Raw genomic sequence first — 57671 nt, 5'->3', positions numbered from 1 at the left:
CTGCGCCGCGCGGCCGATCTGATCGACGCCGAGCGGCACGAGATCGCCGTGATCATGACCACGGAGATGGGCAAGACGCTGCGCTCGGCGGAGGCGGAGGCGGCGAAGTGCGCGAAGGGGATGCGCTTCTACGCCGAGCACGCCCCGGCGTTCCTCGCCGACGAGCCGCTGGCCGACCCGGGCACCGTCGGCGCGAGTCGCGCCTTCGGCCGCTACCTGCCGCTGGGAGTCGTCCTCGCGGTCATGCCGTGGAACTTCCCGCTCTGGCAGGTCGTCCGCTTCGCCGCCCCGGCGCTGATGGCGGGCAACGTCGGCCTGCTCAAGCATGCGTCGAACGTCCCGCAGTGCGCGCTGTACCTGGAGGACCTGTTCCTGCGCGCAGGGTTCCCGGCCGGGTGCTTCCAGACCCTGCTGATCGGGGCCGGCCAGGTGGAAGGGGTGCTGCGCGATCCCCGGGTGGCCGCCGCGACGGTCACCGGCAGCGAGCCCGCCGGTCAGGCGGTCGCCTCCGTCTGCGGGCAGGAGATCAAGAAGACGGTGCTGGAGCTGGGTGGCAGCGACGCCTACGTCGTCATGCCGTCGGCCGACGTGGAGCGCGCCGCCGAGGTGGCGGTCACCGCCCGCTGCCAGAACAACGGCCAGTCCTGCATCGCCGCCAAGCGGTTCATCGTCCACGACGCGGTGTACGACCGGTTCGCCGAGCTGTTCGTCGCCGGCATGGCCGCCCTGCGGGTCGGCGACCCGCTCGACCCCGGCACCGACGTCGGGCCGCTCGCCACCGAGGGCGGTCGGCAGGACATCGAGGAGCTCCTCGCCGACGCCGTGAAGCAGGGCGCCAGCGTCCTGTGCGGCGGCGCCACGCCGGACGGCCCGGGCTGGTTCTTCCCGCCCACCGTCATCGGCGACATCACCACCCAGATGCGCCTGCACACCGAGGAGGCGTTCGGACCGCTGGCCACCCTCTACCGGGTGCCGGACATCGACGCCGCGATCAGCCTCGCCAACGTCACCTCGTTCGGCCTCGGCTCCAACGCCTGGACGGCCGACCCGGCCGAGCAGGAGCGTTTCATCAACGAGCTCGAGGCCGGAGCGGTGTTCCTGAACGGGATGGTCACCTCGCACCCGGAGCTCCCGTTCGGCGGCATCCGCCGCTCCGGCTACGGGCGTGAGCTGAGCGCTGTCGGCATCCGCGAGTTCTGCAACCTCAAGACCGTCTGGGCCGGCTGAGGCCACTCCGTCCCCTCGGCGCTCCCTCGCGGCCGGTGCGCCCCGGCCCGTGGCAGGATCAGGCGGCAGGCACGATCGGACGCGGCCGGACGGCGGCGGTGACCCGGACCGGAGGCGCGGCGGTGACAGTGGCCAGTGAGCCCGACGGCAGCGAGGTGCAGGAACGCGCGGCCGGTGGCGTGGTGTGGCGTCCCGCCGGCGGCGGGGTCGAGATCGTGCTGGTCCACCGGCCGCGGCACGCCGACTGGTCCCTGCCGAAAGGCAAGCTCGACGACGGCGAGACCTGGCTGGACGCCGCCGTCCGCGAGGTGGCGGAGGAGACCGGGCTCGCCGTCGAGGTCGGCGAGCCGCTCGGCGATGTGACCTACGAGGTGGAGCGGCACGGCGTCGTACGCACCAAGGTCGTGCGCTACTGGGCCCTGCGGGCGACCGGCGGGGCGTTCGTCCCGAACGACGAGGTCGACGAGCTGCGCTGGGTGTCGCTCGATGCGGCGGCCGAGCAGGTCAGCTACGACCTGGACCGCGACGTCGTCGACCGTTTCCGCCGCCTCGGCCCCGGCCTCCTCGACGGCGTCCAGGGCAGCTGAGCCGGGGCGAATCTCCGGTGGCGCGGTGGGGCGCCTTGCCCGGCGAGAACACTCTGGGAGGGCGAGTGCGGACCGCCGCCTATTCCGATCGGTGCGGGTGAGCGGTTCCGTCCAGACGACGGCGCACCAGGTAGCCCGCGAGGATCAGCAGTGGTTCGACCACCAGGACGAATATCCACGCGGCCAGGCACCATGCCGCGTTGGTGAGCCAGATGTCCTGCTCGCGGGAGTACAGGAGAGCATTCTCGTCACTCGGGGCGGAAAAAAGGCAGAGAATACAGTACCCTATCGCCGCCGGGGGACCGAACATGCAAGCCCAGGCGGGCCAGCCCGGAGGCCGCCCCGACACGCGGCGCGCCGCGTGCGCGAGCCAGAGCGCCAGGCCGACGGCGAGAATCGGGGTTGGAGCCACGGGCTAGCCCCCGGTACTCTCGCGTGCCGCGACGGCCGATGAACCTGTCACAGGACGTTGTGGGGCCGGAACTGGACACTGAGGCGGGGGCCGACCGGGCGGGCGGTCTTCGGCACCGCATGCTCCCAGGTGCGCTGGCAGCTGCCGCCCATGACCAGCAGGTCGCCGTGACCGAGTTCGTGGCGGATCGTGACCGCGCTCCCGCTCCCGCTCTCCGCGGGCCCGCCGGCGCGAGGCCGCAGCAGCAGCGCCCGGGGAGCGCCGAGAACGACGATCGCGACCATCGTGTCGTGGGTGGAGCCACGGCCGATCCGATCTCCGTGCCAGGCGACACTGTCGCGACCGTCCCGGTACAGCGCCAGGCCGACGGTGGTGAACGGCTCGCCCAGCTCGGCGGCGTAGTGCGCGTCGAGCGCCTGCCTGGCGGCGTCGAGCGCAGGGTCGGGCAACGGCTCGCCGCGCGCGTAGAAGGACAGCAGCCGGGGCACGGTAACCGTCCGGTCGTACATCGGACGCCGTTCGGCGCGCCAGGGAACCTGCGCGCGCAGCCGTTCGAACAGCGAGTCCGCCCCGGCCACCCAGCCGCGCCGCACGTCGACCCAGGCACCGCCGGCCAGCATGCGGCGGTGCAGGCCGACGCGCAGTGGCCCGAGCTCGACGCCCGCGCGCCTGCCGGCCTGCGGTTCGGACAGCGTGTCGAGCAGCGAGGCCTGGAACGGTGCTACGCCCACCAGCCGACGATAGCAAACACATGTTCGATCGAGGCTGGCATCGCCATCGCCATCGGTGTCGGTGTCGGGCCCGGGGCCGCGGGCCTGCCGCCGCCGCCGACCATCCTCATCCGAAGCCCCGGGAGTCCTGCTTCAGCGCGGTGTCGATGGTGAGTGCCGAGGCGACGACGAGGCTGAGCATTGGCTGGGGCAGTGGCCGGTGCAGCTGAACCACGTAGTTGTCGGCGGTGGTGAACAGGGTCCGGGCGAGACCTTCCCAGGTCTTGGTCACCCGGGCGATCTCGGCGTCGGTGTGGTCGACGATCGAGAAGTTCCACGCCCGCCAGTTCTCGGCCTTGAGCATGCCGAGGCGGTTGCCGTCCGCTTCGATGCTGAAGCTGATCTTGCCGAAGACGTTCTGCTGGACGATGCGGCCGACCTCCCGACCGTCCGGCAGTGCCACGATCACCTTGGACTTGAGGAACTTCCTCGGCCTGGTCAGGAGCAGCTGCGGGACCCCGGCGGCGTCCCGCACCTCGAGCCGATGGGTGAAGAACTGGTCGAGTGACCAGAGGAACCGGGCGACCTTCTTCAGCGCGCTCTGGCCGACCTGGACGACCGAGCCGATCTGGGTGCCCTGCTGGTTGAAGACCGCGTACTCGTTCGTCAGCTCGATCAGCTTCGTCTTCTGGTTCACCACCAGAACCGGCTCGCTGAACAGCGAGCCGCCGCCCTGCGCCGGCACGTGCACGCCGGCGCGTTCCTGGACCTGGCGCTGGATCCGGTCCGGCGTGTGGCTGGTCTGGATCGGCGGGGGCTGGTAACCCTGCGGGCCGCCCCAGCCGCCCGGCGGCTGCCCGTGCTGCGGCGGGGGCGGCGGGGAGCCGGGCTGCGTGTGGTCCGTCCACTGGTTGCCGTCCCACCAGCGCGAGCCGGGTGCGCCTGATGGATCGTCGTACCAGCCTGGTGGCGTTGACATAGCACCCACTTTGCCACCTGTGCCCGATGTGGAGGACATGCGCCACTGTCCCGATTCCGACCTGCTCCGGGCTGATCCTGACTCGCCTGGGCAGCCCGGAAACTAGGCTCCCGGCCATGACTGCTTCCGTGGGCGGATCAGCGGGGACGCGCTCCCGGGGCGCGGGCGGTGTCGAGTTCGGGATCTATCTGCCGCAGGTCGCGCTGGAGTTCGAGTCCATGGTCGGCCGGGCCCTCGAATGCGAGCGCCTCGGGCTGGACTCGTTCTGGCTGTTCGATCATCTGTACACGCCCGGTGCGCCGGCGGCGCCCTCGTTCGAGGGCTGGACGCTGGCGACGGCCCTGCTCGCCCGCACATCGCGCCTGCGGCTGGGGCATCTGGTCACCTGCAACACCTTCCGCCATCCGGCGCTGCTCGCGAAGATGGCCACCACGCTGGACGTCATCTCCGGCGGGCGACTGGAGTTCGGTATCGGCAGCGGTTCCTACGAACAGGAACACCGGGAGGCCGGCCTGCCCTGGGGAACCCCGGGGGAGCGTGCCGACCGGCTCGCGGAGGCACTCGACATCATCACGCAGATGTTCGAGCAGCCGGTGACGACCTATTCCGGCCGGTACTACGACGTCCACGACCTGCCGAACGTCCCGCAGCCGGTGCAGCGGCCGCGGCCGCCGGTGCACATCGGCGGTGCCGGGCCGAAGCGGACCCTTCCGCTGGTGGCGCGTTACGCCGACGTCTGGAACGTCCCGACCTACGCCCTGGACCGCCTCGACGAGCTGAACCGGGCGATGGACGCCGAGTGCGAGCGCATCGGCCGCGATCCGGCGTCCCTGCGCCGCTCGGTGGAGGGGGTTCTCGCGATCGCCGGGGCGGGGCAGGTGGACGAGGCCGTCGCGCTGGCCCGGCGCCGGTACGGGCAGCCGGGCTACGGGCTGGACGCGGGCGGCTTCACCGGCACCCCGGCGCGGGTCACCGACCGGATCGCCGAGCTCGTGGACGCCGGCTTCACCTCGTTCGTCTTCATCACGCATGACCGGGCCAGCACCGAGACGCTGGAGCTCCTCGCCGGCGAGGTCCTCCCGTGCTTCCCCCGCCCCGCCCCGGCCGGCCGGCCGGCGACCTGACCGGCTGGCCGACCGGGGCGGCTGCCTGCCGTCAGCCGGCGGAGGCGCGCACCGGGAGCTTCGCCCAGCCGCGGACGGTGGATGTCCGGGCCTGCACGGCGTTGTCGTAGTCGATCTCCCAGTGCGGCCACCGGCGCAGCACCTCGTCGAGGGCGACCCGCGCCTCCAGGCGGGCGAGGGCGGCGCCCAGGCAGAAGTGCAGGCCACGGCCGAAGCTCAGGTGCCGGCTGAAGGACCGGTGGATGTCGAAGGTGCCGCCGTCGGGGAACTGCCGTTCGTCGCGGTTGGCGGAGCCGTTCAGCAGCACCATCACGCTGCCCGCCGGCACGGTCCGGCCGTGCACCTCGACATCGCGGGCGACGTGGCGGGCCTGGATGGGGGAGGGGGCCTCGAAGCGGAGCACCTCCTCGATGACGTCGGGGACGAGGGAGCGGTCCCGCGCGACCTGGCGCAGCTGGTCGGGATGCTCGGCGAGGACCTTGCCGGTCCACCCGATGAGCCGGGTGGTCGTCTCGTTGCCCGCGGCCGCCAGCATGTTGACGTAGACGAGAACCTCGGTGCGGGTCAGCCGCCGGGTGGTACCGGTCTCGTCGGTGAACTCGGCGGTGAGCAGCTCCGTCATCAGGTCGTCGGACGGGTTGCGGGCCCGCCAGTCGAGGTAGTCGGCGAACATCGCCTCGGTGCGCGCCAGCACGTCCTGGTCCAGCGGCTTCGGCGCGTCCTCCTCGAGAGTGAGGCCCGCGTCGATGATGTCGCGGATGCCCTCCTGGTCCTCCTCGGGGATGCCGAGCAGCATGCCGATCGTCCGCATCGGCATCTGGGCGCCCAGGTCGGCGATGAAGTCGAAGCCGCCGGAGCCGACCAGCGGGTCCAGGGAACGGGCGCAGAAGACACGGACATCAGCCTCGAGCGCCAGCATCTTCCGCGGGGTGAAGACCCGGGCCAGGATGCCGCGGTGGACGTCGTGGACGGGCGGGTCCTCGAAGAGGATGTTGCCGGGCGGGAAGGTGAATCCGGAGCGGATGAGCTCCAGGACCGACCCACGGCCGGAGCGGTAGGTGTCCCAGTCGCCGAAGGCCTTCTCGACATCGTCGAAGCGACTCACCGCGAAGAAGTCGTACCTGGCGTTGTAGTACAGCGGCGCGGTGTCCCGTAACGCCTTCCAGACGGGGTACGGGTCGGAGTCGATCTCGAAGTCGTAGGGGTCGTAGTAGACGTCACTGCTCTCCGGCGCGCTCGCTGTCATCGGTTGTGCTGCTCCCTCGGCGTCGTGGGCCCGCGGCGGCCGGTGCCAGGCGGCCAGTGGTGCCCATCACACAGAATCTTCCTCCGCCGCATTCGTCAACGGCCGTTCACCGCCGGTGGAGAACGGCGCTGCCGGTCCGGCCGGGCCGGTCGCCCCGCCGGACCGGCTGCGAGCAGCTGATCTCCCCGCCATACCGGGTGTGAAATGTGGCACGTTGCGGTGGGTGGCCTCGCTGGGGCCGCGGATCGGCGTGCGCCGGCCGGTCCTGGCGCCAGGCGCGTGGGGTGGATCACCTCAGGTGCGCGCGTGGCGGCCGGCGGGGCCACTCTCCGTGAAGGGTGCGGCGGCCCGGGCCGGATGCGGCCGCCGGCCCGTGCCGGCGCTCGGCCAGCCTCCCACCTGGGCAGATGGACGGATCTGCCGTGTGGTGAGCCAAGATCTCGCGATCATGGCCGACGGGTGCACCGCCGCTCCCGGACCCCGCGGGGCGGCGTTGCGGATGCGTCCGGTAGCTTGCCGATCGGCTTGCGTGGTGGCCCGGTTGTACGGCGTTCTCCGGCGGCCGTGCGAGCAGAACTGACCGGCCGGCCGGCCGGTCACGTTGCGTTGTCTGTTCCTTGTGTGCGGTAGCGGCTGGAGTGTGTCGACCCGCGTTCCGGCGGTCTGAATGGCGTTTGATTCTCGCGGGAAGAGTCGATAGTTTCCTCAAGCCGAGAAGATCCCTTCCGGAAACTGCAAGTGGCACTTGCGAAATGATCGAGCCGAGTTGGTGCTGATGGCACGGCTGACGTTCTCGGGCAAGGGCGCCCGAAACGCCGGCACAGCCGGCTGATCGCTGTCCCCTGCCGGCACTGACCTCCCCGGCCGGGCGCCACAACCTGCCTGTCTCCGGGCCGAGCTGTGCCGTCGGCCACCGGGGCGTGGTGGGTCGTGGCCCGTGGTGCCCGCTTGTCCGTCGCCGGCAGCCGCTCGGTTGCTCCAGCACGCCCAGCCCGACCAGACCTTCGTCCAGGCGCGCGGTGCGTCCCCGGTGGGGCCGTGCCAGGCAGCCCGGACCACGTCCTCGCGTCCCTCGTGTCCGGTGGAGGCAGGGTCGGGACAGCAACAAGGAGGAAATGCGTGAGACCGCGTAGAACTGTCGCGGCCGTCGCTGCTGTCGCAGCGGTGACCGTGTTCGCTGCTGGGTGCGGCAGGAGTGGCGGCGGCGAATTAGGAGCTGAGGACACCCCGGCGACAGCGGCGGCGGAAGCGGCGGCCGGCGACTTCGGGACCCTGCGCGACGTCTGTGGTCCCGGTGACCCGCAGGGATCGCCCGCCCAGGGCGTGACCGCGAGCGAGATCAGCGTCGGTACCTTCAGCGACGTCGGCTTCACCAAGAACTCGGAGTTCGACGACGCGGCCAAGGTCTTCACCGAGTGGTGCAACGCCGCGGGCGGCATCAACGGCCGCGAGATCAAGTACAACCTGCGGGACTCGAAGATCTTCGAGACCCGGCAGCGGATGATCGAGTCCTGCCGTGAGGACTTCGCCATCGTCGGCGGCGGCTCCGCCCTCGACGCCGCCGGCGTCGAGGAGCGGCTCAAGTGCCTGCTCCCCGACATCCCCGCGCAGACCAGCCAGGTCGAGAACCTCGGTTCGGACCTGCAGATCGACGCGATCGGCGCCGGGCACTCCTTCGCCCGCTACGCGGGCTACTACAACTGGCTGCTCAAGGAGGCCCACCCGGGCTCCGCGAGCGCGGTCGGCATCATCGCCGGTGACTCGCCGGTGACCAAGGTGATCGGCGACCAGACCGCCGAGGCGGTGCAGAAGTCCGGCGGCACGGTCGTCTACCAGGACCTCTACCCGGCCGCGGGGGTGTCCGACTGGACCCCCTACGCCCAGGCCCTCAAGAGCAAGGGCGTCAAGGGCCTGACCTTCCAGGGTGACTTCCGCAGCCTGGCGAAGCTGGAGCAGGTCCTGAAGTCGATCGACTACAAGCTCGACTGGATCGACGCGAACAGCAACGCCTACGGCACGGCGTTCGGTGAGCTGGTCGGCGACGCCGTCGACTTCCAGCCCAACTACGCCGATCTCAGTGGCGTGGCACCGCTCGAGGCCGCCGGCGACATCCCCGCGCTGGTGCAGGTCGAGGAGCTGTACGAGGAGTACGCGCCGGACGCCGAGATCACCTTCCCGGCGCTGCGGGCCTTCTCCGCCTGGCTGCTGTTCGCCACCTCGGCCTCCGAGTGCGGCGACGACCTCACCCGCAGGTGCCTGTACGAGACCGCGCGTGAGCAGACCGACTGGACTGCCGGCGGGCTGCAGGCCGAGGTCGACATCACCGAGGCCGACGCGCCGCTGAAGTGCTTCAACGTGGTGCAGGCGACGCCGGACGGCTGGGAGATCGCGGACTTCGAGCCCGACGAGGGTGCGTTCCGCTGCGACGCCCCCGAGGTCCGGTACACGGGTGACTACGGTTCCCCGCTCACCCTGGCCAGTGTCGGCAAGAGCCTGAGCGATCTCCAGTAGCCATGGAGCAGCTGTTCACCTTCGGGATCGTGGGTCTGAGCACCGCGGCCATCTACGCCATCATCGGCAGTGGCCTGGTGCTCACCTACACCACCACCGGCGTGTTCAACTTCGCGCACGGTGCGGCCGGCATGATGGCGGCGTTCGCGTACTGGCAGCTCACCGAGGGCTGGGGGCTGCCGGTACCGCTCGCGCTGGTCCTGGTCCTGGTCGTTCTCGCACCCGCGTTCGGCCTGCTGGTCGAACGCGTGGTGCTCCGGCCGATCCAGGGCCTGGGTGACGCCGAGCGCCTGGTGATGACCGTGGCGATGCTGAGCGGTCTCATCGCGGCCGCCCGGTGGATCTGGGACCCGAACGAGGCCCGGTCGCTGCCGAGGTTCTTCGAGAACACCGACGCGATCGACATCGGGCCCGCCACGATCACCTGGCACCAGGCACTGACCATGATCGTGGCGGTGGCCGTGGCGATCGGCCTGCGGATCCTGCTGTACGGGACCCGCATCGGCGCCGAGATGCGGGCCAGCGTCGACGACCGGGCCCTGGTGGGCCTCACCGGAGCCAACCCGGTGCGGTCCAACCAGGTCGCCTGGATCCTCGGCACCCAGCTGGCGGCGGTCGGCGGCATCCTCATCGCGCCGGCCGTCTCCCTGGACGCCTCCCAGCTGTCGCTGCTGATCGTGAGCGCCTACACGGCGGCGATCTTCGGGCGACTGCGCAGCCTGCCGCTGACCTTCCTCGGCGCGGTGGTCGTCGGGTGCCTGGAGAGCTACCTGACCGGGTACCTGCCGCAGAACGACTACCTGCCCGGCCTGCGGCTCGCCGCGCCGGCGCTGCTGCTGTTCCTGTCGCTGCTGGTGTTCCCGCACCGGCGGCTGCGCGGGCGGGACACGAAGGCACGTCCCGTGCCGACCCCGTCGCTGCAGGGGACACTGCTGTTCGCCGGCAGCGTGGTGCTCTTCGGGCTGGTGCTCGCCTCGCTGCTCGGCGAGGGAGATCTGATCACCTACGGGCAGATCTTCTCGTTCGGTGTGATCGCGCTGTCCTACGTCCCGCTCGCGGGCTACGCGGGGCAGATCTCCCTGTGCCAGCTGAGCATGGCCGGCATCGGTGCGGCCGTGTGGGCGCACGCGGGTGCCGACGGCCAGCTGTGGGCGCTGCCGCTCGCGGTCGCGATCGCCGGCGCGGCGGGGGCGCTGATCGCGCTGCCCGCGCTGCGGCTGTCCGGCGTGTACCTCGCGCTGGGCACCACCGCCTTCGCTGTCATCCTCGACCGGTGGATCTTCACCCTGCCCTCCTTCGAGGTGTTGGGCCTGAGGATCTCGCTGTTCGAGGGCGGCACCGTCGACGTCGCCGGGCCGTCGCTGTTCGGCTGGCGCCTCGACGATGGCTCCGAGCTGATGGTGTTCGCCGCCGTCTGGCTGGCTCTCGGCTCGCTGGCGATCGCGATGCTGCGGCGCGGCCGGTTCGGCCGTCAGCTCATCGCGCTGCGCGACAGCGAGGCGGCCTACGCGACGCTCGGCGGCAACCTGCTGCTGTCGAAGGTCGCGGTCTTCGCGCTGTCCGCGGGCATCGCGGGCCTGGGTGGGGCGCTGTACGGCATGCAGCAGCGCTCGGTCACCGCCGAGCAGTTCGGCCTCGTCGCCGGGCTGCCGCTGTTCCTGGTGGCCGTCGTCGGCGGGCTCACCGCCGTCGGCAACGGCCTGTTCACCGGTGTGGCCGTCGGCGGGTCCTTCCCGGTGATCTCCGCCGCGGGGGCGTTCGCGCAGAACATCACCTCGGTGCTGCCGGCGCTCGCCGGGCTGGGGCTGGCCAGGAACCCGGACGGCGCCGTCCCCGAGATCCGTTCCGGGTACGAGCCGCTGGGCCGGAACAAGCCCGTGCTGGGGGGCCTCGTCGTCGCCCTCGCGGGACTGTGGGTCCTGCAGTTGCAGGACGTCCTGGACGGCTGGCTGACATTCGGCCTGGCCCTGTTCCTGATCGTCGCCGCGCAGGCCGCGGCGACCGCCCTGGAGCAGGCCCGGGTGGCCAGGTCCACCGACACCGACGTCCCCGTCGAATGGTGGGGCGTGCGGCGGGAGTGGCGCCGGGAGGACGAGGAGGTGCTGGCTCGTGGCATTGCTGGAGGTTAGGGAGGTGACCGTCGCCTTCGGCGGGGTGCGCGCGCTCAGCGACGTCGCCATCTCCGCCGAGCAGGGAAGGATCACCGGCCTCATCGGACCCAACGGGGCGGGCAAGAGCACCCTGTTCGATGTCATCACGGGCCTGCGCCGGCCGTCGTCCGGGCAGGTGTTCATCGAGGGCCGGGAGGTCACCCGCCTCGGCCCGACACGGCGAAGCCGGCACGGGCTGGCCCGGACGTTCCAGCGGCTCGAGCTGTTCGGCCGGCTGACCGTCCGGGACAACCTGCTGGTCGCCGCCGAACTGGGTTCGAACCGCCGGCACGCGGCCGAGCTGGTCGAGCAGATCCTCGACCGGCTCGGCCTGACCCGGCTCGCGGACACCTCGGCCGACACCCTGTCGACCGGCGCGGCCCGGCTCGTCGAGGTGGCACGGGCACTGGCGGCGCAGCCCAAACTGCTGCTGCTGGACGAGCCGGCCGCCGGCCAGGACCCCGAGGAGACCGAGCGGTTCGCGGACCTGCTCCGCTCGCTCGCCGCCGAGGGGACCACCGTGCTCATCGTCGAGCACGACATGGATCTGGTCATGAGCGTGTGCGACGACCTGCACGTGCTCGACCTCGGCAAGGTGATCGCCTCCGGGCCGCCGGCGGAGATCCGGCGCAACGAGCAGGTCCTGGCGGCCTACCTGGGGGATGCGGCGTGACACCTCTCCTGGAGCTGCGTGACGTCCGGGCCGCCTACGGCAAGATCACCGTCCTGCACGGTGTGAGCATCAGCGTCTCCGCCGGCCAGGTGGTGGCGCTGCTCGGGCCGAACGGCGCCGGCAAGACGACGACGCTGGGCGTCGCCGCCGGCACCCACCCCGTCCAGTCCGGCCAGCTGATGCTGGGCGGGCGGGACATGACCGGGGCGAACCCCCGCGACCTGGCCCGCGCGGGGGTCTGTCTGATCCCCGAGGGCCGGGGGGTGTTCCCCAACCTGTCCGTCCGCGACAACCTGCTGATGATGACCTTCACCGGTCACAGCCGCGCCGAGATCGAGGCCGTCGCCTTCGAGCGGTTCCCGATTCTCGCGAAGCGGGCCAACCAGGCGGCCGGGAGCATGTCCGGCGGTGAGCAGCAGATGCTCGCGCTGGCCCGCGGCCTCGCGACGGATCCGGCCGTGCTGCTGCTCGACGAGCTCTCGATGGGGCTGGCCCCCCTGGTCGTCGGACGCCTCTACGAGCAGGTCGCCGAGATCGCCCGCCAGGGTGTCGGCGTCCTGGTCGTGGAACAGTTCGCGGCCGCCGTTCTCGGTATCGCCGACCACGCGGCGGTCATGGTGCGCGGTCGCGTCGAACGAGAGGGCGCCCCCGACAGCGAGCTGCGCGCCGAACTATCCGCCCTCTACCTGGGGAGTTCCACATGACGACTGACTCGCGCGCGGACCGCTTCGTCCGCGAGCTCGGGGAGTTGAAGATCCCCGATCCGGCGGCCGGCCGGCCGCGCCTGTGGGTGCGCCTCGGCGTGGTGCTGATGGCGGCGGGCGCCGCGCTCGCCATCACCGCGTACGCGACGTCGCACGGCACCCGCGACCCGCTCGTCCAGCGCGACGCGCTCGCGCTCGGCCTCGGCGGGATCACCGCCGCGGTCATCGGCGCGGCGCTGTTCCTGCGCTACTCGCTGACCGGCTTCCTGCGGTTCTGGATGGCCCGCCAGTCCTATGACCTGGCCCTGCTCGGTGACCGCTTCGCCGAGCCCGGCAGCGCCGCGACCCCGGCGGCGGGCACCGCGGTCGGGGCGGCGGCGCTGCCGGTCGAGGAGGCCGGGCCGGCGGTCGAGGAGGCCGAAGCCACCGAGGCCACCGAGGAGACTCCGGATCCGGCGGCACCCCATCCCACGGCGAAGGAAACCGTCTCGACCTGACGGCGCGCCCGGGCCCCGGACCTCCAGCGCCGATCGGCATGGCTTCGGCGCCCGGTGGCCGGGCCCTTCGGTATCCACTCCTGCTCCACAGCTCCGGGCCAGCCCACCATGGTGGGCTGGCCCGGAGCTCTTTCTGCGTCCGTATGCGGGGCCGGCAGGCCGGGGCCCGGCTGCCGGCCCCGCCGCCACGGTCGATCGTGACCGGCTACAGTGACCGCATGCACGCGTTGAGGAACTTCTGGTGGCCCGCCCCGGTGGCGGCCCACCTCCTTCGCGCGTAGCCCCATCACGCGGCCGCCCCTTCCGGCGGCCGTCCTCGTTTCCTCGGCTCGGGCGGGCCGTCCGGTCCCGGCGGCTCCCGGCCCCGAGGAAACAATCATGAATCTGCTGCCCGACCTGCTCGCGGCCCTCGCCGCGGGAACCGATCCCGGCCCGTTCGCGCTGATCCGGCGGGACGGGGCCGACCACCTCGACGTGCTCGTCGGGACGGTCGAGACCGCTGGCCGGATCGCCGACATCGACCTGCCGCCGGGGCCCGCCGGACCCCGCGTGCTGGCGCTCGTCCCCTACCGGCAGCTCGCCGAACGTGGCTTCACCTGTGTCGACGACGGCACCCCGCTGGAGTGCCTGCGCGTCGACGCCTGGGAACGGGTCGGCCTGTCCGCCGCGCTGCGGGCCCTTCCCGACCAGGACGTCGTCTGCGCGGGCGGCGCCTTCGACCCGGGTGACGAGCAGTACGCGCGCACGGTGGAGGCGGTGCTGCGCGACGAGATCGGGCGGGGTGAGGGGTCGAACTTCGTCATCCACCGCACCTACACCGCCTCGATCGCCGGCCCACCGGTCACCGCGGCCCTCGCGGTGCTGCGCCGGCTGCTCACCGGCGAGCGAGGCACCTACTGGACGTTCGTCGTCCACACGGGCACCCGGCTGCTGGTCGGGGCGACCCCCGAACGCCACGTCAGCGTCGAGGGCGGGCTGGTCATGATGAACCCGATCTCGGGCACCCACCGGCTGCCGCCCACCGGCCCGGACCGCGAGGCGCTGCTCGCCTTCCTGGCCGACCGCAAGGAGATCGACGAGCTGCACATGGTGCTCGACGAGGAGCTGAAGATGATGGCCCGGGTCGCCGACCGGGGCGGCCAGGTGCTCGGCCCGTACCTGAAGGAGATGTCGAGCCTCGTCCACACCGAGTACCTGCTGGTCGGGCGGGGCCGGCTCGACGTGCGGGACGTCCTGCGGGAGACGATGTTCGCGCCGACGGTCACGGGCAGCCCGCTGGAGAACGCGGCCAGGGTGATCGCCCGGCACGAGCGGCGCGGGCGGCGGTACTACAGCGGAGTGCTCGCCCTGTTCGGCACCGACGAGTCCGGCGGGCAGACGCTGGACGCGCCGATCCTGATCCGCACCGCGGAGATCTCCCCAGCCGGCGAGCTGCGCGTGTCGGTCGGTGCCACCCTGGTGCGCCACTCGACACCGGCGGGGGAGACGGCGGAGACACACACCAAGGCGGCCGGGATCCTCGCGGCGCTGGGCCTGCTGCCGCCGTCGGACGGTTCGGCAAGCCGTGGTTCGGGCGGCGGGGAGCTGGCAGGAGCTGTCCCGCCGGCCACGTTCGGAGACGATCCGCTGGTGGTGGCCGCGCTCGCCGCGCGCACCGGGCGGCTGGCCCGGTTCTGGCTGCTGGACAGGCAGGCCGGCGTGCCCGCGCCTGCCCCACTCGGCGGCAGATCCGCACTGGTAGTGGACGGCGAGGACGCCTTCAGCGGCATGCTCGCCCACCAGTTGCGCGGCCTCGGCCTCGCGGTGACGGTGCGGGACTGGCGGGATGCGGGAGACGCCCGGGACACCGCCGGGTTCGACCTGCTGGTCGCCGGCCCGGGCCCCGGCGACCCGACCGTGCGCGACGATCCGCGGATGACGGCCCTGCGGTCGCTCATGGCCGGGGCGCTGAGCCGGCGGCGGCCCCTGCTGGCGGTCTGTCTCGGGCACCAGCTGCTCGCCGATCTCCTCGGGCTGGGCCTGCACCGGCGCGAGGAGACCTCCCAGGGACTGGCCCGGGAGATCGACTTCTTCGGCCGCCCGCGCCGGGTCGGGTTCTACTCGACGTTCACCGCCGTCTCCGCACAGCGCGAGCTCAGCACGCCGTTCGGCACCGTCGAGGTCTGCCTGGACGTCGCCGACGATCCGGCGCCGCAGCCGGGCGGTCCCAGGGTCCGCGCGGTGCACGCGCTGCGCGGGCCGACCTTCGCCGGTCTCCAGTTCCACCCCGAGTCGGTGCTCAGCGAGAACGGCTTCGAGCTGCTCCGCGAGGTGCTGTCGGCGTTGGTGCCGGTTACGGCGCCGCGGCCGGTTCAGCCGCGTGCGGAGTCGTGCCAGGAACCGACGACCAGCCGTGCGGCGAGACCGAACAGCCAGAAGACCACCAGCCCGAACAGAGCCGAGGAGATGATGGCGGCGAACAGCGGCGCGGACGACAGGTCGCGGGTGTAGTTGTCGATGAGGGCGCCGATGCCCACATCCCCACGGCGGAAGAAGAAGTCGCCGACGATCGCGCCGATGACCGCGAGCCCGGCCGAGATGCGCAGGCCGGCGAAGACCGCGGGCAGGGCGCTGGGCAGCTCCAGGTGCACCAGCCGGCGCCATCGGCCGACCCGGCGCAGCGTGAACAGGTCGTGGTGGCCGGCGTCCACGGACTGGATGCCGAACAGGGTGTTCGTGATCATGGGAAACATCGAGATCACGACACAGACCACGGTGCGGGACCAGAAGCCGTAGCCAAGCCAGAAACCGATGAGCGGGACGATCGCCAGCACCGGGATGGTCTGCAGGAGGATGGCCCACGGGTAGAAGGAGTTCTCGATCCAGCGTGCCTGCGCCATCAGGATCGCCGCGGCGATGCCGATGGCCGCGGCGATCGCGAGCCCGACCAGGGCGACCTTGGCCGTCCCCGCCAGCGCCGTGAGGATCTCGTCGGCGGTGCGGCTGTCCAGGAAGCCCTCGGCCACGATCTCGTGCGGTGGTGGGAGCAGGAACCGGCGCCGGGGGGCGAGGAACCAGTAGCTGACCGCGTACCAGACGCCGGTCACCACCGCGAACACGCCCAGGGGTGGCAGCACCGCCCGCCCGGCCCGGATTCCGAGCGCCCGGATTCCGAGCGCCCGACGGGCGGTGCGCGCCCCACCTGCGCCAGGTGGGCCCCAGCGCTCGCTGATGCGGACAGCGGGAGGTGCTCCCGGCGTGGCTGGATCGGGGGCTTCGCCGTCGGGCACGCCGGAACCCTATCCGCACCCGCCTGCGGTGAAGGTACCTGGTTGCGGGTGAATTCCGCGGGCGTGGGAGGCTGGCGCCCGATTTGGCAGGTGACAGAAAAAGGGGGGGCCTGTCACTGTGGCGACCCACCGCCCCGGGGCTCGCGCCCGGCTGTTCCTGCCTGTCGTTCCTGTCCTTCCCTGTGCCGAGGAGAGCAGAGCACGTGACGAGACTTCGTTCGGTGGCGGCCTGGGCCTGCGCCGCGGGCCTGGCCCTCGGCCTGACCGGGTGCGGTGACTCCGAGTCAGATACGGAACCGGCCGCCACCGCCGCCGGAGCCGCTGCCGGGGCGAACTACACCACCCCGCTGGAAGGGGTGTGCCCGGACACCGTCGTCGTCCAGACCAGCTGGTGGCCGGAGGTCGACTACGGCTCGACCTACCAGCTGCTCGGGCCCGACCCGAAGATCGACGCAGGTGCGTTCACGGTGTCCGGGCCGCTCGGCGCCACCGGCGTCAACCTGGAGATCCGGTCCGGGGGGCCGGCCGTCGGTTTCGACCCGGTCACCGCGCTGTTCGAGAAGGACGACGACATCCTGCTCGGCTACCTCGACCTGGACGAGGTGATCCGCAACTCCGCCGAGCACCCGTCGGTCGGCGTGCTCGCCCCCTATGCGAAGTCGCCGCTGATGTTCTTCTGGGGTGACCCGGCCCTGGACTTCACCACCCTCGCCGACATCGGCCGGTCCGGGAAGACGGTGCTGGTCGGGGACGAGTCCTACCTGAACGCCCTGGTCGGCGAGGGCCTGTTCCAGCGGTCCCAGATCGACAACTCCTACACCGGGGACATCAGCCGGTTCGTCGCCGAGGACGGCGGGATCGTGCAGGCCGGCTTCGTCACCGACGAGCCGTACCGGCTCGAGCACGACGTCCGGGAGTGGGCCAAGCCGGTGAAGTACGTGCTGGTCGGGGACGAGTACCCGGCCTACGCCAACGTGCTGGCCGTCCGCAAGGACAAGGTGGCGACGAACCGGGAGTGCCTGTCGAAGCTCGTCCCGCTGTTCCAGCAGGCGATGGTCGACTACCTCGCCGACCCGGAACCGGCCAACGAGCTGATGATCGAGGTGACCTCGAAGCTGGACACCGCCGGCTACGAGCTGTCCACCGGCCTGCTCGCCGACGGGAACACCAGGCAGCGCGAGCTCGGCCTGGTCGCGAACGGCAGCGACGGCACCTTCGGCAGCTTCGACAGCGAGCGGGTCGAGAGCCTGATCGGGCGGCTCACCCCGGGCCTCACCGAGGCGGGAACACCTCCGGCCCCGGGCCTGAAGCCCCAGGACATCATCACCAGCGAGTTCATCGACCGCTCCATCTCGCTGAGCTGACCGGCCCGCCGGCGCGGTGCCCGGGCGCGGAGCCCGGGCACCGCGCCGGCGGCCGCCCCGCTCTGCGATCTCTGGCGATTCGGCCTCGAAGGGGAGCCCAGACAACCGTGACCGACAACCAGCCGTACCCACCCCCGACCTTCGACACCACTCGGCCGCACTCGGCCCGGGTCTGGAACTACTACCTGGGCGGCAAGGACAACTTTCCGGTCGACCGCGCGCACGGCGACCGGACCATCGCGCTCTTCCCGCAGATGGTGGACGTCGCCCGGTCGTCGCGGGCGTTTCTCGCGCGGGCCATCACCTACCTGGTGGCCGAGGAGGGCGTGCGCCAGTTCCTGGACGTCGGCACCGGCCTGCCGGTCGAGAACAACACCCACCAGGTCGCCCAGCGGATAGCGCCGGAGTCGCGGGTTGTCTACGTCGACAACGACCCCATGGTGCTCATCCATGCCAGGGCGCTGCTGGCCGGCACCCCCGAGGGCGTCACCACCTATCTCGAGGCCGACGCCCGCGACCCGGATCGCATCCTGGAGTTCGCCGCCGAGACGCTGGACTTCACCCGGCCGATCGGCCTGATGCTGATGTCGATCATGGGTCTCATCGCCGATCTCGACGAGGCCTACTCCATCGCGCGGCGGCTCGTGGCCGCACTGCCCGCCGGCAGTTTCCTGGTCCTCGAGGACGGGTCGGACGACCGGACGTCCGACCCGTCGCCGGGCCCCGCGGCGAGCAAGGACCAGGATCTCGGTGTCGACGACCTCAACGTGGTCACCACGGACGGAAATGGATACCACTATCGTACCGTCGACCAGATCAGGGTTTTCTTTGACGGCCTCGAGCTTGTCGAGCCCGGAATCGTCTCGCCGCCGTACTGGCGCAACAACCCGGAGCCGGACGGTCCGTTCGCGCCACTGGAATCCTGCGGCGTCGGTCGCAAGCGGTAATTGGTGCGCGCCGGCTCCGTACCGGGGCCGGCGCCCTCCGCGAGCGCTTGACCGGCATGTCGGCATGATGCTTGTATCCGGCGCATGCCGGTAGCGACCACGTCGAGTAAGAAGCAGATCCTCCTGGCTGCCGAGCGCCTGTTCGCGGTACACGGTATCGAGGGGATCTCGCTGCGGCAGATAGGTGCCGCCGCCGGCAACGGGAACAACTCGGCGGTGCAGTATCACTTCGGCTCCAAGGACCGGCTGATCCAGGCGATCTTCGAATATCGGCTGCCGTGGCTCCATCGGCGCCGGCTGGACCTGATGGCTGAACGCGGCACGAGCGATCTGCGCGTCCTGGTCGAATGCCAGGTGCGCCCCCTGATGGAGCACAGTGAGGTAGCGGACAGTTACTACCTGACTTTCGTGGCCATGCTGAAGCAGTACGGTCGTCGCGACATCTTCGCGTGCATGCCGGAGCCGATGCGCACCTCGTCGCGAGAATTCCAGGAACAGCTCGCGACGTACCTCTCCCATATCGCCGAGCCGCTGCGCACGAACCGGATCGCGCAGGCGATGTCCCTCGTCGTGGAGGCGACCGCCGAACGCCAGCGCGCACATGCGGCCGACCAGCCGGTGCTGCCCTTCGAGGTGCACCTGATGGACCTTCTCGACGCCATCACCGGATTCATGACGGCCGCGGTGTCCACGCAGACCCTCGACGCGCTCGCCCACACCGCACCGGCCCCGCTCTCCTGGGCGAGATTCATCTAGGAAGTGAGGCCGAGGCATCCTCCGGGACCTTCGGTGACCAGCTCCGGGCGGGTGGACCGGGGCCGGTCTCGGTCAGCGTTTCCCTGGATTCCGTGGCCGAAGGATGCCGGAATGGTCTGCATTGCGCGACCACACGTCGTTCCCTGCTCCTCGGGGGCGGGCCGGTGCGGCAGTAGGCTCGGGCGGACGAAGCTCGGGCGGGCACCGGGTCACCAGGACCGGCACGGAACGGGAGATGGTCTTGGTGGATCAGGGCGGCGGCGAAGCAGGGTCTCCAGGGTCTCCGGCGTCGGCCGACCGGGGCCGAGCGGCGGCCGCGGAACCGGGCGAAGGCCAGCGCCCGGCCGGCGACGAGTCGACGCTGTACCTCCCACGCGCAGCCGTGCCCCAGCCTGAAACACAGCCCCAGCCTGAAACACAGCCCCAGCCGGAGACGGGCCATCAGCAGGTCCCCGGCTTCGCGGGACCGCCGCCCGCCGCCGGCCCGGGGGAGACCTACCGTTCGGAGTGGGCCCGCCCGGTCGCGGGGGACGTCCCCGGTGCCCGGCCGTGGGCCGAAGTGCCGCCGACCCGCAGAGCAGACGGCTACGACGACGGGCCGCCCGGAGACGGGCCGCACGGGGACGGCGGCGCACCCTGGTCGGCTGCGGGCAGTCAGTGGGGGCCACCGCCCGGGGACCCGCGGTGGGCGCCGCCGGGAGTGGTCCCGGCGGCGGGCGCGGGCGTCGCCCCGGACGGCGGCCCGGGTGGCCCGGGTGGTTTCGGTGGTCCGGGTGCTCCCGGCGCCGCGGGTGCGCCTCCCGCCGGCCGGCGGCGGCGCAGGCGGTGGATCGCCGCCCTGGTCGCGCTGGTAGTTCTGCTGGTGCTGCTCGTCGTCGGCGACCGGCTCGCCGTCGCCGAGGCCGAGGACCAGATGGCCAGGCAGGTCCGCACGAGTGTCCTGGAAGCGCTGGAATGCGGCGCGCCCGCGCCGACGGTGCGTGACGTCAGCATCGGGGGCTTCCCGTTCCTCACCCAGATCCTGCTCGGCAAGCTGGACGACATCAGCCTCACCATCGAGGGGATCGCCACCCCGGGGCCGCAGATCTCCGAGGTGCAGGCCAGGCTCACCGGCATCCACGTGCCGTTCGGCGACATGATCTCCGGGAGCATCGGCGCGGTGCCGGTCGACGACATCCGGGCGAGGGTGCGCGTCGACTATGCGGACCTGAACGCCTACCTGGCCACGCTGCCCGGCGAGATCCAGGTCAACCCGGTCGAGGGCGGGCGGCGGATCGAGATCTCCGGGCGGATCGACATCCCGCTGCTCGGCGCGCAGGAGGTCGGTGGCGTGACCACCTTCGAGGTCCGCAACAACCTGCTCACGATGGTGCCGAGCGAGGTCACCCTGCGCGGGGCGCTCAACTTCGCCATCCCGATTCCCGGGGGCTCGCTGTTGCCGTCCGTGCCGATCCCGGTCGGCCAGCTGCCGCTGGACCTGGTCATCGCGCAGGCGTCCAGCGGCCCCGACGGGCTGTCGCTGACCGCCACGGCCCACGACGTCGTCCTGCCGAAGGCCGCGGACGAGCCGCGCCAGTGCCCACCCGGCACCACCGGGCCGAGCTGATGTCCGGCTCCAGGCGCGAGGCTCCAGGCGCGAGAAGTCAGGCGCGAGAAGTCAGGCGGGGCGGATGAGCCCGCGGGCGAAGGCGGCCTGGCCGGCGTGCTGGAGGTCGTCGGAGACCACGCTGACGAGCCGCACCCCCAGGGTCACCGGGGGATCCCAGGCGGTGTCGACGACCCGCGCGAGGTCCCCGTCGCGCAGCCCGGTGACGTAACGGGCGGTCTGCGCGTGGACGGCGTCGTGGTAACCGAGCAGCAGCGCCGGGTCGCTGACCTGGACGGCGTCCACGTCGGCGGAGCTGTGCCCATAGCCGATCGAGCGATACCCGTCCTGTGGGCCCGTGTCGAGGGCGAGCCCGAACCGCCTCTCCCACCCGTCGGCGTGCCAGACCTGCGGGGCCGCGGCGACGCCGGCGACATGATCGTCCTGGACCCGGCTCAGATGCCAGACCAGCCAGGTGATCGAGTTGGCCCGCCCGTCGAGGCGCTGGTTGAGCTCGGCCGGATCCAACCCGTCCACCACCTCGTGGACGACGTCCCGGATGCGGCCGAACGCGTCGAGGAGCAGGGTGGCGCTGGCGGGGTTGCCGGGGAAACCGGCGCTGGAGTCGTCTGTCATGTCCACCTCCTGGCCGCGGGAACCTCTCGGGAAACCATGCCCGGCACGAGGCCCCGCCACCGCACCGACCGGTACGGCACCGCGGGGGCTGCGGCCAGGAGGTGGTGACCGCGGGCAGCGCCAGCTGACGGTGTCAGGTGGTGACGGTGTCAGCTGGCAGTGGTGTCCGCTGACGAGGTCGGCGGACGGTGCTGCCGCGGTGTCGGTCCGGGCGTCAGAAGACGCGGAGGACGTCCTGACGCACGATGGTGGCCAGGCTGTGCTCGGCGAGCGCCGCGATCGTCATGGACGGGTTGCAGGCGCCGGTCGAGCCGGGGATCCGTGAGCCGTCGAGGACGTAGAGGCCGCGGTGGTCCGCCACCCGGCCGTAGAGGTCGACGGCCGACCCCATCGGCACTCCGCCGAGCGGGTGCCAGGTGGACTGCGCCTGGGCGTTGGTGTCGATCATCATGCCGCCGCCGACCTGGGCGAGCTGCTGCATCTTGCCGGCGATCTGCTGCTGCAGGGCGGCATCGGCACCGGTCGGCCAGGTCAGGACGGCGTCGTCCTTGGCGCTGTCGTACGCCCAGGTGCCGACGGGGTTCACGATGCCGAGACCGACGACCGTCATCACCTTCTGGCCGTTGGTCGGCACCGGTGATCCCGCGTGGATGACCGTGTAGGGGATTGTGGCCTGCGGGTCCCGGCCGCCGACACAGGCCGGCCCGCCCTGCGCGGTGCCCGGGTCACCGTTCATGCCGACCCAGGCGAAGATCCGGTCGCCGTTGTTGCCCCACTGGGTGCCGATGGAGTCGGGCAGGTTCGGCACCAGCCCCTTGGCCTTCGCCTTCACCAGCAGCCGGGTGGTGCCCGCCGAGCCGGCGTTGAGGAACACCGCGTTGGCGATGATGGTCTTGCGCTCCTGGACGACGCCGCCGGTGTCGATCCGGTCCACGGAGAGCACCCAGCGCTTCAGCGGGTCCAGCGAGATGTCGCGGACGACGTGCAGCGTCGAGACCCGGACCCGCCTGGTGGCCTCGGCGGCCGCCAGGTAGGTGACGTCGATCGAGTGCTTCCCGCCGTTGTTGACACCGAAGGCGATGTCACTGGTGGTGTAGGTGGGCGTGTAACGGCCCGCCAGCTCGCCGCGGACGAAGTTCCAGTCGATCGGCAGCGGCACCGGGACGGACTGCAGCCCGGCCTGTGGGGCGACGTCCCGGAACAGCCGGGAGGACTTGTACGGGTCCGTGTTCAGGATGTCGTTGGGAATGGTGGAGATCCCGAGCATCCGGGCCACCAGTGGATAGGCCCAGAAGTTCAGCTCGTCGTAGAGGCCCGCCGCCGCCGGAATCGACTGGGCGAAATGCTGTTTGGTGGGCTGCAGGGTCATGCCGTGGTACATCAGCGAGCCGCCGCCGTACGCGGCGCCGCAGTTGATCGTCATGTTGTTGCCGGGAACACTCTCGATGACGCCGACATACGGGTCCCAGTTCTTCACGACACCACCGACGACGGCGTGGTCGGTCAGCCAGGACGAGCGGTTGTCGATGTTCGCGAACCTGGAGAAGGTGTTGGCGTTCGGGCCGGTCGGCCACCGGATGCCGCGTTCGAGGACCAGCGTGGAGACACCGGCCTGGGCCAGCCGCAGCGCGGTGACGCCGCCGCCGAAGCCGCTGCCGATGACGACTGCCCGCTCCCGCTGGGTGCTGGTCGGGACGGCTGCCGGGGCGGCGGCGCGCGCCGGCGAGGCGACCGAGCCGGCGGCGAGGCCGCCGGCGACGGCAGCGCCGAGCGCGGCCGTGCCGAATAACTTCCGTCGGGTGACGGAACCACTTCCGGTGAGCGGGCGCTCGACGGGGGTGTCGGATGGGTTCTCGGGCATGGCAGGTTTCTCCTGGGCTGTTCGCAGGGTTTCGGCACGCGCGGACACCGCACGAAAACCGTCGCAGAATCCTGTCGCCATGAATCGTGGCGCCTCGAATCCGGCTTCGCGCGGTGAGAACACAGGGGCAACGGGCCGCCCACCGGAGCGGAAATGCTGTTACTGGAACCGGTCGACGGTCAGGTGCCGACGGCACCCGGGCTTCGTCTTCGACGGAACGAGGAGGGAACGAAGTAAGTGCCCGGGACACCTCCGGTCTTTTGCCTCCGCGCGTAACCAAGCATCGTGAGGGGCCGGCTGTGTGTCAATAGATTGCCCCGCGCCCTGGGTCGTTTGTGCACCAGGTAAAGGTCGCGGGTTTACCGGTTTCCGGCCGCCTGTGGGTACGGCCGCGCAGGTCACGCCAGGTGTCGCCGGTGCCCATCCGTGTGCGGAGAAAAGAACGTCCCGCCGGTGCGTGTATGGCACCGACGGGACGTTGTGTACCGGGCTGTGAAGATGAGCGGGTGCGGAGTGAGCCTCGGAGAGCACCCGGTGTCGCGGTGCGGTGTCGCGGTGCGGCCAGGGTGGCCAGGGTGACCCGGGGGAGTCAGGCCCCGGCAACCCTGTGTAGGACGTTGCGGTCGGTGTGCGCCACCGGGTCGGCGACCCGGGCGTGTGTGATCGTCGTGGTCGAGTCGTAGGAGAGACCGCCCTCGGCGGACACGGCGACGGTCACCTCGTACAGCGTCGTGTTCGCCGCCCGGGCCAGATACGGGTTCGACAGGATCCCGTAGGTCGTCGATCCGAGCTCGGAGCGCAGCGTGAAGGTCGTCGCGTCCGGGGCGACGGCAGCTCCCGCGATGAGCACCTGGCCGCGGGGGACCATGAAGCACCGCATGACGTGGCCGAGCACCGCGTCCCACAGCCAGTAGCCGATCTCGGTGTGGAACGCCTTGTCCTCACCGTGCCGCCACGCGGCCATGTGGTAGTCCAGCCCATAGAGCTGCTGGGCGCCGTTGTCCACGGGCCCGAACGGCTTGAATGTGATCTTCTCGCGATAGGGGGTAGTGATCATCGAGCCTTCGGAGTTGCCGAAGGCGACGTCCACGCCCTGGTCCCCCTCCCACTCGCCGGCGAGAGCCGCCAACGGGCCGAACTCCGGGCCAACCTGTTCCGCCACCGCCAAGCCCTCCTCGGGACAAACCGCCCGCAACCGGTGCTGGGCGGACATATCGCCGAAGATACGTGGTGATATGGAGCTGCTGGCGCTGGTAGGCCGCAAGGAGCGCGCTCCCGCGACTTTGGTCAGGTGGCCTTGGTCATGCGGCGGCCATGCGGCGGTCACGTGGCGGCGAGGGCGACCTCTGTCGACTTGACCAGCGCGGTCACCTGCGCACCAGCCGCCAGGCCGAGGTCCTTCACCGCGTCGAGGGTGATCGCCACGGTGAGCTGCCCTCCGTTGTCGAGCTCGAGGTGCGCGACGGCCATGGCGCCGCCGGTGTCGATGGAGGTGACGGTGCCGCGGAGCTGGTTGCGGATGCTGAGGCCCGCCACGCTGCCCGTGGCCAGCGAGACCTCGGTGGACTTGATGAGCACGGCGACCTCGCCCGGTGCCGACCGGGCGACAGGGTAGGGGGTGACTGTCTGTGTACGTCGAGGTGCCCGTCGCGGTGCCCGTCGCGGTGCCCGCCGCCGGGATCGTTCCCGTGCGAGTGCGGGCGAGAAGGGCATATGCTGCATCTGAGAGTCGGCTGCTCTCGGCTGCCCGCTGATCGTCCCGGCCTGGCGAGACCGCCGGGTGGGCGATCCGAATGACGTGGAGGGTTGGAACCCGTTGCTCGTCCCTCCAGCGCCGGCGCTGTACCGGCACCACGCCGTCGTCGGTGCGCCTGGCACGCCCTCGGGTTTGCTCCGTTGTCCTTTTCCTGGGTGAAGCCGGAGACGGTTTGTGGGCCGGTCGTGATGCTAGGAGTGTTCTGATGGCTCAAGTTCCCTTTGCTCCCGAGGTGTTCACGTGGCCGGCGGAGAGTCCACAGCTCATCGGTACGCGGTGTGGGAGCTGCGCGGCGGTGACGTTCCCCGCGCAGGATGCGTGTCCGCGGTGCGGGAAGCTGGAGATGGCGCGGCATCTGCTGCCCCGGGAGGGGACGCTGTGGACGTGGACGACGCAGGAGTTCCTGCCGAAGGCGCCGTACGCGAGTGGGGAGACGCCGGAGACGTTCCGACCGTTCGCGGTCGGTCTGGTGCAGCTCGGGGACGACGTGCGCGTCGAGGGCCGGCTCACCGTGAGTGATCCGGAGCAGATCAGTTTCGGGATGGGTCTGGAGCTGGTGATCTATCCGTTCCGTACCGACGAGGACGGCACCCAGGTGATGTCCTACGCGTTCGCGCCGTCCGAGGGAGGACACTGACATGGAGGACGTCGCGATCATCGGGGTGGGTATCCATCCCTTCGGGCGTTTCGGTGACAAGTCCGCGATCCAGATGGGGGCGGAGGCGGTCCGGGCCGCTCTCGCCGACGCGGGTATCGAGTGGAAGCAGGTGCAGTTCGCGTTCGGGGGCAGCTGCGAGGTCGACAACCCCGACGCGGTCGTCAGCCTGCTCGGCCTGACCGGTATTCCGTTCATGGACGTGTACAACGGCTGTGCGACCGCGGCGACCGCGCTGGAACTGACCGCGGACGCGATCCGCTACGGGAAGTACGACATCGGTCTGGCTGTCGGGATGGACAAGCACGCGTTCGGTGCGTTCACCGCGGATCCCGTGCACTACAGTGCCCCGCCGTGGTATGGCGACATCGGTCATTTCCTGACCACGAAGTTCTTCGGTATGAAGATCAACCGTTACATGCACGACCACGGGATCTCGCACCGCACCCTGGCCCGGGTCGCCGCGAAGAACTACCGCAACGGTGTCCTGAACCCGAACGCGTTCCGCCGCAAGGCCATCACGGAGGACGAGATCCTCTCCTCGGCGATGCTGAACTACCCGCTGACGAAGTACATGTTCTGCAGCCCCGACGAGGGTGCGGCCGCGGTGATCCTGTGCCGGGCCGACATCGCGCGCCGTTTCACCTCCACGCCTCTTTACCTGCGCGCGAGCGTCCTGCGTACCCGCAGCTACGGGGCGCACGAGGTCCACAGCTCCTGGGCTGCGGTGGAACCCGCCGAGGCCCCCACGGTGTACGCCTCCCGGGCCGCGTACGAGACCGCGGGGATCGGCCCCGGCGATGTCGATGTCATCCAGGTCCAGGACACCGACTCCGGGGCCGAGATCATGCACATGGCGGAGAACGGTTTCTGCGCGGACGGCGACCAGGAGAAACTCCTCGCCGAAGGCGCGACCGAGATCGGTGGGCGGCTGCCCGTCAACACCGACGGCGGGCTCATCGCCAACGGTGAACCGGTCGGCGCCTCCGGCCTGCGCCAGATCCACGAACTCGTCCTGCAGCTGCGCGGGCAGGCCGGCGACCGGCAGGTCCCCGGCACCCCCCGCGTGGGCTACGCCCAGCTCTACGGCGCACCAGGCACCGCCGGCGTCTCCATCATCACCACCTGACCGCCGTGCGGGTGGGGCGTCCCGGTGCGCCGGCCCCACCCGCACCGCACCGCACCACACCGCCACCCTGACCGGCCTCTGCCCCGACTACGCCGCGGGCCCGGTGCCTGCTGGTCCTCCGGGTCGGCGCAGCAGCAGGGCGTTCTCGACCCGGAAGCCCACCTGCCCGTTCGGGCGGGACATCGGCGCCTCGTACATCTCCCGAAGCCCCACCGCCCAGCCGTCCACGGCCGTACCGAGCTCGGCGCGGACGTCGTCGGGGGTGGTGAGCCCGGGTGTTCCGCCGATGACGGTCTTCCGGCGTTGTGTCCCGCTTCTCTGCTGCCCGAGTTCGGTGCGGCGGTTCGCGGCCCGCCGGCGGAAAGCGATGTTTGCCACCAGGGACACCGCATCGCTCGACCGTGACCCGGAAAGCTGCTATGTGCACCCGGCGGCAACAGGTGTCTCGCTGTTTGGTAAGCGCGTTGACAGTTGTGTTGTCAGGTCCGTACAGTACAGGACGTCATGCGTCGTGAAATCGGCGAAAACATTCAGGTGGAGATGTGACGCGCATTCAGCAGCGAGGGCTGTATTTCGAGGAACTTCAGACCGGTGTGGTCTATGTCCACAGCCCGGGCCGCACGGTCGGCGAGGCGGACAACACGCTGTTCTCCACCCTCACGATGAATCCGCAGAGTCTGCACCTTGACGCCGCGGCCAGCGCGTCGACGGAGTTCGGCGAGCGGCTCGTGAACAGCCTGATGACGATGTCCATCATGGTCGGCCTGAGCGTCGCGCAGCTCACCCAGGCAACCACGGTCGCCAACCTCGGGTTCGGCGAAATCGCGTTTCCGGCGCCGGTCCTGATCGGTGACACGCTCTACGCCGAGACGGAGGTCCTGTCGAAAAGGGACTCGCGGTCGCGGCCCGACAACGGCGTGGTCGTGTTCCAGCACCGGGCACTGAACCAGAAGGGTGTTCTTGTCGCCCGGGCCGACCGCACCGCGCTGATGCTGCGCGTCCCGGCTGGTTCCGGCGATTCCGCCGCGACTGGCTGAACGGTCCGTGGTTCTGATGCGCCGGGCTGTGTCGAGCTGGGAGACAACGTGACCGAGTGGACCCTGGGATCATCCCTTCTGTTCTGCCCCGCAGACCGGCCGGAGCGATACGGGAAGGCGCTGGCGGCGGCTGACACCGTCATCATCGACCTTGAGGACGCCGTCGCCGCGGCGAACCGGCCCGAGGCCCGCAAGGCCCTCGTCGGGAACCCGGTGGATCCCGCCCGGGTGATCGTGCGGGTGAACCCGCGTACGACGGCCGACTACGACGAGGACATGCGCGCCCTGGCGCAGACCGAGTACCGGGTCATCATGCTGGCGAAGACGGAGAGCGCCCAGCAGGTCGAGGACGCCGCGCCCTACCAGGTCCTCGCGCTGTGTGAGACGGCACGCGGTGTGCTGGCGTCCGCCGAGGTGGTACGCGCGCCGAACGTCGTCGGCGTGATGTGGGGCGCCGAGGACCTGATGGCCTCCCTCGGCGGCAGCGGTAGCCGCCTGCCGGACGGTACCTACCGCGACATCGCGCGGTTCGCGAAGTCGACGGTGCTGCTCAACGCCGCCGTCGCCGGGGTGCCCGCCATCGACACGGTGTTCCTGGACGTCGGTAACGTCCCCGCCCTGACCGCCGAGGCGGACGAGGCGGTCGCCTGCGGCTTCGTCGCGAAGGCCTGCATCCATCCGTCACAGGCCGCGGTGGTGCGCCAGGCCTTCCAGCCGTCCGCCGACGAGGTCGCCTGGGCGCGGCGGGTCGTGGCCGGCAGCGCGGACAGCGCGGTGTTCCTTCTCGACGGCCAGATGATCGACGCCCCGCTGGTGGCGCAGGCCCGTCAGATCCTGCGCCGGGCGGAGAGCTGACCCCGAGCGGCGGAGTCGCCGGCAGCGCAGCTGCAGCGAAGGAGTTCAGGACGAATGAGTGATCTGGAGCCCGGGGCGGCGCCCGCGATCGACCTGCGGGAGGCCATGCGCACGGCGCGGTCGCTGCGCCGGTTCCGGCCCGACCCGGTGTCCGACGAGGTGCTGGCCCGGTGCCTGGAAGCCGCGACCTGGGCTCCGTCCGGCTCGAACGCGCAGTCGTGGAAGTTCCTGGTGCTGCGCTCCCCGGAGGTTCGCGCCGTGCTCGGCCCGGCGTTCCGCGAGGGCTGGGACTGGGTGCGCACCATCTACGGCCAGTCGGCCGAACCGCCGCCGGCCGACGACACCTCGCGGCAGGCCCGGCTCACCCGCACGATGCTGCACCTGGTGGACAACTTCGAGAACGTGCCGGTGTACGTCCTGTTCTGCTACCGGCTCACCGGGTTCGTCCCGGAGTTCATCGAGGGCGGCTCGATCTTCCCGGCGATGCAGAACTTCCTGCTCGCCGCCCGCGCCGAGGGCCTCGGCACGGTGCCCAGCACCTGGTTCACGTTCGCCGAGGACAAGCTGCGCTCGATCATCGGCATCCCGGACGACTGGCGTATCGCCGCGCTGGTGGCGGCCGGCTGGCCGGTGGGCAGGCACGGTCCGGTCCGCCGCCGCCCGCTGCACACCGTGACGGCCCTCGACACCTGGGACAACCCCTTCCTGACACCCTGATCGCGCCGTTCGGCGGCCTGGCGGATCCCGTCGAGACGTCCCCCGCTCGACCTGGCACCTCTGATGTGTCCTTGCTGACACGCACACGGCGTGGCTTGTCGTGGGCGACCAGCCACCCGGAGGATGCGAGGACCGGTGGCGTCCTCCCTCCCGACCTGGACGGACTGCCGCTGCCGGCGGTGACCACGGGGAGGGGCGTCGTTCGTGACCAGCAGCTCGGGTCTGGCACCAGGTCTGTCCGTCCCGCACGCGCGGCAGGGTCCCCGGGACGGTGGCGGAACTGCCGCCCCGGCTGGCGTGACCGACCGGCGCGAGCCGGCGGAGCTGGCCGACGTGAGCGACGGCATCGGCGGCCCACAGGCGCTCTTCCGGGTGTCGGGGTACCGGACCGGGCCGGAGGGCACCAAGCTGTCGATGGCCGTGGGCCCGTGGCTGGACGGCGTCGACGGCACACCGGCGGTCGGCGCCCTCGGCGTCCTGGCCGACGACGTGCTCGGCCGCCCCGTCTTCGTCAGCCGCCCGCCCGGCACGCATCTGGTCACCTTCGAGCTGTCGGTCGAGGTCGTCCTGCCGCCGCCGTGGACCGGGCCGAGCCTGCTCGCGACCGGGACGGTCGTCGCCGTCGACGCGGCCCGCGGCCTGTCCCGCTGCGAGATCGTCGACGGCGCGGGACGCCTGGTCGCCACCGGCCGTGCGCACCTGCGCATCGTCCCGGCCGGCTGGTCGCAGCCGGAGGGGATCCGCGCGAGCACTCTGACCACCGCCGCCGACCTCTCGGCCCGTGACACCCTCGGCCCCGCCGGCCGGAGCGGCGCCGGCAGCGGTGACCCGATCGTCGCCCCGAACCGCCCGGAGTTCGGCAACGGCAGCGGCGCCATGCACGGCGGCATCCTGTTCTGCGGCTCCGAACAGGCGGCCGCCGCGGCCGATCCGGAAGGACGTTTCGCGACGACCTCCGTCACGATCCACTACCTGCGCCGGGCCGACCTGGAGGTTCCCGTCGTCTACGAGGTGCGGCCCGAGCACCGGGGGCGTTCGGTGGCCGTGTACCGGGTGACCGCCCGCGGTCCCGGCGGCAAACCCTGCTCGATCGCCACGGTGGCCCGCGCCGCCCGCTGACCCGGCCGCCCCGCCTGCCCCCTGGTCCGGCCCGGCGAACGACGGTCGCCGGGCCGGCCGCCTGCTCCCGGCCCGGCATGCGAAAGGGGCGTCCCCCGATCGGGAGACGCCCCCTGAGCGGGAGGCCGGCCTCGGGCCTCGGCTACTTCGCGGGTGCGCTCTTCGTGGGCTCCGCGGCGGCGGTAGCGGCGGCGGCCGGCTCCGCGGCCATGGTCGCAGCCGTGGCCTCGGCCGGAACGGCCGCCGTTTCCGTTTCCGCCGTCTCCGTCGGGACGACGGCCGTCTCTCCGGGGACGAGGTCCTCGGCCGGGACGGCCTCCTCCGCCGGGGCTGCCGGCTTGGCGGGAACCTCCGCCGCGACCGGGACGACAGGCGCGGTCACCGCCTCACTCTCCGCGGCCGGTGACCCGGTGCCGGTGTCGGCCGGCTTCTCGGCCGTCGTTGCGGCAGCCTCGTCCGTCGGTCCGGACTTCTCGGCGACGGCGGCCGTCGCTGCCGCCGTGGCTGGAACGGCCTTCTCCACCGGCACGGCCTTCTCCACCGGCACGGCCTTCTCCACGGGAGCGGGCTCGTCCACAGGACTGGGCTTCTCCGCGGCCGCGGGCTTGGCCAGGGGCTCGGCACTGGTCTCGACGGCTGCCACCGGCTCGACGGCTGTCACCGGTTCGGCGGCTGTCACCGGTTCGGCGGGCACCGCGGCCGGCACGGCGGCCGCCTCGGCGGTGCCTTCAGGGGTCGCCTCCGCCGCGGGCTCCTCCGCGGCCGGTGCGAGGGTGACGGTGGCGCCGAGGCTCAGCGGGAAGTGGCAGGCCGCGTACTGGCCGGGGCGGATCTCCTGGATCTGCGGCTCCTCGGCCGCGCACCGCTCCTCCGCCCGCGGGCACCGGGTCCGGAAACGGCACCCGGTCGGCGGTGAGAGCGGGGACGGCAGGTCGCCTTCGAGCGCCGGGCCGGTGAACCCGCGCTCGGCATCCGTCAACGGGACGGAGTCGAGCAGCGCGCGGGTGTAGGGGTGGGCGGGCTGGTCGTAGACCATGTCCGCGTCGCCGAACTCGCACACCTTGCCCAGGTACATGACCAGCACGTCGTCGCTGACCGCGCGCACGACCCCGAGGTCGTGGGCGATGAAGACGACGGTCAGGTTGAACTGGGCCTTCAGTTCCTCGATGAGGTTGAGGATCTGCGCCTGAACGGAGACGTCCAGGGCGGACACCGGCTCGTCACAGATCAGTAACTGCGGGTGCAGGGCGAGCGCGCGGCCGATCGCCACCCGCTGGGCCTGCCCACCGGAGAGCTGGCGGGGCATCATGTCGGCGAAGCGCTCGCTGCCCAGGCCGACCTGCTCCAGGATGGACGACGAGGTGGACGCCCGCTCCGCGGCCGGGGCGCCGGTCACCGCCAGGCCCTCGACGACGATGTCCTTCACGCTGCGCCGCGGGTTCAGAGACGCCACCGGGTCCTGGAAGATCATCTGAATGGAGCGCCGGAGCTCGCGCATCCTTTTCCCGCTGGCTTCGTCGATGCGCTCGCCGGCGAAGTCGATCTGACCCGCGGTCAGCCGGTCCAGGCGCAGCACCGCCCGCCCGGTGGTCGACTTGCCGCAGCCGGACTCGCCGACGATCCCGAGGGTCTCGCCGGGCAGGACGTCGAAGCTGACCTTCGAGACCGCCTGGACGACTCCTCCCTTCGTCGGGTACTCGACGACGAGATCCCGCACGCTGAGCAGGGCCTCCTCGCCGCGCAGGTGCGCGGTGCCGCTACCGGCCAACGAGCTCACCTCCGGTGATCTGCTCGGTGCTGGTCTGCACCGGGCTCAGACACGCGACCTCGTGGTCGGTGCCGATGGAGACCATCTGCGGTCCGGGGTCGCTGCAGGCCGCGTCGGCGTGCGAGCACCGGGCCGCGAAGCGGCAGCCCGGCGGCGGTGCCGTCGGGTCGGGCAGGGAGCCGGTGATGAGCCGCATCGGTGCATGCCGCTCGTGGTCGATGGTGGGGGTGGCCTCCAGCAGCGCGTGGGTGTAGCGGTGCCGGGGCGCGTCGAAGACCTCACGGGTGGCGCCGCTCTCGGCGAGCTTCCCCGCGTACATGACCGCGGTCCGGTCGGTCCGGCCCGCGACGATCGCCAGGTCGTGGCTGATCAGGATCATCGACATGCCGTGGCTGCGCTGCACGCGGCGCAGCAGGTCGAGGATCTGGCGCTGCACGGTGACATCCAGCGCGGTGGTTGGTTCGTCCGCGATGAGCAGCGTCGGCCGGCAGGCCAGCGCGGTCGCGATCATGACCCGCTGGCGCATGCCGCCGGACAGCTCGTGCGGATAGTTGCGCAGCCGCTTCTCGGGGTCGGGCACCCCGACCTCCCGAAGGAGGTCGAGGGCCCGGCCGTGCGCTTCGGTGCGGCTGACCCCGAGATGCTTGCGCATCCCCTCGGTCAGCTGGCGCTCCACCCGGACGACCGGGTTGAGCGACCGGCCGGGATCCTGGAACACCATCGCGATGTGCTTGCCCCAGATCTCGGCGCGTTGCTTGCGGGGGAGGGTGAGCAGGTCCCGGCCCTCGAAGAGCACCTGACCCGAGCATCCTGACCGCCCGGGCATCAGTCCCATGATCGCCCGGGCCATCACCGACTTGCCGGACCCGGACTCCCCGACCACGCCCAGGGCGTGCCCACGGTCGAGGTCAAGGGACACGTCGTCGACGGCCCGGACGACACCGCGCGGGGTGCCGATGTAGGCGCGCAGGTTGCGTACCTGCAGGACAGGTTCAGTACTCATGGGCGTGTGGGACCTCTCGTCCATCCTCCGGTCAGCCGACTACTTCTTGATCCAGATTTCCTCGGGCAGCAGTGAACCGCTGCCGTACTGCTGGAGCCCGCCGACCGCCGGCCGCCCGATCGCGGCGAAGGTGGCCCGGGTGTAGTAGAGGACCGGGGACAGCTCGGCCAGCCGCTTCTGCACGGTGCCGTAGGCGGCCTTGCGCTCCGCGTCGGTGGTCGCGGTGCGCCCGGCGATCAGCGCGTCGGACAGCTGCTGGTCCTTGATGCCGGACAGGTTCGCCGGGGAGTCGGCGGAGAACGCCGTCACCAGCCGCGGGTCGGGGCTGCGGAAGAACGAGGAGGAGACCAGGACGTCGAAGTCGTAGGTGGCGCGCAGCGCGGGGATCTGCGCGTAGTCGACGACCTTCACCTCGACCTTGACGTTGTTGAAGGCGCTCAGCTGTGCCTGGATGTTCTCGGCCAGCGAGCGGTTCTCGGTGGACGGGAAGCTGCTGAACGTGAAGGTGACCGGCTTGCCCTCGGCGGCGAGCTCGTCGAAGAGCTGCTGCGCCTTCGCCGGGTCGGTCTTGTGCAGCGGGATGTCCTCGAAGAGCGGGGAGTCCTTGGTGAACAGCGTCTCGGGGATCTCGGCGGTGCCGTCGTAGACGGCCAGGTTCGCCGATTCCAGGTCGACCGCGGCGTTGAACGCCTGCCGGGCACGCACGTCGTCGAAGGGCGCGCGGCGGGTGTTCAGCGCCATGAAGAAGCCGCCGTTGAGGCTCTCCACGTTGACCGACAGGTCGCCGGCGTTGGCCTTGTCGATGTTCTGCGGGTTCGAGTCGATCGCGACGTCGGCGCCACCGGTGGTCACGGTGTTCAGGCGCTGGTTGGCGTCAAGCACCGCACGGACGGTGAGGCTGTCGAGGTAGGGCTTGGGCGCGTCCCAGTACTTCGGGTTCTTGACCAGCTTGAGCTCGGCCTGGCGGGTCCAGCTCTCCAGGGTGAACGGCCCGGCGCCGATCGGGTCCTCGTCGAACGCGGCCGCGCCCTTCTGTAGCGCGGCGGGGGAAGCGATCCAGTTCAGGCAGCTGTTGACCACGGCTCCGGCGAAGGACGGGATCGGGCTGACCATGGTGATCTTGAGGGTCTGGGCGTCGACGACCTCGGTGGAGGAGACGAGCGTCGCCTCGGCGAGGTGGGTCGAGCGGTTCGCCGGGTCCTTGTAGCGGTCCCAGTTGAACTTGACGGCCTCGGCGTCGAGCGGAGTGCCGTCGGAGAAGACCAGGCCGGAGCGGAGCTTCAGGGTGAAGGTGGCGCCCTCGTCGGTGGTCTCGAACGACTCGGCCATCTTGTACTGGGTCTTGCCGCTGGCGTCGTCGATCAGGAGAGTGCCGTAGAGCGCGTTGCCGATGGCGGCCGAGGTCGGCGCGGCGTTGCCGAGCACCGCGGGGTCGAGAGTGCTCGGGTCGCTGAGGGCGAGGATCCGGCCCGTGCCGCCGGCCACCGCCTCACCCGCGGCTCCTGAGGAGGACGAGGTGTCGGCCTTGTCGCTGTCGCTGCTGCTGCTTCCGCCGCCGCAGGCCCCCAGGGCAAGTGCTGCGCTACAGAGGATCGCCGTCATGGCAATCCGGGTGTTCCTTAACATTCCGTGCCTTTCGCTGTGTCGGAGCGGGGAGACGCGGGCACGGGGTCCCAGGTCCGTGCACCGGTCAGGAATGGAACTCGATCCAGCGCTCCACGGGTCGCGCTGTCGCGGCTCAGAAGCCGGTGCTCCGCGGAGTCCGGCGCGGTATGGGCGACCAGGTGGAACGCAGTCGCCGTGTCTGTGGACCGGATCAGGTCGACAGCGCCGACGGCGGCGAGGGGAGGCGACGGACCGGGCTAGTCGCGCATCGTCCGGTCGAAACGGCGGCGCAGGTGGTCGCCGGCCTGGTTCAGCGCGAACACCGTCAGGAAGATCGCGGCGGCCGGGACGAACACCATGTGCGGCGCGGTCTCGATGGCCTCCTTGCCGTCCGAGATCATCCCGCCCCAGCTGGGCTGGGGCGGTGGGATGCCGACACCCAGGAAGCTCAGGGAGCCCTCGGCGACGATCAGGGCCGCCATCACCACGGGCAGGAACGCGCCCAGCGGGGGGAGCAGGTTCGGCAGGATCTCCTTGACCAGGATCCGACTGTGGCTGGCGCCCATGTTCCGGGCCGCAGTGACGAACTCACGGGACGACCAGGCGAGCGTGTTGGCGATCGCGAGGCGGATGAACGTGGGGATGATCAGCAGCGTCAGGCCGAACAGCAGCGTCTTCACGCTGGGCGTGAGGATCGCCGAGAGGGCCAGCAGGAGGATCAGCGGCGGGAAGGCGAGCATCGCGTCGGTGACCAGGCTGATGGTCGCCTTGGTGCCGCGGCCGAGATAGCCGGCGATCATGCCCAGCAGGGTTCCGATGGCCGCGCCGATCAGCCCGGCGGCGGTGCCGATGAGCAGGGACACCCGGGCCCCGTAGACACAGCGGGAGAGGAGCGACCGGCCCTGCTGGTCGGTGCCCAGCAGCATGTCGAGGGACTCGGCGCTCGGTGGCTGGCGTGGCCGCCCGATCGGGATCGAGTAGGACGCCAGCGGCAGCACGTCCGCCAGCGCGGCCAGCAGGATCGTCGCGATCAGCCAGGCGTAGGACAGGTACACCAGGATCGAGCGGGGCTGGTGCACGCGGGGGACGTCCGGCATTGCGCCGGTGGCGACCGGGGCGGCGCCGGCGGGGCCGAGGGCCGTCGCGGCGCTTTCGGAGCCTGGGGGTAAGGGGGTGGCGCTCTCCACCACGTCGGGGCTGGTCATGCGGTGGCCGCCTTCCTGACGCGCGGGTCGAGCCAGCCGTAGCTGAGGTCCACGATCATGTTGATGACCACGTAGACCACGGCGATGAACACGACCACACCCTGGACGGTGATGATGTCACGGGCGGTGATCGAATAGATCACGAGCTGCCCGAGGCCCGGCAGGGCGAAGAACGACTCGACGATCACGGTGCCGCCGATCAGCCGGCCGAGGTTGATGCCGACGAGCGTGACGAGGGAGAACGACGAAGGGCGCAGCGCGTGCCGGGCCATCACGTAGCCCGGGCTCATGCCCTTGGCGCGGGCGGCCCCGATGAAGTCCTCGCGCAGCGTGCTGATCAGGTCGGTGCGCAGCAGACGGTGGAACGAGGCGATCTCCGTCAGCGAGATCGCGATGACGGGCAGGACCACCCCACGCAGGTTCTCGCCGAGGTCCTCGCTGATCCGGGTCCAGCCCGTGACCGGGAACCAGCCGGTCTGGAGGGCGAACAGGTAGACGAGGACGGGGCCGGCGATGAAGGCGGGGACGGAGAGGAAGACGCTGGACAGGGCCGCGATCGCCCGGTCGAGCGGGGAGCCGGGCCAGGTCGCCGACAGCACGGCCAGACCGATGGCGATGACGAGCGCCACGATCAGGCCCAGCGCGGCCAGCTCCAGGGTCACCGGCAGGCGCTCGAAGATCGCGTCGAGGACCGGTTGGTGGGTGATCGGCGACTCGCCGAGGTCACCGGTGACGGCATCGCCCAGCCAGTGCACGTACTGGGACCACAGGGGCCGGTCGAGTCCGAGCTCGGCGTTGAGTGCGTCGATCGCCTCGGGTGTCGCGTTCTCTCCCAGGATGACAGAGGCGGCAGACCCCGGAGCCAGGCTCAGCAGCACCACAGCCCCCATGGTCACCAGTAAGACCACGAGCAGGGCGCGCCCTACACGTCTCGCAGCAGTGAGCAGCATGCAGCTCGCTTCCTTGATCCTTCGAAGGTCGCACGGACAACGACCGAACCGACCTGCGTTACATCACTGACGGCGAATACGCCGATATGTCGTGGGCAAGGTTATAGCCGGAGATCGAGCGATTGCCAACATTGTGCCGTACGGAGGGACCGCTCCGGCCGCACCGGTGCTGACCTGGCCATCGCGCGGCGAGCCGGGTACCGTCTAGGGCCCGCCAGACGGCGATCATGGACTCTCTGTGTTCGGGGTGCGACATATCGGACATGGCATTCTCGGTTTGGAGATTGCCATATCACCGAAAAATAAATGCCGTTCCACAATTCTTTCGATGACGGGAAATGGCATTTTCTGAAAGGTCGGGAGGGTCTCCGCGAGTGTCCGGGCGGCTACCTCGGCGGGGTCGTGGGCGGGCGCCTGGTCCGGGTCTGGGAATGGCAGTTCGGTGTGGCCCACGCCACGGATTCGGTCCACTGCTCTGGTGTCGTCGGCCGACTGAGACCACAGGGTCCGTGTCGGAGTTCGAGTTGATCGCAGTGCAAATCCCAACCGGACCGGTGGTCCGGAAGGAACGGGATGCGGGTTGGCCCGGTTCGGGTGCCGGCGGTGCCCGTCGGCCGCCTCGCCCCGCGCATGCCCGGCGGGCCGGGCGTCCGCGGGCCCGCCCGGACCGGCAGCCGGCTGGGCCGGCGGCAGTCGCGGCGGAGGCGGGCCGGGCCATCGGAAACGTCTCGGGCTGCTGTCAGGAAGGGGGGAGGTGGCTGCGGTGCGGGCGGCTCGTATCGGCTGCCGCCGCGCCCACGGTCGCGCCCACGGTCGCGCTCGCCGGTCACCTGTGCTGCCCGCCCGGGGGGCAGGTGGCTGGCCGGACCGATCGCCCGGCGTGGTTGATTCGCTGCTTTGGGTAACTGGTGGTGTGGTTATTCGCGGGCGTTCCCGGCGGGGCCGAGAACGCCCGAGATCAGGCCACTATCAGGCTGGAATCCGCCATTGCGAGCATCGCCGGCCGGTCCTCGGAAAGGAGGAAGCCAGAGCTTACCGCTGATTCGGTTGCCTCGTTGTAACGCTTTTGGTACTCGTTCCGGGACGGATACCGTTCGGCCAGCCGGCCGGCCGGTAGTGGGCGGTTCGAACCGGCCAGTTGGCAGATTGCCGACGGGGTCGGTCCGGCCTCACCCGACAGCACGGTGACGGGTATTTCCACCGGGGGTGTGCGGACCCCGCCGACCGCGATCCGGTCGGCGTCCCGCTGGACGCTCGGCTCCCCGTCCGCGGTCACCTCGATGCGGGGCGCGGTCGCCGGCGGCGTGCCGGTCGTGGCCCAGGCGGCCAGCGCACGCAGCCCCGCCTTGGCGACGAGGTGCAGCGGGCCGCTGTTGATCGGCACGCCGCAGTCGATCCTCGCGGCGGCGGCGCCGAGGAGGCGGGTGTCGACGTGCGCGGTACCCGCCACCTCCCACAACCGCAGCCGGGCGTTGTCCGGCTGGCGGGCCCGGTGTGAGCTCAGCAGCCCCGTGAGATCACTTTCCGTCTGCACGTCGAGGACCGGCGCGTCCTGGTCGGTGCGGAACACCGTGGGGGTGCCGCCGAGCGCTTTGATCAGGTCGGCGTGTTCCTCCGGGCCCACCAGCGGAAGCCCGGACGCACCCCGGCTGTGCACGAAGAAGCCGTCGAAGGCCCGCGGGCGTGGCCCGCCCAGCCCCGTTCCGGCCCGTACCGCCCGCCCGACCTGGGTGAGGATGTCGAACGAGAAGCCGTCCCCGGGATGGCGCAGCGAGCCGTAACGGGCCGGGTCGATGGCGACGAGCCCCCGGCCGGCGAGCGACGCCCCCTCCGTCACCGGGACGAGCACCGGACCGCCCACGACGCCGATCCGCTGGGCGGACACACCGACCCAGGCATGCCCCTGGCGGAGGATCTCCTCGCGGAACGCGCCCCATTCGACGTCGGCGTCCACACCGCCGCTTACGTTGAGCCATTCAACGACCACGGTGCCGCTGAAGTCCGCGGCCTTCGCCGGGCGGCGGACGAGCACCCTGGTCCGGTAGGGCGCCGGTGAGCCCGGGTGAACTCCCAGCGGCCGTCGGCCCCGAGCGCGCCGGCGGCCTGATAGGCCGTCGCCGTTCCGGCCGCGGCGAACTCCTGTTGGACGTAGCCGGCGACCGACGAGCAGTGCCACCGCCGGCCGCCACCGTGTGAGCGGGTGCGGACGTGCCGTCGTGCCGAGCCACTCCACCGGTCGGTACCTCCGTCCGCGGCGGCGGTACGGCGCGGGTCGCACCTGCTGGCCACCACCTGGGTGAGCGTTCGGAGAACGCCCGGGATGTGATGGTGCGGCAGCATAACGCCCCCCCGCCGGCAGACGGCGGGCCCAAAAGTGCTGTCAGGACGCGGATGCGGGGCTTCGGCGGGGCTGTGGCCGGGGCGTGACGGAGCCCCCACAGGGGGGCGCTGCGGTGGCCGCGTGCCAGCTCGCGGCCGCTGCGGGCGGGGGTGACCCGGGCTACGGGCCACCCCCCGCCGTGGGCCACCCCCGCCGTGGGCCGCCTCCGGCGTGGGCCTCAGCCCTTCACACAGAGGACGGCGTGCAGCTCGGCGGCGACGTCCACCAGGTCGTCCTGGTAGGCGATGACGGCCTCGATGTCCTTGTAGGCGGCCGGGATCTCGTCGAGCACGCCGGGGTCCTTGCGGCACTCGACACCGATGGTCTGGGCGGCCAGATCGTCGGTGGTGAACTCCTTGCGGGCGCGGGTCCGGCTCATCCGCCGTCCCGCGCCGTGCGACGCGGAGTGGAACGACTCGGGGTTGCCCAGGCCGCGCACGATGTAGGAGCGGGTGCCCATCGAGCCCGGGATGATGCCGTACTCCCCGGCCCGGGCCGAGATGGCGCCCTTGCGGGTGACGAGGACGTCCGCGCCGTAGTGATGCTCCTCGGCCACGTAGTTGTGGTGGCAGTTGACAGCGGCGAACGCCGCGTCGCCCGCGTGCGGCCCGTCCACCGGCGGGGCGGGGACCCGCAGCCGGGGCAGCCGCGTGCGCAGCGCCTCGACGTACAGCCCGAGCATGGTCTCGCGGTTGTGCCGGGCGTAGGTCTGGGCCCAGTCGAGGTCACGCCGGTACGCGGCCATCTCCGGCGTGCCGGCGAGGAACACCGCCAGGTCACGGTCGGGCAGGCCGGCGTTGTGCGGCAGCTTCTTCGCCGCGGCGATGTGGGCCTCCGCCAGGGTCTTGCCCACGTTGCGCGAGCCGGAGTGCAGCATCAGCCAGACCGCGTCCGTCGTGTCCAGGCACAGCTCGACGAAGTGGTTGCCCGAGCCGAGGCTGCCCATCTGCGCCATCACCCGGTCCAGGCCGCCGCTGCGCCCGCTGACCGACGGGTGCAGGTCACCGAAGCCCGCCCACAGGTCGTCGTAGCCGCGGACCCGCCGGGAGATCTCCGCGTGCCCGCGGTACCCGACGGGGATGGCCGCCTCGACCGCGGCGCGCAGCGGACCGAGGTCGTCGGGCAGGTCGGCCGCGGTCAGGCTGGTGCGCACGGCCGCCATCCCGCAGCCGATGTCGACGCCGACCGCGGCGGGGGAGACGGCGTCGCGCAGCGCGATGACCGAGCCGACCGTCGCCCCCTTCCCGAGGTGGACGTCCGGCATGACGGCGACGTGGTGGTGGACGTAGGGCAGGTCGGCGATGGTGCGGAGCTGGTCGAGGGCGGCGCTCTCGACCTCGTGCGGACGGGTCCACATCCAGATCGGCGCGGCGGCGCCGGACAGCTCGTCCACGGGGGACACAGTGAGGTCACTCCTTGCGGTGGCGGGGTTGGATCGGGCCCGATCCGCCGGGGTCCGGCCTGATCCACGATGGCCGCATCCTTCGCTGTTGGCCAACGAATTGTTGCGCGGTGCGACGGCGCCGGTGCGACGGCGCCGGTGCGGCGGCGCCGCCGACGGCGCCTCCGACGCCGCCGACCTGGGTGTCTGTCGGCAGCGATGCACCTGTCGCCGCCGCCTGCAAGACTGCTGCCCCAGTGATCCGCCGGCGCAGCGATCCGATGCCCCGGCGATCTGCTGTCCCGGAGATCCGCTCCGACCCGGGCGGCGCCGCACGGCGCGGGCCCGGGACGTCACGCCGACAGTGGGAGGAGCCCATCATGTCCGCTGCCCAGGAACGGGTCGCGATCGTCACGGGGGCCGCGCGTGGTCTCGGTGCCGCCACCGCGCGCAGGCTCGCGGCCGACGGGCTGGCCGTCGCCGCCCTCGACCTGGAGGAGAGCGCCTCGAAGGAGACGGTCGACGCGATCGTCGCGGCCGGGGGGAAGGCGATCGCCGTCGGCGTCAACGTCAGTGACTCCGACCAGGTCGACGCCGCGGTCGCCCGGGTCGCCGCCGAGCTCGGGCCGCCCACCGTCCTGGTGAACAACGCCGGCATCACCCGCGACAACCTGCTGTTCAAGATGGCCGAGGCCGAGTGGGACCTGGTCATGGAGGTGCACCTGCGCGGCACCTTCCTGATGACCCGCGCGGTGCAGAAGTACATGGTGGACGCCGGTTTCGGCCGGGTGGTGAACCTGTCGAGCACCTCGGCGCTCGGCAACCGCGGGCAGGCCAACTACTCGGCGGCGAAGGCCGGCCTGCAGGGCTTCACCAAGACCGTGGCGATCGAGCTCGGGAAGTTCGGCGTCACCTGCAACGCGGTGGCGCCCGGTCTGATCGAGACCGAGATGACGCGGGCGACCGCCGAGCGCCTCGGCCGGCCGTGGGACGAGTACGCGGCCGCCCGCGCGACCGACATCCCGGTGGGCCGGGTGGGCGTTCCCGACGACATCGCCCACACCGTGTCGTTCCTGGTCAGCGAGGGCGCTGGCTTCGTCTCCGGCCAGGTCGTCTACGTGGCCGGCGGCCCGAAGGCCTGAGCGGCGGCGGCCGGTGGCGACCGGTGGCGACCGGTGGCGGCCCGCGCCGCCGCCGGCCGCCACCGGTCCCGGGCACCGGGTCCGCGGTCGGCTGGGTCAGGCCCTGCGCCCCAGTCCGCCGGCGACGAGGCGCTCGGTCAGCGTCATGGTCTCGGGCAGCGGCTCCTCCGGGCGCCACAGCGGGTTGTAGACCACGCCGGGCTCCTGGAGGTCGAATCCGTCGAAGAAGGCGGTGATCTCGTCCAGGGTGCGGAACCGGCCCCGCCCGAGATCGGCCAGCATGACCTTCTCCAGCTCCCTGGTCTCCTCGCCGTGGGTCACGAAGTGGCTCAGGAACAGGTAGCTGCCGGACGCCAGGCGTTCCCGGTAGGCGGCGAGGATCCCCGCCGGGTCCTCGTCGTCCTCGATGTGGTGGACGACGGCGAAGAGCAGCAGCCCGACGGGCTCGTCAAAGTTGATCAGAGCCGTCAGGTCGGGATGATCCAGCACGCTGCCGGGCTCGCGGAAGTCCGCGGTCACCACGGTCGTGTGCTCGTTCTCGGCCAGCAGCGCCCGGCCGTGGGCGAGCACGATCGGGTCGTTGTCGACGTAGACCACCCGGGCGTCGGGCGCGGCCGCCTGCGCCATCTGATGGGTGTTGCTGGCCGTCGGCAGGCCGGACCCGAGGTCGATGAACTGGCGGACACCCTGCTCCGCCATGAACCGCACCCCGCGCCCGAGCAGCGCCCGGTTGTACAGGGCTGACTGCCGGCCCCGGGGGGCGAGCTGCATCAGGTGCTCGGCGACGGCACGGTCGACCGGGAAGTTGTCCTTGCCACCGAGGATCGCGTCGTAGACGCGGGCGATGCTGGGCACGGTGATGTCGATGCCCTGCGGGTCCCAGGCGGTCGGCGGCTCCTTCACCGCGCGTGCCAGCGGATGCTCGGCCAGCTCGTCCTGGCTCATGGGACTCCCGTCGTCGGTGCTGTCATCGGGCTGTCGTCACTGTCGCCGCCGCGGCCGGCTGGGCCCCGGCCCGACGCGGATCATCCTAGAACCATTGGGTGATCGGCAGTGACACGGGCGTCCTTGGCGGGTGGCCGGCGGCGCCCGGCGGGGTGGCCGGCGGTGGTCAGGGACGCGCGGAGGCGTCGACCACGGGGTTGCGGACAGAGCCGACCCGCTCGACCCAGACCTCGACGACGTCGCCGGGGCCCAGGTAGCGCGGCGGGGTGCGGATGTACCCGACCCCGGCCGGAGTGCCGGTGATCAGGACGTCGCCCGGGTTCAGGGTGACGGTGCGGCTCACGAAGGACAGGATCCGGCCCACCGAGAAGATCATGTCGCTGGTGTCGCCGTCCTGCACGACCTCGCCGTTGACCCGGGTGACCAGCCGCAGCCCCGCGCCCGGGTCGCCGACCTGGTCGGCCGTGACCACGGAGCCCATCGGGCCGCTGCGGTCGGCGTTCTTGCCCAGCGTCCACTGCGCGGAGGCGCCCTGGGCCCGGCGTGCGCTCAGATCGTTGAACGCCGCGTAGCCGAACACGCCACGCAGCGCGGTGTCCTCGTCGACGTCGGTCAGCCTGGTGCCGACGACCGCGGCGAGCTCACCCTCCCAGTCCAGCCCGCGCTCCCCGGGCGGCACGGGGACCGGCGTCCCGTCGACGACCAGCGAGGCCGTCCAACGCCCGAAGATCGGCGGGCGCTTCGGCAGGTCGAGGCCGGTCTCCGCAGCGTGCGCATGGTAGTTCAGACCCATGCCGAGTACCCGGGCACCAGCCGGAACGGGCGGCGCGAGCGTCAGATCGTCGAGGTCATGCTCGCCGTCGGCGGCGGTGGCGACACGGGCGGCCTCCAGCCAGCAGGGGAGGTCGGCGTAGAACTCGTCCACCTCCGCGATCCGGGCCACCCGCAGGCTGCTCGGATCGCCCGCGGCCGCCGGAAGCCCGCCGCCCGCGGCCTGGTCGCCCGCGGGGTCGCGGCCCGCGGGGTCGAACACCCGGCTGACCACGACACGCCGACCGTCCCGCACGCCCACGAACCGCATCCGCCGCCCTCTCGTCCGCCCGTCGGGCCGACCGCCGCGGCCCGGTACCGGCCGCCGTGCTGCCCCGCCCGCTCCCCAGTCTGCCGCCTCCCCGCCGAGTGAGCGGTGCCGTGCGGCGCGGCGGCGCAGGCATCGAGGTTACTGGCGGGTTACCGCACGCCGGCGTTGCGCAGGAGCTCGCGGGCGATGACGATCTGCTGGATCTGGCTGGTGCCCTCGTAGATCCGGAAGAGGCGGGCGTCGCGGTAGAACCGTTCGACGGGTACGCCGTGCATGTAGCCGGCGCCGCCGTGGATCTGCACCGCCCGGTCGGCGATGCGGCCGACGGCCTCGGAGGCGAAGTACTTCGCGCAGGACGGGCCGAGTCGGGTGTCGCTGCCGTCGTCGTAGCGGGCGGCGACGTCGGTGACCAGGGCCCGTGCGGCGTACAGGTCGGTGGCGGAGTCCGCGAGCAGGCCCTGGACGAGCTGGTGCGTGCCGATCACGCCGCCGCCCTGGACCCGGCTCGCGGCGTAGGAGACGGACTCGTCGAGGAGGCGCTGGGACAGGCCGACGCAGAGTGCGGCGATGTGGACCCGGCCGTGTGCCAGGCAGCGCATCGCGGTCGCGTAGCCGCGGCCCACGCCCTCCTCGCCGCCGATCACCGTGCTGGCGGGGACCCGGACGTCGTCCAGGTGGACGTCGGCGGTCCAGGCGCCGGCCTGGCCCATCTTGTGGTCCTTCGGGCCGATGCTCAGGCCGGGGAGGCCGCGCTCGACCATGAACGCGGTGATGCCGCGGGCGCCGGCGGCGTCGGGGTCCGTCCGCGCGAACACCATGAAGACGTCGGCCAGCGGGGCGTTGGTGATGAACCGCTTCGAGCCGCTGATCACCCAGCCGTCGCCGTCACGGCGGGCGGCGGTCGTGAGACCGGACGGGTCGGAACCGGCGTTCTCCTCCGTGAGAGCGAACGAGGCGGTCCATTCGCCGGAGGCGATCGGCGGCAGGTAGGCCTTCTTCTGTTCCTCGGTCGCGCCCTCCAGCAGGACGTGGCCGGCGATGCCGTTGTTGGTGCCGAACATCGACCGGAAGGCCGGGGTGGTGTAACCCAGCTCGAAGACGAGCCGGACCTCGGCGCTCATGTCGAGGCCGAGACCCCCGTATTCCTCCGGAATGGCGAATCCGAACAGCCCCATCTCGGCGGCCTCCCGGCGCAGGTCGGCAGGAATCGCATCGGTGTCGTCGATGGTGGGTTCCGCCGGCACGACTCGTTCACGGACGAAACGCCGCGTCGCGGCGATGATCTGACGCACCTCGTCATCGAGCACGGGATCTCCCCTCGGGCCCGGGCCCGGGCGGCCCGCTGAGTATGAAGGACCAAGAGTGCCGTCGAACCGGGTACGGGTCCATCGATCGCCGGTGCCCGTCCCACTGTCGCTTTCTGATAAGCAGGGTGGCGGGCGCGTGAGGTCCGTCACCGACACGTGGACAGGACGGCCGACATGGATCTTTCAGGCATCGGGGTGTGGAGCCATCAACTGCGGTACGGCGATCCGGCCGTGGCAGCCGACGCGGCCGCGGAGCTGGAGACACTCGGCTTCCAGGCAGTGTGGATACCCGACACCGGCGGCCCGGTCCTCGACGTGGTCGGCGCGCTGCTGGCCGCCACGAGCCGGGTGACCGTCGCCACCGGCATCCTCAACCTCTGGATGCATGACCCGGCCGAGATCGCCGCACGTACCGCCGACCTGGCCGCCGCCCACCCGAACCGCTTCCTGATGGGCATCGGGGTCAGCCACGCACCCATCGTCGACGCCGCCGAGGCCGGCCGCTACCGGCGGCCGCTCGCGGCGATGACGGCCTTCCTGGACGAACTGGACAAGGCTGACCCGCCCGTCCCGGCGGAGGACAGGGTGCTGGCCGCGCTCGGCCCCAGGATGCTCGACCTGGCCGCGCACCGGTCCCGCGGCATCCACCCCTACCTGGTGACCCCGGAGCACACCCGGCAGGCCCGGGAGCGCCTCGGTGAGGGCCCGCTGATCCTGCCGGAGCAGACGGCCATCCTCACCACCGACGCCGACGAGGCACATGCGATCGGCCGGCCGTGGCTCGCCGGCTACCTGGAGCTGCCGAACTACCAGAGCAGCATGCGCCGGCTCGGCTTCACCGAGGACGACATCACCGGGGTGAGTGACCGGCTGTTCGACGCCCTGATCGTCTGGGGGGACGAGGCCGCGATCGGCCGGCGCGTCGAGGAGCACCAGGCCGCCGGCGCCGACCACGTGTGCCTGCAGGTGCTTCTCGCCGACCAGCGGGCCCTCCCACGTGATCAGTGGCGCCGCCTGGCCGCTGCGCTGCTGTAGCGCACCGCACCGCACCGCACCGCGCCACCCGCCACCCGCCACCCGCACCGCGCGGCGGGTGGCGCGCGGCGGGTGGCGGTCAGGTGAGGGCGTCGGCGGCCCAGGCCGAAAGCACGGGAGCCAGCAGCGGCCAGCGGACGAACAGGCTCGCAGCTGTCGCCATCTCCGCCTGCCGTTCCAGGTACTCGCGGTCGCCCCAGGGCGGCTCGACCAGTCGGGCGCCCGGCAGCAGCCCGGCCAGCGCCTCGGACGTCGCCCTGGGGTGGAACGGGTCACTCGCCCCGCTGCGGAACACCAGGGCCGGCACCCGGATCGACCGCGCGCCCTCGTCGGAGAGCCCGGGGACGACCTCGCCGGGCCGCGGGCTGAACGCGGCCATCCACCGCTGCACGGTGGCGAGGAACTCGTCACGGTCCTGGGCCAGCAGCCGCTGGCGGTTCTGCGGGTTGCGCTCGAGCGAGGGCGCCCATTCCGGCAGCGCCGCCACCGCCGCCATGTCGCGCGTCCAGGCGGTCGTGACGGTGGCGGAGTAGTAGGCGTTGGCCAGGATCATCAGGCCCGGGGCGCCGCCGCTGACCCACCACAGCGCCAGCCCGGCGGCGGCCTCGGGGTGGTGCGCGGCGGTGAGCAGCGAGACATGGGAACCGACGGTCCCGCCGGCGAGCACGGCCGGCCCGAGGCCGAGGGTGGTGAGCAGGCCGGCGAGAGCGTCCGCCTGCATCCTCGGCTCGCTCGGCCCGGAGAAGTACAGGTCGGACTCGCCGCTGTTCGGCCTGTCCCACAGCAGCACCTGGTTGCCGGGCCCGGCGATGGCCCGCGCCAGGTCCGCGACCCCCGCGGTGTCCCTGGTGAACCGGCCGCCGAGGGTCAGGACCCAGGTGCGTTCGCCCTCGCCGATGATGTCGTAACCGATGCGCAGCCCGTTGACGTTCGCGTATGCCACCCGACGGACAGTAGCGGCAGCACCGGGCCGGCGGCACCCCGATGCCCCGCCCGGGCAGTCGTCCGCGGCGGCGGGGAATCGCGACGGGGCCTCGGCGGCGGACGGAACGAGAGTGTCGCGTGGCGGCCCGGGACGGCCACGGAAAAGGCCTGACACCGACGTCGTCGGAGGCAGGTAGGGCGTCTCCGGGGTGACCGAAGCCCGAACCAAGGGCAGGCTTCCGGGTTTCCTCGCGCCCGTGGAAAAGGGCTCGACGGCGCCGTTCCGGCTATTCCTGCACCGTGATTTTCGCAGGTCATGCCCGTGCAGTGACCGAGCTGCATAATCCTGCTTACCGGTCGAGCAGCCGCGTCGCGGCCCGGCGGCGAGTGCCATCGCAGGCGCGCTCTCGGGCGCCCGAGGTCAAAGGAACGTGCATCGATGAGGCGTCGTCGCACCCGCGGCTTTCGTTTATCGGGTCTCCTGGTTTTACTGTGCCTGGTGGTCGCGGCCTGTTCGAGCCCCACCGGTGGGGAGAGCGGTACGAACGCACCACCCGCGGGCATGCCGAACAGGGGCAACCCCGGAGTCAGCGCCACGGAGATCCGGTTCTCGCTGCTGGCCACCAGGAGCAACAATCCCATCGGAACCTGCATCCTCGACTGCTTCGGCGACGGTGTCGAGGCCTACTTCGCCTTCCGTAACAGCGAGGGCGGGGTGCACGGCCGCAGGCTGGTGGTCGCCGAGCAGATCGACGACGAGCTCGGCAGGAACAGGGAAGGCGCCCTGCAGATCATCAGCGGGAACAACACGTTCGCGACGTTCGGTGCCGCGCAGCTCCCGCTCGGCTGGGCCGAACTGGCCAGGGCCGGCGTTCCCCAGTACGTCTGGGCCATTCAGCCCGCCGCCATGGTGAACCAGAAGTCGATCTTCGGTAACGCTGCCCCCGTCTGCCTCGACTGCACGTCGCGGACCTACCCGTACGTGGCCGGGCTGGCGAAGGCGACGAAGATCGCGGCGCTCGGCTACGGAGTCTCGGACGTCTCCAAGGAATGCACGTCGACGATCACCCGGACGATCGACCGCTATCACGGTGACACCGGGCAGGAGATCGTCTACAAGAACGACGGCCTCGGCTTCGGCCTGCCCAACGGCATCGGCCCCGAGGTCTCGGAGATGGGACGTGCCGGCACGCAGATGATCATTACCTGTCTGGACCTCAACGGGATGAGGATCCTGGCCCAGGAGCTGGAGCGCCAGGGCATGCGGGACGTCGTGCTCTACCATCCGAACACCTACGACCAGGACTTCGTCGCCGCTGCCGGTGACCTGTTCGAGGGCGACTACGTCGGGGTGTCGTTCCGCCCGTTCGAGGCGGACCCGGTCGGGACCGGCCTCGCCGACTACTTCAGGTGGATGGAGGAGACCGGCGCCGGGATCACCGAGGCGGCCATGGCCGGCTGGATCAACGCCGATCTCGCCTACCAGGGGATCCTCGCCGCCGGGCCGAACTTCACCCGCGCCAGCGTCGTCGAGGCGACGAACAGACTGACGGACTACAGCGCGGACGGCCTCGTCAACCCGATCGACTGGTCGCGCCAGCACGAATACCCGACCGAGGAGGATCCGGCCACGCACGGGTACAAAGAGGAGTGCCAGGCGCTGGTCCAGGTGAAGGGCGGGAAGTTCGAGGTCGTCGGCGGGACGAGTGCGGAGCCGTTCGTCTGCTGGTCGAACGAGAACCGGGACTGGTCCGAGCCGAGGCCGACGGCGATCACCTGAGCTGCCCCGCGAGGCAGAACCCGCCAGGCAGACTCCGCCAGGCAGACTCCGCCAGGCAGGCTCCGCCAGGCAGGCTCCGCGCCGGCGGTGCGTCCGGTGGCAGCAGGGAACCGGTGTGCGCGGAGAAGTGGCCTCGCGACAGAAGTGGACGGTATTCTTCCGTTTATGATGAGCAGCGTTCGATTACAGAAGGGTGGGAAGTCGTGACGGCGTTACCCCCGGTCCGCCTCAGGGCCGACGCCCGGCGCAACCGTGACAAGATCCTGGCCGCCGCGGTGCACGCGTTCACGGAGGACGGCCCCTACCTGCCCATGGAGGAGATCGCCCGGCTCGCCGGGGTCGGAGTGGGGACGCTGTACCGGCACTTCCCCGACCGTGACGCGCTGATCATGGCGGTCGTCCAGGACAGTCTCGCGACCATGCTCGCGCGGGCGCGGGCCGCGGCGGTCGACGAGCCCTGCGCGTGGGAGGCGCTGATCCGCAGCATGAGCGGCTCGCCCGAGCTCCGCCTCGCGCTGCGCCTGCCGAACCTGTTCCAGCCCGCGACCACCGAGATGATCCGCGCCGACCCGGAGATCCGCCGCATCCGCGGTGAGCTCATGGCCCAGATCGACACCCTCGTGCAGGCCGCGCAGCAGGAGGGCACGCTGCGCCCGGATGTCGGGACGGGCGACGTCGTGCACCTGTTCTCGCTGCTCCTGCAGGGCATGCAGAAGATGCCGCGCGAGGTGGGGGAGGCCGTCTACGAGCGTTCGTGCGCCATCGTGCTCGACGGTCTGCGTACCCGCCGGGGGCCGCTGCTGCCCGGAGGCCCGCTGACTCTCCGCGACATCACGGAGTAGTGCCCGCGGCGGCCACCCGGGAGGGGACGGCGCCTGCCGCCGCGTCGCCCCGCGAACGACCGCGCCCCGCCCCGGCGAGGCCCGGGACGGGGCGCGTGCGGACTGCTCGCGGGGCGACGCGGCGTGTGGGCAGCGCCGCGCCGTGGTCAGCGCTCGGAGATGGCGTGCTCGGGGCAGTTGCCCACAGCCTCGTGCACGACCCGCTCGAACTCGGCGGGCACCTCGTCGACCGTCACGACGGCGAAGCCGTCGTCGGAGAGTGTGAACACCTCGGGGCACAGGGTGGCGCAGGTGGAGTGCCCGCAGCACCGGTCCTCATCGACGACGACCTTCATCAGATGGCCTTCGGTGCGACGGTGAACTCGAGGGCGAGGTGGGTCAGACCCCGCAGGATGAACGTCGGCAGGTAGCTGAACCGGCGGTCGCCGGCCGGGCCGTGCACACTGTCGGCGATCCGGATCTCGGTGGTGCGCTCCAGGATCCGCTCGATGGCCGCGCGGGCCTCCGCGCGGGCGAGCGGCGCCCCTGGGCACGTGTGGATGCCACGCCCGAAGGCCAGGTGGTGACGGGCGTTCGCGCGGGTCACGTCGAACACGTTCGGGTTCTCGAAGCGCCGCGGGTCACGGTTCGCCGCGCCGTTGCTGACCATGACGGTCGTCCCGGCGGGCAGGTCGACCCCGCCGACGGTCGTCGGTACCCGGGACAGCCGGAAGTCGCCCTTGACCGGGCTCTCCAGCCGCAGCGTCTCCTCGATGAAGTTGCCGACCCGGTCCGGCTCGCGGCGCAGCAGCGCCTGCAGCTCCTGGTCCTCCGCGAGGATCTTCAACGCCGTGCTGAGCAGCCGGACGGTCGTCTCCTGGCCGGCGGAGAACAGGTTCGCCGCGACCCGGACGACATCGATGACCTCCGGCGTCGACCCGTCCGGGAACGTGGCCTTGGCCAGACCGGTCAGGACGTCGTCGCGCGGCGCGGCGCGGCGGTCCTCGATGTAGGCGCTGAACCGCTGGTAGAGGAACTCCAGCGGATTGTGCGCCAGGTGGTCGTCGTCGGTGCTGCCGATCCCGCCGCCCTGCGTCTCGGGGTGGCGCTGCAGCTTGTCGAGGAACTCCTCGCGGTCCTCCTCGGGAACGCCGAGCAGGTCGGCGATCACCATCAGGGTGAACGGACCGGCGAAGCCGGTGATGAACTCACCCGCGCCCTGAGCCAGGTACGGCTCGAGCATCTGGTCGACGAGGTTCCAGATCTGGGCCTCGTTCTCCTTCAGCCGCTTCGGGGTGATCAGGCGCATCAGCAGCGCGCGGTGCGCGGTGTGCGTCGGCGGGTCCAGCGTGGGCAGCTGGTCGCTCATCGGCAGCTCGTCCCGGTGCCGCTCGATCAGCTCGGTCACGTCGTCGCCCTCGAGCGGGACGGGAAAGCCCGGGAAAGGACCGGTCACCGAGATGCAGGAGGAAAAGGTGGCCGAGTCGTGAAAGACCTCGACGGCCTCCTCGTAACCTGTCACCATTACCACGTCGTGGTGCTTCTCGCGGAGCACGGGGCACTGCCCGCGCATCTCCTCGAGGAACGGGTACGGGTCAGCGACCAGCTTCTCGTCCCGGAAGTAGTCGGGCACCTCAAGGTCACTCACAGTTTGTGTTGCTCCTTCCATGGCCTCGCGGCCAGTCTCCCATCCGGGTCAGGGCGACACAAACGACGCGTCCCTGCAGGGGGCGTGACCGAGCGTGCCCTGCCGATCGGCTGGACGCCGGCCGCCCGGCCGGGTAACGGCCAGACAGCGGCAGGATGTCCTCGCCGCGCGCCGGTCAGGGCGTGCAGGCGCCGGTCAGGGCATGCGCCGCGACCGTGCGGGGCGGGCGCGGCCCAGGTCAGCCGACCCGGATCGGAAGTGTCGCCAGAGCTCGGTGGATCAGGCTCGGAAGGTAGACCAGCTCGGCGTCGTCCACCGCGAGCTCAAGCGTTGACGTTCCGTGGACCAGCGCGCCGATCGCCGCCGCCGCCTCGATGCGTGCCAGCGGGGCGCCGAGGCAGAAATGAATACCGACGCTGAAACCCAGGTGGCGGCGGGCCGGCCGCGGGCCGTGATAACGGGTGATGTCGAAGCGGTCCGGATCCGGGTAGGCCTCCGGGTCCCGGCCGGCCGCCGCGCTGACCAGCAGCACACCGTCCCCGCGTTCGAAGGTCCGCCCGGCCAGCTCCGTCCGCCGGCACGCCGTGCGCATCGTGAACTGCGTCGGCGGGTCGTAGCGCAGCACCTCCTCGACGGCGGAGTGCAGCAGCTCCGGCCGGGCGCGCAGCAGCGCCAGCTGGTCGGGGTGGCGCAGCAGGGTCAGCACCGACGACCCGATGTAGTTGATGGACGTCTCCATCCCGGCGACGACCATCAGCGACGAGACACCGAGCAGCTCGGTCTCGCTGAGCGCGTCGTCCCGGTCCCGGGCGGCCGCGAGCATGCTGACCAGGTCGTCGGTCGGCTGGGCCCGGCGCTGCGCGATGAGCTCCTGGAAGTAGCGCTGGAAGTCGAGGGTTGCCGTCCGGCGGGCCACCAGCTCGTCCTCGGTCAGCAGGTTGTCCGGGTCGGTGCCGCGGGCGATCGCGAGTGCCCAGCCGCGCAGCGACGCACCGACGTCGTCGGGCACACCCAGCAGTTTGCCGAGCGAAGCGCTGGCGAGCAGGGCCGCGTAGCCGTTGATCACCTCCAGCGTGCCCGTGGTGCGGGCCTCGGCGACCAGCCGCTCGGCGTGCGCCTGGATGCGCGGCGCCATCGCGTTCACGATGCGCGGCGTGAAGGCCTTGTTCACCAGCCCGCGCAGCCGGGTGTGATCCGGCGGGTCCATCCGCAGGAAGGAACGGGGCGCGCTGGCGTTGCCCTCGCGGAACGGGCTGATGTCCGCGTCGTAGCCGTGCACCCAGTCGTCGCTCTGCAGCACGGTCTCGAGGTCCGCGTACCGGGTGAGCACGGTGACGGGGACGTCGCCGAGCATGAACGGGCACAGCGGCCGGGTCTCCCGCACCTGCTGGTAGTTGAGGTACGGGTTGGCCTTGTGCGCCGGGTGGAAGGCGGTGAACTCCACCGGGGCGGGCCCGGCGGCGGGTCCGGTCGAGATCTGCGCGGCGGTCTCTGCGGCGGCCATGGCGTCTCCCGGTCAGGTCGCTGCCCGGACGGCGTCCGTCCGCCCGGCTCGGGTGCACTCTGGCGGACCGCGTCCGGGTGCGACAGCGAGCGCGGCAGACTCCAATCGCGCGATTGGCCGGTGCCAACCCTCGTGGGCGAGCACGGTGCATGGATCGATTAGAGATGCGAATGCATGTCGTCAGGGACGGGCGGCTGGGGTCACGATGCAGCGCGACGCATCGCCTGCCGCCACCGACGCACGGGAGACCGCCGCCCATGGACCGCACCCTGGACCGGGACCGCGCCGCCGAGCCAGTCGTCAGCGCCGAGGAACCCGAGCAACCTGAGCAACCCGAACACCCGGAACGTCCCGGGCGGGCGGACGAGGCCGCCGAGACGGGGCAGGCGCGGCGGCTGCGCGAGCTCACCGACCTGGTCTCCCACGGCCTGACCGCCGGCATCGGCGTCGGCCACTCGCTCGGCGTGCTGCTCAGCGAGCTCGGCGACGGCCTGTCGGTGTGGACGCTCACCCCGTCCCCGGCCGCCGCCAACGCGATGTACACGGTGCACGGCGGAGTGATCAGCACACTGATGGACACCGCGATGGGCAGCGCCGTCTACACCCGGCTGCCCGACGGCATGCTCTACACCACGCTCGAACTGAAGGTGAACTTCATCCGCGCTGTCGCCCTCGACGACGCGGCGCTGACCTGTGTCGCCACCGCCGTCCACGTCGGACGCCGCACGGCCACAGCCGAGGCCCGGGTGACCAACCACGCCGGCGCGCTGGTGGCACACGGGACGTCCACCTGCCTGCTGTTCGAGGCCGCGGGTGGCCCGGCGTGACCGCCACCGGAGCCCACAGTTCCACCGGAGCCCACAGTTCCACCGGAGCCCACAGCGCCGTCGGTGACGCGAAGGTCGGCCAGGCTGTGATCGACGCCTTTGACCCGGCCTGGCGGCACGACCCCTACCAGGCCTACCGCACGCTGCGCGAGGCCGGCCTGTTCGTCGACGGCCCGCTCGGGACGTCGCTCGTCCCCGGCTACGCGGAGTGCGCCGCGATCCTCGCCGACCCGGTGTGGAGCCACGCCGAGGAATCCGACCTGCTGCACCCGGACAGCGACGTCGAACTGCCCGGGTCGTTCCTGTGGATGGAACCGCCGGACCACACCCGGCTGCGTGGTCTGGTGAGCCGGGCCTTCACCCCGCGCACGATCGAGGCGACCCGCCCGACCGCGCGCCGCGTCGTCGACGGCCTGCTCGACGCCGCTCTGGCCGCCGGCGAGGTCGACCTGATCGAGGACTTCGCCTACCCGCTGCCGTTGACGATGATCTGCGACCTGCTGGGCGTGCCGGCGTCCGAGCATGGCGCCGTGCGCAGGATGTCCGCCGGCATCGCACGCGGGCTGGACCCCGACGCCCTGCTCTCCCCGGCGGAGCTCGCCGCCCGCACCGCCGCCGTGAACGAGTTCCGGGAGTTCTTCGGCGGACTCGTCGAGGCCCGCCGGGCCGACCCGCGCGACGACCTGATCTCCGCCCTCGGGCAGGTGTACGCCGAGGGCGACCGGCTCACCACCACCGAGCTCCTCGGCACGCTGCTCATCCTCGTGGTCGCCGGGCACGAGACCACCGTGAACCTGATCGGCAACGGTGTCCTCGCGCTGATGCGGGATCCCGCGCAGCTGGACGCGCTGCGCAAGGACCCCGACCTGGCACTGCCCGCGGTCGAGGAGATGCTGCGGCTCGACCCGCCGGCGCAGGTCACGACCCGCACGGCCCGTGGCGAGGTGACGGTCTCGGGTCGGACGTTCACCCCGGGCGAGGCGGTCATCGTGATGATCGGCTCGGCCAACCGCGACCCGCAGGCGTTCACCGAACCCGACCGGCTGCGCATTGACCGCTACGCGGGTGGGGAGAAGGTGAACCGGCATCTCGCGCTGGGGATGGGCCTGCACTACTGCCTCGGCGCACCGCTGGTGCGTCTCGAGGTGGGCGAGGCGCTGCGCGGCATCGCCACCCGGCTGAGCAGCATCACCCCGCTGGCGGATCCGCCCCCCTACCGGCCGAACATCGTGGTCCGCGGGATGTCGGAGCTTCCGGTGCGGGTCACCGGCTGACCCTCGGCCGTCGCCCCCTCAGCCGTCGCCCCCGACCATCACCGGCATCGCGATGCGGGCCCCGGGGCCCCGGGGCTCCGGGGCTCCGGGCCGCCGGGCCGGTCGCCTGCGCGGCGTCCTGACGACGCCCGTTCCCGGGGCGTGCGGCGGAGCCGGCGGAATTCCCCGGTGCGAACCCCGCCATTCCCTGTCCGTTTCGTCCGATAGCCTACTTTTTTTCGGGCGGTACTCTGCCGTGTTGGGTGCCACGGTCGGCGGCATCCGTACGCCGTGGCGGGCGGATCCGTGCCGAATCCGCCGGGAAGAGGCGTGGAACACATTTTCTGGCGGCGGTCGGCGTGATTGCCGGGGCAACGCTCCACACGGTCATCCGAAGAATTACTCGGGCTAACTCCGACTTCATCGCCCGTTAGGCGTCCGGACTACACTGGCGGACGGGGGAATGAGGGAGGAAACTCGTGGAGTTCCGACATCTGGTCTCTTTTCTCGCCATCGCCGAAGAAGTCCATTTCGGGCGGGCCGCGCGGCGGCTCAACCTGACTCAGCCCTCGCTGAGCCAGCATCTGGCCCGCCTTGAGCGTGAGGTCGGTGTCAAGCTGGTCGCGAGAAACTCGCGTGAGGTACGTCTCACTCCTGCCGGTCAGGCGTTCAGGGGCGAGGCGAAGAGAATTCTTGAACTGAAGCGCCGCACCCTCGAAATCACCCGTGACACCGCCGCCGGCCGGGCCGGGCGGATCAACATCGGATTCAACCTGCCGGCCGGGCACCGCATTCTCCCGCCGACGCTGGCGCGGCTGCACGCCTCCCACCCCGGGGTCGAGCCGCGCCTGTGGGAACGGCGGACCGGACCCCAGATCAAGAGTCTGCTCAGCGGCGAGCTGGACGTCGGCTTCATCTTCGGTCTGCCGCCCACCTCCAGTCTGCAGTCACGGGAGGTGCTGCGGGTGCGCATCCTCGCCGTCGTGGGGGAGCACCACGAATGGGCCGGCCGTGCCCAGGTGCCGTTCGGTGACCTGGAACGGCAGCCCTGCCTGCTGTTTCACCGCACGCAGTGCCCCGCCTTCTACGACACGATGTCCCGCTCCGCCGACCGTGCCGGTATCAGGCTGCGGGTGGTGGCCGAGGTCGACGACCCCGGCGCCAGCGCATTGTTGGTCACCACCCGGCCGGTGGTCGGGTTCGCCTCCCGGGAACGCGCGCTCGGTATCGCCGGGGCGCGTGCCGTTCCGCTCGTCGACCCGGTCCCGTCGGTACCCGTGCACGTCGTGTGGCGGCCGCCCCGCACCCGACTGGTGGAAACGCTGCTCGACAGCCTGGAAAGCGCTGAGGCGGACCTGTGCCACGACCCCGCCGTGGCCGCCGGCGAGAAGATCGATCGTTTTTCCGGAAAACATCGATCAGATGTTTCAATGACCGCGTGCTGACGGTTCGCCCGGGCGAATTCATCGTTACCGTGGCAGGGCATATGTCGTGACCGTGCGGAATTCCGCGGGAGGTCGCTCGTGTCCGTCTCCTTCTCCTCGTCTCCCGGCCCCTCTGCCGGGGGACCGGCCCTGCCGGCCGGGCCGGATCTCACAGTGGTGGTCCGCGCCCGGCGGCGGGTGGCACACGACGTGGTCTGCCTCGAGCTGGCCGACCCCGCCGGGGAGCCGCTGCCGGCCTGGACGCCGGGCGCCCACGTGGACATCACGGTCCGCCCGGGGATGATCCGCCAGTACTCGCTGTGCGGAGATCCCGCCGACCGGGGCAGCTGGCAGGTCGCGGTGCTGCGCGAGGCCGCCGGCCGGGGCGGCTCGGTGCACCTGCACGACCGGGTGGCCGCCGGCACACTGCTCACGGCAGGCCGCCCCCGCAACGCCTTCCCGCTGGTCGCCGCACCGAACTACCTGCTCATCGCCGGTGGCATCGGGATCACCCCGCTGCTGCCGATGGCCAGGGAACTGGCCGCACGCGGCGCCGACTGGCGCCTGCTCTACGGCGGCCGGCGGCGCGAGGCGATGGCGTTCGCCGGCGATCTCGCCGACCGCCACGGCGAGCGGGTCCTCCTGCACCCGCAGGACACCCACGGGCTGCTCCCGATCGGCGCCGTCCTCGACGACCTTCGCCACTCCGGCCTCGGCGAGCAGACCGCGGTCTACTGCTGCGGGCCGGAGGCCCTGCTCACCGCCGTCGAGCAGGCCTGCGCCGACTGGCCGGCCGAGGCGCTGCACGTCGAGCGGTTCCGCCCGGCGCAGCCCGCCAGCCGAGACAGCGACCAGGCCTTCGAGCTGCGGTTGGCCCGCAGCGGGCAGATCCTCACGGTGCGGGCCGGGCAGAGCATCCTGGCCGCGCTGGAGGCGGCCGGTGCGACGGTCGCCTCCTCCTGCCGGGACGGCACCTGCGGCAGCTGCGAGACCGCCGTCGTCGCCGGTGAGGTGGAGCATCGCGACACCGTCCTGAGCGCGGCCGAGCGGGCCAGCGGCCGGACGATGATGGTCTGCGTCTCCCGAAGCCACGGTGAACGTCTGGAACTGGACATCTGAAATACACCGGAAAGTAGATCCGTGTGATTCCCGGTGAATTCACCGTGGGTTGGTAATCCGGGC

Annotated in this window: 47 protein-coding genes and 3 pseudogenes (1 of these 50 only partly in view); 27 read left to right on the top strand and 23 right to left on the bottom strand. The window is 71.5% G+C overall.

Features of this window, described 5'->3' with window-relative positions:
* Together B207_RS0113215 and B207_RS33745 are read left to right on the top strand one after the other, a co-directional pair.
* Positions 1-1227: the 3' portion of an NADP-dependent succinic semialdehyde dehydrogenase gene (locus B207_RS0113215; RefSeq protein ID WP_018637022.1), read on the top strand. It extends 150 nt beyond the left edge of the window; 1227 of the gene's 1377 nt are visible here — the last part of the coding sequence; the start codon falls outside the window, past its left edge; its stop codon occupies positions 1225-1227.
* Positions 1228-1349: 122 nt separating this feature from the next.
* Complete coding sequence (locus B207_RS33745; RefSeq protein WP_230205002.1) at positions 1350-1814, top strand: NUDIX hydrolase; 465 nt, start codon at positions 1350-1352, stop codon at positions 1812-1814.
* A 459-nt stretch (positions 1815-2273) separates the two neighbouring features.
* On the opposite strand, the gene B207_RS0113200 is transcribed toward B207_RS33745, so the two are convergent.
* The gene (locus tag B207_RS0113200) at positions 2274-2957 is read right to left on the bottom strand and encodes an alpha-ketoglutarate-dependent dioxygenase AlkB (protein ID WP_018637020.1); all 684 of its coding nucleotides are present in this window, start codon (positions 2955-2957) and stop codon (positions 2274-2276) included.
* Positions 2958-3063: 106 nt separating this feature from the next.
* On the bottom strand, positions 3064-3915 hold the full coding sequence (locus B207_RS0113195) for a phospholipid scramblase-related protein (RefSeq protein ID WP_018637019.1): 852 nt from the start codon (positions 3913-3915) through the stop codon (positions 3064-3066).
* Positions 3916-4031: 116 nt separating this feature from the next.
* Here B207_RS0113195 and B207_RS0113190 point away from each other — a divergent pair, with 116 nt between their 5' ends.
* A complete protein-coding gene (locus tag B207_RS0113190; protein ID WP_051102511.1) occupies positions 4032-5039 on the top strand; it encodes a TIGR03560 family F420-dependent LLM class oxidoreductase in 1008 nt (335 codons plus the stop codon).
* A 31-nt stretch (positions 5040-5070) separates the two neighbouring features.
* Here the strand turns inward: B207_RS0113190 and B207_RS0113185 are convergent, their stop codons facing one another.
* The gene (locus B207_RS0113185; RefSeq protein WP_018637017.1) at positions 5071-6285 is read right to left on the bottom strand and encodes a cytochrome P450; all 1215 of its coding nucleotides are present in this window, start codon (positions 6283-6285) and stop codon (positions 5071-5073) included.
* Between the two features lie 1119 nt (positions 6286-7404).
* On the opposite strand from B207_RS0113185, the gene B207_RS0113180 reads away from it, so the two are divergent.
* The 6 genes from B207_RS0113180 (at position 7405) to B207_RS0113150 (ending at position 15310) form a co-directional block, all read left to right on the top strand.
* Entirely contained in the window at positions 7405-8796 is a 1392-nt protein-coding gene (locus B207_RS0113180; protein WP_026311017.1) for an ABC transporter substrate-binding protein, read from the top strand.
* 2 nt (positions 8797-8798) lie between these two features.
* A complete protein-coding gene (locus B207_RS0113175) occupies positions 8799-10925 on the top strand; it encodes a branched-chain amino acid ABC transporter permease (RefSeq protein WP_018637015.1) in 2127 nt (708 codons plus the stop codon).
* 4 nt (positions 10926-10929) lie between these two features.
* A complete protein-coding gene (locus B207_RS0113170) occupies positions 10930-11619 on the top strand; it encodes an ABC transporter ATP-binding protein (RefSeq protein ID WP_018637014.1) in 690 nt (229 codons plus the stop codon).
* Positions 11616-12323, top strand: a complete 708-nt coding sequence (locus tag B207_RS0113165; protein WP_018637013.1) for an ABC transporter ATP-binding protein — start codon at positions 11616-11618, stop codon at positions 12321-12323. Before B207_RS0113170 ends, B207_RS0113165 begins: the two co-directional genes overlap by 4 nt.
* On the top strand, positions 12320-12820 hold the full coding sequence (locus B207_RS0113160) for a hypothetical protein (RefSeq protein ID WP_018637012.1): 501 nt from the start codon (positions 12320-12322) through the stop codon (positions 12818-12820). Before B207_RS0113165 ends, B207_RS0113160 begins: the two co-directional genes overlap by 4 nt.
* Before the next feature lie 378 nt (positions 12821-13198).
* On the top strand, positions 13199-15310 hold the full coding sequence (locus B207_RS0113150; RefSeq protein WP_018637010.1) for an anthranilate synthase family protein: 2112 nt from the start codon (positions 13199-13201) through the stop codon (positions 15308-15310).
* On the opposite strand, the pseudogene B207_RS42835 reads toward B207_RS0113150, so the two are convergent.
* Positions 15271-15699: pseudogene (locus tag B207_RS42835) on the bottom strand (ABC transporter permease); the annotation flags it as partial. The gene B207_RS0113150 and the pseudogene B207_RS42835 overlap by 40 nt on opposite strands.
* Before the next feature lie 593 nt (positions 15700-16292).
* On the opposite strand from B207_RS42835, the gene B207_RS0113140 reads away from it, so the two are divergent.
* The 4 genes from B207_RS0113140 (at position 16293) to B207_RS0113120 (ending at position 20762) form a co-directional block, all read left to right on the top strand.
* Positions 16293-17453: a substrate-binding domain-containing protein gene (locus tag B207_RS0113140; protein WP_154675319.1), complete on the top strand. Its 1161-nt coding sequence runs from the start codon at positions 16293-16295 to the stop codon at positions 17451-17453.
* A gap of 107 nt (positions 17454-17560) precedes the next feature.
* Positions 17561-18400, top strand: coding sequence for an SAM-dependent methyltransferase (locus B207_RS0113135; RefSeq protein ID WP_018637007.1), 840 nt, complete (start codon positions 17561-17563; stop codon positions 18398-18400).
* An 84-nt stretch (positions 18401-18484) separates the two neighbouring features.
* Positions 18485-19156, top strand: a complete 672-nt coding sequence (locus B207_RS0113130) for a TetR/AcrR family transcriptional regulator (protein WP_018637006.1) — start codon at positions 18485-18487, stop codon at positions 19154-19156.
* 235 nt (positions 19157-19391) lie between these two features.
* Positions 19392-20762 carry an LmeA family phospholipid-binding protein gene (locus tag B207_RS0113120; protein WP_084692125.1) on the top strand — a complete coding sequence of 457 codons (1371 nt, stop codon included), beginning with the start codon at positions 19392-19394 and terminating at the stop codon, positions 20760-20762.
* Between the two features lie 51 nt (positions 20763-20813).
* On the opposite strand, the gene B207_RS0113115 is transcribed toward B207_RS0113120, so the two are convergent.
* The 4 genes and pseudogenes from B207_RS0113115 to B207_RS39725 all read right to left on the bottom strand — a co-directional run.
* Positions 20814-21377, bottom strand: a complete 564-nt coding sequence (locus B207_RS0113115; RefSeq protein WP_018637004.1) for a mycothiol transferase — start codon at positions 21375-21377, stop codon at positions 20814-20816.
* Positions 21378-21591: 214 nt separating this feature from the next.
* Positions 21592-23238 (bottom strand): GMC oxidoreductase, encoded by a 1647-nt coding sequence (locus B207_RS0113110; protein WP_018637003.1) that lies wholly within the window; start codon positions 23236-23238, stop codon positions 21592-21594.
* Between the two features lie 589 nt (positions 23239-23827).
* Positions 23828-24400: a heme-binding beta-barrel domain-containing protein gene (locus tag B207_RS0113105; RefSeq protein WP_018637002.1), complete on the bottom strand. Its 573-nt coding sequence runs from the start codon at positions 24398-24400 to the stop codon at positions 23828-23830.
* Between the two features lie 161 nt (positions 24401-24561).
* Positions 24562-24822: pseudogene (locus B207_RS39725) on the bottom strand (TOBE domain-containing protein); the annotation flags it as partial.
* Between the two features lie 377 nt (positions 24823-25199).
* On the opposite strand from B207_RS39725, the gene B207_RS0113095 reads away from it, so the two are divergent.
* Together B207_RS0113095 and B207_RS0113090 are read left to right on the top strand one after the other, a co-directional pair.
* The gene (locus B207_RS0113095) at positions 25200-25631 is read left to right on the top strand and encodes a Zn-ribbon domain-containing OB-fold protein (RefSeq protein ID WP_026311013.1); all 432 of its coding nucleotides are present in this window, start codon (positions 25200-25202) and stop codon (positions 25629-25631) included.
* A 1-nt stretch (position 25632) separates the two neighbouring features.
* Complete coding sequence (locus B207_RS0113090) at positions 25633-26778, top strand: thiolase family protein (protein ID WP_018636999.1); 1146 nt, start codon at positions 25633-25635, stop codon at positions 26776-26778.
* An 87-nt stretch (positions 26779-26865) separates the two neighbouring features.
* Here B207_RS0113090 and B207_RS41360 read toward each other — a convergent pair whose 3' ends face one another.
* Positions 26866-27156 (bottom strand): hypothetical protein, encoded by a 291-nt coding sequence (locus tag B207_RS41360; protein WP_230205001.1) that lies wholly within the window; start codon positions 27154-27156, stop codon positions 26866-26868.
* A 164-nt stretch (positions 27157-27320) separates the two neighbouring features.
* Here B207_RS41360 and B207_RS0113080 point away from each other — a divergent pair, with 164 nt between their 5' ends.
* The 4 genes from B207_RS0113080 to B207_RS0113065 all read left to right on the top strand — a co-directional run bounded on the left by B207_RS0113080 (position 27321) and on the right by B207_RS0113065 (position 30506).
* Positions 27321-27815: a MaoC family dehydratase gene (locus tag B207_RS0113080; RefSeq protein WP_018636997.1), complete on the top strand. Its 495-nt coding sequence runs from the start codon at positions 27321-27323 to the stop codon at positions 27813-27815.
* Between the two features lie 48 nt (positions 27816-27863).
* A complete protein-coding gene (locus tag B207_RS0113075) occupies positions 27864-28670 on the top strand; it encodes an HpcH/HpaI aldolase/citrate lyase family protein (protein ID WP_018636995.1) in 807 nt (268 codons plus the stop codon).
* A 54-nt stretch (positions 28671-28724) separates the two neighbouring features.
* Positions 28725-29387, top strand: coding sequence for a nitroreductase family protein (locus tag B207_RS0113070; protein WP_018636993.1), 663 nt, complete (start codon positions 28725-28727; stop codon positions 29385-29387).
* Positions 29388-29591: 204 nt separating this feature from the next.
* Positions 29592-30506: a PaaI family thioesterase gene (locus B207_RS0113065; protein WP_230205000.1), complete on the top strand. Its 915-nt coding sequence runs from the start codon at positions 29592-29594 to the stop codon at positions 30504-30506.
* Positions 30507-30648: 142 nt separating this feature from the next.
* On the opposite strand, the gene B207_RS41355 is transcribed toward B207_RS0113065, so the two are convergent.
* The 7 genes and pseudogenes from B207_RS41355 to B207_RS0113030 form a co-directional block, all read right to left on the bottom strand.
* The gene (locus B207_RS41355) at positions 30649-32283 is read right to left on the bottom strand and encodes an oligopeptide/dipeptide ABC transporter ATP-binding protein (protein WP_230204999.1); all 1635 of its coding nucleotides are present in this window, start codon (positions 32281-32283) and stop codon (positions 30649-30651) included.
* The gene (locus B207_RS0113055; protein ID WP_018636988.1) at positions 32264-33277 is read right to left on the bottom strand and encodes an ABC transporter ATP-binding protein; all 1014 of its coding nucleotides are present in this window, start codon (positions 33275-33277) and stop codon (positions 32264-32266) included. The genes B207_RS41355 and B207_RS0113055 overlap by 20 nt, the downstream gene beginning before the upstream one ends.
* 39 nt (positions 33278-33316) lie before the next feature.
* Complete coding sequence (locus tag B207_RS0113050) at positions 33317-34879, bottom strand: ABC transporter substrate-binding protein (RefSeq protein ID WP_018636987.1); 1563 nt, start codon at positions 34877-34879, stop codon at positions 33317-33319.
* A 260-nt stretch (positions 34880-35139) separates the two neighbouring features.
* Positions 35140-36087, bottom strand: a complete 948-nt coding sequence (locus B207_RS0113045) for an ABC transporter permease (RefSeq protein ID WP_018636986.1) — start codon at positions 36085-36087, stop codon at positions 35140-35142.
* Entirely contained in the window at positions 36084-37037 is a 954-nt protein-coding gene (locus tag B207_RS0113040) for an ABC transporter permease (protein WP_026311010.1), read from the bottom strand. Before B207_RS0113040 ends, B207_RS0113045 begins: the two co-directional genes overlap by 4 nt.
* A 958-nt stretch (positions 37038-37995) precedes the next feature.
* Positions 37996-39377 (bottom strand): annotated as a pseudogene (locus tag B207_RS33735) (alpha/beta hydrolase domain-containing protein).
* 218 nt (positions 39378-39595) lie between these two features.
* Positions 39596-40819 carry an RtcB family protein gene (locus B207_RS0113030; protein WP_026311009.1) on the bottom strand — a complete coding sequence of 408 codons (1224 nt, stop codon included), beginning with the start codon at positions 40817-40819 and terminating at the stop codon, positions 39596-39598.
* A 359-nt stretch (positions 40820-41178) separates the two neighbouring features.
* Here B207_RS0113030 and B207_RS0113025 point away from each other — a divergent pair, with 359 nt between their 5' ends.
* The gene (locus B207_RS0113025) at positions 41179-41940 is read left to right on the top strand and encodes an SDR family oxidoreductase (protein ID WP_018636982.1); all 762 of its coding nucleotides are present in this window, start codon (positions 41179-41181) and stop codon (positions 41938-41940) included.
* Positions 41941-42036: 96 nt separating this feature from the next.
* On the opposite strand, the gene B207_RS0113020 is transcribed toward B207_RS0113025, so the two are convergent.
* The 3 genes from B207_RS0113020 to B207_RS0113010 all read right to left on the bottom strand — a co-directional run bounded on the left by B207_RS0113020 (position 42037) and on the right by B207_RS0113010 (position 45273).
* On the bottom strand, positions 42037-42885 hold the full coding sequence (locus B207_RS0113020; RefSeq protein WP_018636981.1) for an SAM-dependent methyltransferase: 849 nt from the start codon (positions 42883-42885) through the stop codon (positions 42037-42039).
* Between the two features lie 166 nt (positions 42886-43051).
* Positions 43052-43966 (bottom strand): fumarylacetoacetate hydrolase family protein, encoded by a 915-nt coding sequence (locus B207_RS0113015; protein ID WP_018636980.1) that lies wholly within the window; start codon positions 43964-43966, stop codon positions 43052-43054.
* A 149-nt stretch (positions 43967-44115) separates the two neighbouring features.
* Positions 44116-45273 carry an acyl-CoA dehydrogenase family protein gene (locus tag B207_RS0113010; protein WP_018636979.1) on the bottom strand — a complete coding sequence of 386 codons (1158 nt, stop codon included), beginning with the start codon at positions 45271-45273 and terminating at the stop codon, positions 44116-44118.
* Positions 45274-45447: 174 nt separating this feature from the next.
* Between B207_RS0113010 and B207_RS0113005 the strand changes: the two genes are divergently transcribed.
* On the top strand, positions 45448-46308 hold the full coding sequence (locus B207_RS0113005) for an LLM class F420-dependent oxidoreductase (protein ID WP_018636978.1): 861 nt from the start codon (positions 45448-45450) through the stop codon (positions 46306-46308).
* A 79-nt stretch (positions 46309-46387) separates the two neighbouring features.
* Here the strand turns inward: B207_RS0113005 and B207_RS0113000 are convergent, their stop codons facing one another.
* Entirely contained in the window at positions 46388-47251 is an 864-nt protein-coding gene (locus B207_RS0113000; RefSeq protein ID WP_018636977.1) for an alpha/beta fold hydrolase, read from the bottom strand.
* 543 nt (positions 47252-47794) lie between these two features.
* Here B207_RS0113000 and B207_RS0112995 point away from each other — a divergent pair.
* Entirely contained in the window at positions 47795-49012 is a 1218-nt protein-coding gene (locus B207_RS0112995; RefSeq protein WP_018636976.1) for an ABC transporter substrate-binding protein, read from the top strand.
* 203 nt (positions 49013-49215) lie between these two features.
* On the top strand, positions 49216-49854 hold the full coding sequence (locus tag B207_RS0112990) for a TetR/AcrR family transcriptional regulator (RefSeq protein WP_018636975.1): 639 nt from the start codon (positions 49216-49218) through the stop codon (positions 49852-49854).
* A 146-nt stretch (positions 49855-50000) separates the two neighbouring features.
* On the opposite strand, the gene B207_RS0112985 is transcribed toward B207_RS0112990, so the two are convergent.
* The 3 genes from B207_RS0112985 to B207_RS0112975 all read right to left on the bottom strand — a co-directional run bounded on the left by B207_RS0112985 (position 50001) and on the right by B207_RS0112975 (position 52985).
* A complete protein-coding gene (locus B207_RS0112985) occupies positions 50001-50189 on the bottom strand; it encodes a ferredoxin (protein ID WP_018636974.1) in 189 nt (62 codons plus the stop codon).
* A complete protein-coding gene (locus B207_RS0112980; protein ID WP_026311008.1) occupies positions 50189-51481 on the bottom strand; it encodes a cytochrome P450 in 1293 nt (430 codons plus the stop codon). Before B207_RS0112980 ends, B207_RS0112985 begins: the two co-directional genes overlap by 1 nt.
* 238 nt (positions 51482-51719) lie before the next feature.
* The gene (locus B207_RS0112975) at positions 51720-52985 is read right to left on the bottom strand and encodes a cytochrome P450 (protein ID WP_018636972.1); all 1266 of its coding nucleotides are present in this window, start codon (positions 52983-52985) and stop codon (positions 51720-51722) included.
* A gap of 257 nt (positions 52986-53242) precedes the next feature.
* Between B207_RS0112975 and B207_RS0112970 the strand changes: the two genes are divergently transcribed.
* The 4 genes from B207_RS0112970 to B207_RS0112955 all read left to right on the top strand — a co-directional run bounded on the left by B207_RS0112970 (position 53243) and on the right by B207_RS0112955 (position 57608).
* Positions 53243-53812 (top strand): PaaI family thioesterase, encoded by a 570-nt coding sequence (locus tag B207_RS0112970; RefSeq protein WP_018636971.1) that lies wholly within the window; start codon positions 53243-53245, stop codon positions 53810-53812.
* The gene (locus B207_RS0112965) at positions 53809-55086 is read left to right on the top strand and encodes a cytochrome P450 (RefSeq protein ID WP_018636970.1); all 1278 of its coding nucleotides are present in this window, start codon (positions 53809-53811) and stop codon (positions 55084-55086) included. The genes B207_RS0112970 and B207_RS0112965 overlap by 4 nt, the downstream gene beginning before the upstream one ends.
* 458 nt (positions 55087-55544) lie before the next feature.
* Positions 55545-56510, top strand: a complete 966-nt coding sequence (locus B207_RS0112960; RefSeq protein WP_018636969.1) for a LysR family transcriptional regulator — start codon at positions 55545-55547, stop codon at positions 56508-56510.
* Positions 56511-56663: 153 nt separating this feature from the next.
* The gene (locus tag B207_RS0112955) at positions 56664-57608 is read left to right on the top strand and encodes a PDR/VanB family oxidoreductase (RefSeq protein ID WP_018636968.1); all 945 of its coding nucleotides are present in this window, start codon (positions 56664-56666) and stop codon (positions 57606-57608) included.
* Positions 57609-57671: the final 63 nt, after the last annotated feature.

It is taken from the genome of Parafrankia elaeagni (assembly GCF_000374165.1).
GTDB classification, from domain to species: domain Bacteria; phylum Actinomycetota; class Actinomycetes; order Frankiales; family Frankiaceae; genus Parafrankia; species Parafrankia elaeagni.
This window is presented reverse-complemented; position numbering and strand designations above follow the sequence as displayed.

What these genes read in the sequence shown, in the direction of transcription:
- B207_RS0113095 (WP_026311013.1), top strand. Translation starts at nt 25,200, where the DNA reads ATGGCTCAAGTTCCCTTTGCTCCCGAGGTGTTCACGTGGCCGGCGGAG.
- B207_RS0113160 (WP_018637012.1), top strand. Translation starts at nt 12,320, where the DNA reads ATGACGACTGACTCGCGCGCGGACCGCTTCGTCCGCGAGCTCGGGGAG.
- B207_RS0112975 (WP_018636972.1), bottom strand. Translation starts at nt 52,985, where the DNA reads ATGGCCGCCGCAGAGACCGCCGCGCAGATCTCGACCGGACCCGCCGCC.
- B207_RS0112970 (WP_018636971.1), top strand. Translation starts at nt 53,243, where the DNA reads ATGGACCGCACCCTGGACCGGGACCGCGCCGCCGAGCCAGTCGTCAGC.
- B207_RS0113110 (WP_018637003.1), bottom strand. Translation starts at nt 23,238, where the DNA reads ATGCCCGAGAACCCATCCGACACCCCCGTCGAGCGCCCGCTCACCGGA.
- B207_RS0112985 (WP_018636974.1), bottom strand. Translation starts at nt 50,189, where the DNA reads ATGAAGGTCGTCGTCGATGAGGACCGGTGCTGCGGGCACTCCACCTGC.
- B207_RS0113175 (WP_018637015.1), top strand. Translation starts at nt 8,799, where the DNA reads ATGGAGCAGCTGTTCACCTTCGGGATCGTGGGTCTGAGCACCGCGGCC.
- B207_RS0113055 (WP_018636988.1), bottom strand. Translation starts at nt 33,277, where the DNA reads ATGAGTACTGAACCTGTCCTGCAGGTACGCAACCTGCGCGCCTACATC.
- B207_RS0113195 (WP_018637019.1), bottom strand. Translation starts at nt 3,915, where the DNA reads ATGTCAACGCCACCAGGCTGGTACGACGATCCATCAGGCGCACCCGGC.
- B207_RS0113120 (WP_084692125.1), top strand. Translation starts at nt 19,392, where the DNA reads ATGGTCTTGGTGGATCAGGGCGGCGGCGAAGCAGGGTCTCCAGGGTCT.
- B207_RS0113090 (WP_018636999.1), top strand. Translation starts at nt 25,633, where the DNA reads ATGGAGGACGTCGCGATCATCGGGGTGGGTATCCATCCCTTCGGGCGT.
- B207_RS0113015 (WP_018636980.1), bottom strand. Translation starts at nt 43,966, where the DNA reads ATGCGGTTCGTGGGCGTGCGGGACGGTCGGCGTGTCGTGGTCAGCCGG.
- B207_RS0113005 (WP_018636978.1), top strand. Translation starts at nt 45,448, where the DNA reads ATGGATCTTTCAGGCATCGGGGTGTGGAGCCATCAACTGCGGTACGGC.
- B207_RS0113115 (WP_018637004.1), bottom strand. Translation starts at nt 21,377, where the DNA reads ATGACAGACGACTCCAGCGCCGGTTTCCCCGGCAACCCCGCCAGCGCC.
- B207_RS0113040 (WP_026311010.1), bottom strand. Translation starts at nt 37,037, where the DNA reads ATGCTGCTCACTGCTGCGAGACGTGTAGGGCGCGCCCTGCTCGTGGTC.
- B207_RS0113185 (WP_018637017.1), bottom strand. Translation starts at nt 6,285, where the DNA reads ATGACAGCGAGCGCGCCGGAGAGCAGTGACGTCTACTACGACCCCTAC.
- B207_RS0112995 (WP_018636976.1), top strand. Translation starts at nt 47,795, where the DNA reads ATGCCGAACAGGGGCAACCCCGGAGTCAGCGCCACGGAGATCCGGTTC.
- B207_RS0113150 (WP_018637010.1), top strand. Translation starts at nt 13,199, where the DNA reads ATGAATCTGCTGCCCGACCTGCTCGCGGCCCTCGCCGCGGGAACCGAT.
- B207_RS0113070 (WP_018636993.1), top strand. Translation starts at nt 28,725, where the DNA reads ATGAGTGATCTGGAGCCCGGGGCGGCGCCCGCGATCGACCTGCGGGAG.
- B207_RS0113190 (WP_051102511.1), top strand. Translation starts at nt 4,032, where the DNA reads ATGACTGCTTCCGTGGGCGGATCAGCGGGGACGCGCTCCCGGGGCGCG.
- B207_RS0113050 (WP_018636987.1), bottom strand. Translation starts at nt 34,879, where the DNA reads ATGACGGCGATCCTCTGTAGCGCAGCACTTGCCCTGGGGGCCTGCGGC.
- B207_RS0113045 (WP_018636986.1), bottom strand. Translation starts at nt 36,087, where the DNA reads ATGACCAGCCCCGACGTGGTGGAGAGCGCCACCCCCTTACCCCCAGGC.
- B207_RS0113020 (WP_018636981.1), bottom strand. Translation starts at nt 42,885, where the DNA reads ATGAGCCAGGACGAGCTGGCCGAGCATCCGCTGGCACGCGCGGTGAAG.
- B207_RS0113130 (WP_018637006.1), top strand. Translation starts at nt 18,485, where the DNA reads ATGCCGGTAGCGACCACGTCGAGTAAGAAGCAGATCCTCCTGGCTGCC.
- B207_RS0113025 (WP_018636982.1), top strand. Translation starts at nt 41,179, where the DNA reads ATGTCCGCTGCCCAGGAACGGGTCGCGATCGTCACGGGGGCCGCGCGT.